47 protein-coding genes (2 of these 47 running past the window's edge) are annotated in these 57,671 nt (G+C 56.0%); 6 read left to right on the forward strand and 41 right to left on the reverse strand.

Going from position 1 to position 57,671, the window contains the following annotated elements; translation table 11 throughout:
• The 21 genes from F1381_RS20015 to F1381_RS20115 all read right to left on the reverse strand — a co-directional run.
• Nucleotides 1-1,240, reverse strand: the 5' portion of a protein-coding gene (locus F1381_RS20015; protein ID WP_151736613.1) for a sensor histidine kinase. The gene continues 62 nt to the left of window position 1, outside the view; the window shows 1,240 of its 1,302 coding nt (coding positions 1-1,240); its start codon is at nucleotides 1,238-1,240; its stop codon lies beyond the left edge, outside the window.
• Between the two features lie 45 nt (nucleotides 1,241-1,285).
• The gene (locus tag F1381_RS20020) at nucleotides 1,286-2,173 is read right to left on the reverse strand and encodes a carbohydrate ABC transporter permease (protein ID WP_151736614.1); all 888 of its coding nucleotides are present in this window, start codon (nucleotides 2,171-2,173) and stop codon (nucleotides 1,286-1,288) included.
• A gap of 17 nt (nucleotides 2,174-2,190) precedes the next feature.
• Nucleotides 2,191-3,096, reverse strand: coding sequence for an ABC transporter permease (locus tag F1381_RS20025; RefSeq protein ID WP_150269579.1), 906 nt, complete (start codon nucleotides 3,094-3,096; stop codon nucleotides 2,191-2,193).
• Nucleotides 3,097-3,257: 161 nt separating this feature from the next.
• On the reverse strand, nucleotides 3,258-4,952 hold the full coding sequence (locus F1381_RS20030) for an extracellular solute-binding protein (RefSeq protein ID WP_151736615.1): 1,695 nt from the start codon (nucleotides 4,950-4,952) through the stop codon (nucleotides 3,258-3,260).
• Between the two features lie 213 nt (nucleotides 4,953-5,165).
• Nucleotides 5,166-7,538, reverse strand: a complete 2,373-nt coding sequence (locus tag F1381_RS20035; RefSeq protein WP_151736616.1) for a YcdB/YcdC domain-containing protein — start codon at nucleotides 7,536-7,538, stop codon at nucleotides 5,166-5,168.
• A 441-nt stretch (nucleotides 7,539-7,979) separates the two neighbouring features.
• Complete coding sequence (locus F1381_RS20040) at nucleotides 7,980-8,972, reverse strand: carbohydrate ABC transporter permease (RefSeq protein ID WP_151736617.1); 993 nt, start codon at nucleotides 8,970-8,972, stop codon at nucleotides 7,980-7,982.
• Between the two features lie 2 nt (nucleotides 8,973-8,974).
• Nucleotides 8,975-9,850: a carbohydrate ABC transporter permease gene (locus tag F1381_RS20045; RefSeq protein WP_151736618.1), complete on the reverse strand. Its 876-nt coding sequence runs from the start codon at nucleotides 9,848-9,850 to the stop codon at nucleotides 8,975-8,977.
• A 1-nt stretch (nucleotide 9,851) separates the two neighbouring features.
• Nucleotides 9,852-12,272, reverse strand: coding sequence for a DUF5696 domain-containing protein (locus F1381_RS20050; RefSeq protein WP_151736619.1), 2,421 nt, complete (start codon nucleotides 12,270-12,272; stop codon nucleotides 9,852-9,854).
• Between the two features lie 15 nt (nucleotides 12,273-12,287).
• Nucleotides 12,288-12,902 (reverse strand): Yip1 family protein, encoded by a 615-nt coding sequence (locus tag F1381_RS20055; RefSeq protein ID WP_151736620.1) that lies wholly within the window; start codon nucleotides 12,900-12,902, stop codon nucleotides 12,288-12,290.
• On the reverse strand, nucleotides 12,902-14,392 hold the full coding sequence (locus F1381_RS20060) for a hypothetical protein (protein ID WP_151736621.1): 1,491 nt from the start codon (nucleotides 14,390-14,392) through the stop codon (nucleotides 12,902-12,904). Before F1381_RS20060 ends, F1381_RS20055 begins: the two co-directional genes overlap by 1 nt.
• An 11-nt stretch (nucleotides 14,393-14,403) precedes the next feature.
• Nucleotides 14,404-15,264, reverse strand: a complete 861-nt coding sequence (locus F1381_RS20065) for a carbohydrate ABC transporter permease (protein ID WP_151736622.1) — start codon at nucleotides 15,262-15,264, stop codon at nucleotides 14,404-14,406.
• 1 nt (nucleotide 15,265) lies between these two features.
• Nucleotides 15,266-16,231 carry a carbohydrate ABC transporter permease gene (locus F1381_RS20070; RefSeq protein ID WP_151736623.1) on the reverse strand — a complete coding sequence of 322 codons (966 nt, stop codon included), beginning with the start codon at nucleotides 16,229-16,231 and terminating at the stop codon, nucleotides 15,266-15,268.
• Nucleotides 16,228-19,224: an extracellular solute-binding protein gene (locus tag F1381_RS20075; protein ID WP_187355469.1), complete on the reverse strand. Its 2,997-nt coding sequence runs from the start codon at nucleotides 19,222-19,224 to the stop codon at nucleotides 16,228-16,230. Before F1381_RS20075 ends, F1381_RS20070 begins: the two co-directional genes overlap by 4 nt.
• A 99-nt stretch (nucleotides 19,225-19,323) precedes the next feature.
• Complete coding sequence (locus F1381_RS20080; RefSeq protein WP_151736625.1) at nucleotides 19,324-20,745, reverse strand: ABC transporter substrate-binding protein; 1,422 nt, start codon at nucleotides 20,743-20,745, stop codon at nucleotides 19,324-19,326.
• A 73-nt stretch (nucleotides 20,746-20,818) separates the two neighbouring features.
• A complete protein-coding gene (locus tag F1381_RS20085; protein ID WP_151736626.1) occupies nucleotides 20,819-23,374 on the reverse strand; it encodes an alpha-L-arabinofuranosidase C-terminal domain-containing protein in 2,556 nt (851 codons plus the stop codon).
• A gap of 566 nt (nucleotides 23,375-23,940) precedes the next feature.
• Nucleotides 23,941-24,693: an ABC transporter permease gene (locus F1381_RS20090; RefSeq protein ID WP_246188116.1), complete on the reverse strand. Its 753-nt coding sequence runs from the start codon at nucleotides 24,691-24,693 to the stop codon at nucleotides 23,941-23,943.
• On the reverse strand, nucleotides 24,690-25,478 hold the full coding sequence (locus tag F1381_RS20095) for an ABC transporter ATP-binding protein (RefSeq protein ID WP_151736628.1): 789 nt from the start codon (nucleotides 25,476-25,478) through the stop codon (nucleotides 24,690-24,692). The genes F1381_RS20090 and F1381_RS20095 overlap by 4 nt, the downstream gene beginning before the upstream one ends.
• The gene (locus F1381_RS20100; protein ID WP_151736629.1) at nucleotides 25,459-26,493 is read right to left on the reverse strand and encodes an ABC transporter substrate-binding protein; all 1,035 of its coding nucleotides are present in this window, start codon (nucleotides 26,491-26,493) and stop codon (nucleotides 25,459-25,461) included. Before F1381_RS20100 ends, F1381_RS20095 begins: the two co-directional genes overlap by 20 nt.
• Before the next feature lie 314 nt (nucleotides 26,494-26,807).
• On the reverse strand, nucleotides 26,808-27,908 hold the full coding sequence (locus F1381_RS20105) for a Ger(x)C family spore germination protein (protein ID WP_151736630.1): 1,101 nt from the start codon (nucleotides 27,906-27,908) through the stop codon (nucleotides 26,808-26,810).
• Entirely contained in the window at nucleotides 27,901-28,983 is a 1,083-nt protein-coding gene (locus tag F1381_RS20110; protein WP_151736631.1) for a GerAB/ArcD/ProY family transporter, read from the reverse strand. The genes F1381_RS20105 and F1381_RS20110 overlap by 8 nt, the downstream gene beginning before the upstream one ends.
• Nucleotides 28,984-28,995: 12 nt before the next feature.
• Nucleotides 28,996-30,417, reverse strand: coding sequence for a spore germination protein (locus tag F1381_RS20115; protein ID WP_246188117.1), 1,422 nt, complete (start codon nucleotides 30,415-30,417; stop codon nucleotides 28,996-28,998).
• Between the two features lie 362 nt (nucleotides 30,418-30,779).
• Here F1381_RS20115 and F1381_RS20120 point away from each other — a divergent pair, with 362 nt between their 5' ends.
• Entirely contained in the window at nucleotides 30,780-30,965 is a 186-nt protein-coding gene (locus tag F1381_RS20120; RefSeq protein WP_151736633.1) for a hypothetical protein, read from the forward strand.
• Between the two features lie 467 nt (nucleotides 30,966-31,432).
• Here F1381_RS20120 and F1381_RS20125 read toward each other — a convergent pair whose 3' ends face one another.
• Complete coding sequence (locus F1381_RS20125) at nucleotides 31,433-31,657, reverse strand: helix-turn-helix domain-containing protein (RefSeq protein WP_019908812.1); 225 nt, start codon at nucleotides 31,655-31,657, stop codon at nucleotides 31,433-31,435.
• A 771-nt stretch (nucleotides 31,658-32,428) separates the two neighbouring features.
• Here F1381_RS20125 and F1381_RS20130 point away from each other — a divergent pair.
• From F1381_RS20130 to nagA, 3 genes are read left to right on the forward strand one after another with little or no spacing between them, the layout of a single operon-like run.
• A complete protein-coding gene (locus tag F1381_RS20130) occupies nucleotides 32,429-33,403 on the forward strand; it encodes a MurR/RpiR family transcriptional regulator (protein ID WP_151736634.1) in 975 nt (324 codons plus the stop codon).
• Nucleotides 33,378-34,106: a glucosamine-6-phosphate deaminase gene (gene nagB, locus F1381_RS20135; RefSeq protein ID WP_151736635.1), complete on the forward strand. Its 729-nt coding sequence runs from the start codon at nucleotides 33,378-33,380 to the stop codon at nucleotides 34,104-34,106. The genes F1381_RS20130 and nagB overlap by 26 nt, the downstream gene beginning before the upstream one ends.
• The gene (gene nagA / locus F1381_RS20140) at nucleotides 34,094-35,299 is read left to right on the forward strand and encodes an N-acetylglucosamine-6-phosphate deacetylase (protein ID WP_151736636.1); all 1,206 of its coding nucleotides are present in this window, start codon (nucleotides 34,094-34,096) and stop codon (nucleotides 35,297-35,299) included. The genes nagB and nagA overlap by 13 nt, the downstream gene beginning before the upstream one ends.
• 102 nt (nucleotides 35,300-35,401) lie before the next feature.
• Here the strand turns inward: nagA and F1381_RS20145 are convergent, their stop codons facing one another.
• Nucleotides 35,402-36,316 carry a YhcN/YlaJ family sporulation lipoprotein gene (locus F1381_RS20145; protein ID WP_151736637.1) on the reverse strand — a complete coding sequence of 305 codons (915 nt, stop codon included), beginning with the start codon at nucleotides 36,314-36,316 and terminating at the stop codon, nucleotides 35,402-35,404.
• 211 nt (nucleotides 36,317-36,527) lie between these two features.
• Here F1381_RS20145 and F1381_RS20150 point away from each other — a divergent pair, with 211 nt between their 5' ends.
• The gene (locus tag F1381_RS20150) at nucleotides 36,528-37,601 is read left to right on the forward strand and encodes a glycosyltransferase family 4 protein (protein WP_151736638.1); all 1,074 of its coding nucleotides are present in this window, start codon (nucleotides 36,528-36,530) and stop codon (nucleotides 37,599-37,601) included.
• 85 nt (nucleotides 37,602-37,686) lie between these two features.
• On the opposite strand, the gene F1381_RS20155 is transcribed toward F1381_RS20150, so the two are convergent.
• The 12 genes from F1381_RS20155 to F1381_RS20205 form a co-directional block, all read right to left on the reverse strand.
• Nucleotides 37,687-38,724: a glycosyltransferase family 4 protein gene (locus F1381_RS20155; protein ID WP_151736639.1), complete on the reverse strand. Its 1,038-nt coding sequence runs from the start codon at nucleotides 38,722-38,724 to the stop codon at nucleotides 37,687-37,689.
• Nucleotides 38,721-39,443 (reverse strand): glycosyltransferase family 2 protein, encoded by a 723-nt coding sequence (locus F1381_RS20160; RefSeq protein WP_151736640.1) that lies wholly within the window; start codon nucleotides 39,441-39,443, stop codon nucleotides 38,721-38,723. Before F1381_RS20160 ends, F1381_RS20155 begins: the two co-directional genes overlap by 4 nt.
• 27 nt (nucleotides 39,444-39,470) lie before the next feature.
• Complete coding sequence (locus tag F1381_RS20165; RefSeq protein WP_151736641.1) at nucleotides 39,471-40,046, reverse strand: class I SAM-dependent methyltransferase; 576 nt, start codon at nucleotides 40,044-40,046, stop codon at nucleotides 39,471-39,473.
• A gap of 76 nt (nucleotides 40,047-40,122) precedes the next feature.
• A complete protein-coding gene (locus F1381_RS20170; protein WP_151736642.1) occupies nucleotides 40,123-40,839 on the reverse strand; it encodes a glycosyltransferase family 2 protein in 717 nt (238 codons plus the stop codon).
• A 2-nt stretch (nucleotides 40,840-40,841) separates the two neighbouring features.
• Entirely contained in the window at nucleotides 40,842-41,807 is a 966-nt protein-coding gene (locus tag F1381_RS20175) for an NAD-dependent epimerase/dehydratase family protein (protein WP_151736643.1), read from the reverse strand.
• On the reverse strand, nucleotides 41,804-42,643 hold the full coding sequence (locus F1381_RS20180) for a dTDP-4-dehydrorhamnose reductase family protein (protein WP_151736644.1): 840 nt from the start codon (nucleotides 42,641-42,643) through the stop codon (nucleotides 41,804-41,806). The genes F1381_RS20175 and F1381_RS20180 overlap by 4 nt, the downstream gene beginning before the upstream one ends.
• Complete coding sequence (locus F1381_RS20185) at nucleotides 42,640-43,626, reverse strand: polysaccharide biosynthesis protein (protein ID WP_151736645.1); 987 nt, start codon at nucleotides 43,624-43,626, stop codon at nucleotides 42,640-42,642. Before F1381_RS20185 ends, F1381_RS20180 begins: the two co-directional genes overlap by 4 nt.
• Nucleotides 43,616-44,710 (reverse strand): non-hydrolyzing UDP-N-acetylglucosamine 2-epimerase, encoded by a 1,095-nt coding sequence (wecB, locus tag F1381_RS20190; RefSeq protein ID WP_151736646.1) that lies wholly within the window; start codon nucleotides 44,708-44,710, stop codon nucleotides 43,616-43,618. Before wecB ends, F1381_RS20185 begins: the two co-directional genes overlap by 11 nt.
• A gap of 44 nt (nucleotides 44,711-44,754) precedes the next feature.
• Nucleotides 44,755-46,302 carry a glycosyltransferase family 4 protein gene (locus F1381_RS20195; RefSeq protein WP_187355470.1) on the reverse strand — a complete coding sequence of 516 codons (1,548 nt, stop codon included), beginning with the start codon at nucleotides 46,300-46,302 and terminating at the stop codon, nucleotides 44,755-44,757.
• Nucleotides 46,303-46,509: 207 nt separating this feature from the next.
• Nucleotides 46,510-46,641, reverse strand: coding sequence for a hypothetical protein (locus F1381_RS29120; RefSeq protein WP_281349936.1), 132 nt, complete (start codon nucleotides 46,639-46,641; stop codon nucleotides 46,510-46,512).
• Nucleotides 46,642-46,735: 94 nt separating this feature from the next.
• Nucleotides 46,736-47,869, reverse strand: a complete 1,134-nt coding sequence (locus tag F1381_RS20200; protein WP_151736648.1) for a CgeB family protein — start codon at nucleotides 47,867-47,869, stop codon at nucleotides 46,736-46,738.
• A 31-nt stretch (nucleotides 47,870-47,900) separates the two neighbouring features.
• A complete protein-coding gene (locus F1381_RS20205) occupies nucleotides 47,901-48,998 on the reverse strand; it encodes a CgeB family protein (protein ID WP_425495284.1) in 1,098 nt (365 codons plus the stop codon).
• Between the two features lie 366 nt (nucleotides 48,999-49,364).
• Here F1381_RS20205 and F1381_RS20210 point away from each other — a divergent pair, with 366 nt between their 5' ends.
• Nucleotides 49,365-50,084, forward strand: coding sequence for an AAA family ATPase (locus F1381_RS20210; RefSeq protein ID WP_246188125.1), 720 nt, complete (start codon nucleotides 49,365-49,367; stop codon nucleotides 50,082-50,084).
• Between the two features lie 398 nt (nucleotides 50,085-50,482).
• On the opposite strand, the gene F1381_RS20215 is transcribed toward F1381_RS20210, so the two are convergent.
• From F1381_RS20215 to F1381_RS20240, 6 genes are all read right to left on the reverse strand, one after another.
• On the reverse strand, nucleotides 50,483-50,656 hold the full coding sequence (locus F1381_RS20215) for an aspartyl-phosphate phosphatase Spo0E family protein (RefSeq protein ID WP_246188118.1): 174 nt from the start codon (nucleotides 50,654-50,656) through the stop codon (nucleotides 50,483-50,485).
• 147 nt (nucleotides 50,657-50,803) lie between these two features.
• Nucleotides 50,804-52,249 carry a glycan biosynthesis hexose transferase WsfD gene (wsfD, locus tag F1381_RS20220; protein ID WP_151736651.1) on the reverse strand — a complete coding sequence of 482 codons (1,446 nt, stop codon included), beginning with the start codon at nucleotides 52,247-52,249 and terminating at the stop codon, nucleotides 50,804-50,806.
• A gap of 11 nt (nucleotides 52,250-52,260) precedes the next feature.
• Nucleotides 52,261-54,162 (reverse strand): LTA synthase family protein, encoded by a 1,902-nt coding sequence (locus tag F1381_RS20225; protein WP_151736652.1) that lies wholly within the window; start codon nucleotides 54,160-54,162, stop codon nucleotides 52,261-52,263.
• Between the two features lie 257 nt (nucleotides 54,163-54,419).
• On the reverse strand, nucleotides 54,420-55,637 hold the full coding sequence (locus tag F1381_RS20230) for a hypothetical protein (protein ID WP_151736653.1): 1,218 nt from the start codon (nucleotides 55,635-55,637) through the stop codon (nucleotides 54,420-54,422).
• Entirely contained in the window at nucleotides 55,637-56,224 is a 588-nt protein-coding gene (locus F1381_RS20235; RefSeq protein WP_246188119.1) for an RNA polymerase sigma factor, read from the reverse strand. The genes F1381_RS20230 and F1381_RS20235 overlap by 1 nt, the downstream gene beginning before the upstream one ends.
• 974 nt (nucleotides 56,225-57,198) lie before the next feature.
• On the reverse strand, nucleotides 57,199-57,671 hold the 3' portion of the coding sequence (locus tag F1381_RS20240) for a 5'-deoxyadenosine deaminase (RefSeq protein ID WP_151736654.1). The gene runs 865 nt beyond the window's last position; 473 of the gene's 1,338 nt are visible here — the last part of the coding sequence; its start codon lies beyond the right edge, outside the window; it ends in the stop codon at nucleotides 57,199-57,201.

The following is a 57,671-nucleotide window of genomic DNA, read 5'->3' on the forward strand; positions in this document are numbered from 1 at the left end:
CAAGCTCGTCGGAGAATTCCTTGATCAGCTCCGTGTTCTCCACCTCGGCCATTTGCTTGATGGTAAAGAGGCTGTTGTACAGGAAATGAGGCGTGATCTGCGATTGCAAATGTTTGAGCTCCGCCTCGCCCGTGCGGATACGCTGAACGTAATTCTCTTCGATGAGCGTGTGTAAGTGCTTCAGCATCTCATTGAACCGGGAATACAGATACCCGAACTCATCCCGCCGGGAATGAGTAATGGACAAGCCGGTCTGCCCCTGCTCGGCTTTCTTGAAGCCGCGGATCAGAATCGACATCGGCCGGTGAATGGTCCGGTACGTCCAGAAGGAGAACAGGATGACCGTCACCACCGACACTGCGCTCAGCAGCCACAGCAGCATTTTGTAAACTTGAATCGGCTTCATCAGCACCGTGTTGGAAATGTTCGTGGTCAGCCGGAAATTGTTCACATGGTCGTACAGCGAATAATAGGCCGAGTCGGCGGTCCGGAAGCGTTCGATGCTGACAGTATCCTCCCCGGGCTGCGGCTTCCCGGCCGGAAGCAGCTCCGGCAGCTGCTCGGAGGAGGACAGCACATATTCGTTACCCGTTCCGAAGGCCAGTGTTATGGCGTTTCCGCCCGAGGCCGCAAATTCCTTCAGCCGCTTCTTCAATTCATCCGTAGACAACTTCACGCCCAGCAGAAAATTAGGCGGCACATTGCTGTCCAGATTAAACGGATTACTGCGCAGCAGATACAGCCCGCCGCCATACTTGGAAAGCGCGCCGTTCAGATTGCCCATCGTGGCCAGGAGAGAGCGCCATTCCAGCTCCGGGTCGCCGGTGATGCCGTCTGCGGCGCTGACCTTTTTGCCGATCTGCGGAACATAGTAGACCACATCCCCGATGTAGGGGCTGGTCTCTTTGATCTGCTTCAGCTTTCCGTAGATCGTATTGAGATTTGAATCCACCTCGTACTGCGTCATTATTGGAATACGTGTGCTGAAGGTGGAGAACGCTTCGTCCAGCGAATATTCCGTCACCAGTGCAGTCATACGGCGCAGCTCAAATTCCAGATGACTGTAGTAGAAATGCAGCTTGGACTCATTGGCGCGCTCCACCTCCGCCTGCATTTGGTTGGAGCTGTAGTAGGTAGTAGAAATGCTCAGGGCACACAGCGGAAGCATGACCAGCAGGAACGCGCCGATCAGCTTGACCACAATCGAATTCGGATTCCAGCGGGGCCATAACATTTTCATCGGGTCAACAACCTCTTGGAGTCAGGATGGGGTAGCCATACCAGTTTAACCCTTGACGCTGCCGACGACCAGCCCATGCACGAAATATCGCTGCAGAAAAGGATAGATCGCCAGAATCGGCACAATGGACAAAAAGATCTGCGACGCCTGCGTCGTCCGGTCGGAAATCTGGCTTAGCAGCGCCGCCTGCTCCAGCGTCACCATATCATTCGATACGTTGGCCCGCTGCAGCATGGATTGCAGATAAGTCGCCAGCGGATAATGCTCGGGACTGCGCATATAAATCATGCCGTCAAACCAGGCGTTCCAGTGGCCGACCAGCGAGAACAGGGTGACCGTGGCGATGCTGGGCAAAGAGACCGGCAGATATACACTCCACAGCGTACGCAAATGTCCGGCTCCGTCCATCCAGGCGGCTTCTTCCAGTTCCTTCGGCAACCCCCGGAAGAAATTGAGCATCAGCAGCACGTTAAAGATCGGCACCGCCCCCGGCAGTACCAGCGCCCAGATACTGTCGAGCAGGCCCGCTTCCTTGACCACCAGATAGCCGGGAATGAGGCCGCCGCTGAACAGCATGGTGAACACGAAAATCCAGGCGTACACCGTCCGGGAACGGAAGGTTACCGCTTCCTTCGACAGCGGGTACGCCACCAGCACCGTAAAGATCAGGTTAACCGTAACCCCGAGCACAACGCGCAGGCCGCTGGTGGCGAAGGAACCGAGGAACAGGTTATTGTCCAGCATGTAGCGGTAAGAGGATAAGGTGAATTCCACCGGCCAGAGTGTGACTCTACCGGCTTCCACCGCCTCGCTGGAGCTGAAGGAGATGGCCAGAATATTGACAATCGGGAACAGGCACAGCAGGGCAAGCACAGTCAGGAACACATAATTCAAGCGCTGAAACCAGCGGTAAGCCGTCGTCATATGATGCATACAGTCCAGTCCTTTCTCTAGAAAATCCGGTATTTAGCGAAACGGTACGCCAGATAATAACCGAGGCCGATGAATACGAAGGATACCACGGATTTAATGAGCCCGAGCGCGGTGGATACCGAATACTGGGCGTCCTGCATGCCGATGCGGTAAATCATCGTATCCAGAATGTCGCCGGATTCATAGACCAGCGGGTTGTACAGGTTGAAGACCTGGTCAAATCCGCCGTTCAGTACATTGCCGAGACTGAGGGTCAGCATCAGAATCATAATCGGCCGGATACCGGGCAGCGTAATATGCCAGGTCTGCTTCCAGCGGCCCGCGCCGTCGATGACAGCGGCTTCATAGAGTGATGTGTCGATGCTGGTCAGTGCGGCCAGATAAATGATCGTCCCGAAGCCGAATTCCTTCCATTGGTCGGTAATGACCAGCACGTAAGGGAACCAGCTGTTCTCGGCGAGGAACTGGATCGGCTGCATGCCGAACGCTTTAAGCACCATGTTGACGAGGCCGCTGCTTGGCGACAATACGTCGACAATAATTCCGGCCAGGATGACCCAGGAGAAAAAATGCGGCATATAGATAACCGTCTGAATCGTCCGCTTAAACCCGCCCACCCGCACCTCGTTCAAGAGCAATGCGGCGATGACCGGCACGGTCAGTCCGGCAATGATTTTCATGACTGAGATAAATACGGTGTTCCATACGACCTGCTTGAAGCCGGGAATATCGAATAAATAATGAAAGTTCTCCAGGCCCGACCAGTTCATCTGCTTAAACCCCGCGATCGGGGAGAAATCCTGAAAGGCAATAATGAGGCCCGCCATCGGGATATAGCTGAAAATAATGACCAGCACAAGCGCCGGCAGAATCATCAAATGCAGCGGAATGTTGCGTAAGAATTGCTTCGGTTTAAAATGCATCGGCTGTCTCCTCCTTGTATCCTGATTATAGAACAGCGCTTTTTGGCCTTTATAGTGGAGCCTGTTGACATCGGGTATCTTCTGTTGACTTTGCGGGGATCTCATCCCATAAAAAGAGACCGTCCAGCCGTATTCCGGCCGGACAGTCCCGTTTACTCCCGCTACTGGTTCGCCTTGACTACTTCATTGACTTCCTGCGTGATCTGATCCCCGCCGAGCTTCTTCCAGTCCTCCACGAACTTGTCGAAGGCATCGACCGGCAGGCTGCCGTAGATAATCTTTATAAAAGTCTCCTGTCGCAGCTTGTCGAGCGTAGCCGACTTGCTGTTCATTGTCTTGGTCGGCGCATAGATGAATTCGTTCATGACGATCAGATCGTTGTCACGGTAGTATTTGATAATCCCCTGCGAGCTGAGCGGCCCAAAAATACGTTCCATATTCCATTTATCGAGATTTCCGGAACGGTAATCCATAATATCGTCATAGAACAGCTTGGCTTCGAGGCCCATCTTGGACGTGTCGCCGGAATTGATGGCGGCTTCGACTTCTTCCTGGGCTTTCACGTTCTTGTTCGCCGGAAGGTTCGATACCACTGCATTCTGGAAGCCGAGACCGGTAAGACCAGTGTTGTATTTGGCGCGTTCCGCATCAGCCGATTCGCCGAACATTTTCTCCGCCTGGAAGTTGAGCAGCTTGACCAGCGCTTCCGGATGCTCATAGCCCTTGCGGACCGCGTAGATGCCTCCAAGGCCGAGATGGTTCTGCGTCTTCGCCGGCTGGTCGTCGATCGATTGCACCGGATAAGGCACCCAGTTGACGCTCTGATCCTGCTTGATCATGCCCATGACCTGGAACGGCGCCCATTGCGGCAGGAACATAATGCCCGCTTTGCCTGCGTTGACAGCTTCTACTCCCTTAGCGAAATCCTTGACCCCGAATTCCGGATCAAGTACACCCTCTTTGTACAGGCGCTGCAGTTCCGCGAGTCCTTCCTTCACTTCCGGCTGGATCGTACCGTTCACAATCTCTCCGGCATCGTTCTTGATCCAGGTCTCCAGATAGGCATGGTAGCCCAGCAGGAACGCGTTGATCGGCAGGTCCTTGTTCATCATAATGCCGTAGGTATCCTGTTTGCCGTTGCCGTCCGGGTCCTTGAAGGTAAAATCTTCGGCGATCTTGATGATATCCTGCATCGATTTCGGCTCCGCGAGCCCCAGCTTATTCAGCCAGTCTTTGCGGATCCAGATCATGTCCGAGGAATCCAGCGAGCCCGGGAAGCTTGCAATCGCATAAAGCTTGCCGCCCTTGGTTACCGGCTTCAGCCCGGCGCCGTCTTCTTCGGCGTAGAAGCTTTTCACCAGATCAGAGGCATATTTATCGAATGCTTCGGTCAAATCCTCCAGCATTCCTGCCTCGTGCAGCTGTTCAAACTGCACCATATCGACTTTGAGCAGGTCCGGCAAATCGCCGCTGGCCATCGTTACATTCATTTTGTCCCTGTAGTTGGCATCGGCAACGATCCAGTCGTAAGTAACTTCAATGCCGAGCTCGTCCTTATACCCTCTGGTCCAAACATTGTTGGCATGTGTGTCGCCTTCCGCCAGCGTCTCTTTGCCGGTCTCATTCATCGTCGAGCGCAGCTTGATCGGCGGGTCGTATTTGCCCAGCGGGTCCGCCGGCGCATCCGATGGAGTGCTTGTGGCCGCCGCATTGGCCGCCGCCGTATTCTCCGCGCTTTCCTTGCTGCCGTTGCCGGCGTTATTGCCTGCATTGTTGCCGCCGGAGCAGCCGGTAAACACTAAAGATAATGAAAGGACTGCAGCCCAAAGGGGCAGTGTTGTTCTCTTATTCCACATCTGATGAACCTCCCTTGTTTTCTACATCCTTATTGTATAAAGAAAGCGCTGACAGATGCGAGTGGAATGCGTTTACATTCTGTATCTTTCCTTTACCTTTATCCGATTTGATTTAGCAAATACAAAAAAAACAGATTACCCCAGCCGCTGCACGCGGTTTAGAGGTAATCTGTTGAGTGCGTAAATTGCCGCGGGGCTCCCCCCGGCTGCGGCTTATTGCATGCCGATCGCCTGATCAATCTGGCCCTGCAGCTCGGCCATCTTCATAAGGATTACGGCGGCATCCGCCCGGGTCACGGTCTTCTGCGGCTGGAAGGCTCCGCCTTCGCCCTGCAGCAGGCCAAGCTTGAGCGCAAGGGCCACCGCTCCTTTATTCTTGATGGCGGCGCTGTCGCTGAAGCCCTCAACGGCGGAATCATGCTGCAGGAAAGCCGCCAGCTTATCATATTTCAGGGCAGCGGCCAGATAATACGCCAGACCGTCACGGGTCAGCTTCTGTTCGGTCTGTAGGACCGCATCGCCGTCAATCCAGCCCAGCTGGACCGCATATTTTACCACATTATAATCCTCGTCATCGGGAGCGACACCGGCAACTGCCTTCTCCTCGGATCCGGAATACGTGGAGTAATACGGCACCGCTGCTTTCACCGCCAGATTAAGCCAGTCGCCCACGGTAATTTCCTGCTCCGGATGGATCTTGCCCTCCCCGTCCGGTACAAGCACTCCGAACTTAACCAGTTCGGTCAGTTGCTTCTCTGCAGGATGACCCTTGAGATCGGCCACCTCCCCCGGCTTCACCGTTCCCTGCACTGTCTTATAGGTTGCGACCCACTGACCTGTGGCCGCATCCAGTACGCTGTAAGGCTCAGCCTCGTTCTCCGGCTCCAAAGCATACACCAGCTTAACCTCCGGCTTAAGGTACGTGGCCGAACTGAAGTAGCCGCCATAAGTTGCATATTTCAATTGCACCAAATAATTGTCCAGATAAGTTTGCCGCGCCGCCTCTTTGGTCACTGCCGGCTGTGCATTAATAGAAGCAGGCAGCTCTAAATCGGCTCTGCCTACTGCATAATACGTTATCAAATTACCGTATACATCCATGGACAGCTGTATGTTGGTGTCACTTACAGGAATCCCCTGATAATTGCGGACGAATTGATAGCTGTAGCCCTGATCGTCCGGAAGCACACTGTTCTCTTCTCCATTCCAGGCCAGCTTCAGATTGCCACTCGCATTGTCATAAAGAACATCTATCAAGGCCAGTGCCCGCTGCTTGGCCGCTGCCGGGGTCAGCTTCTTCGCGCCGGAGGCCGGCTTCGTTTGACTCTGTTCCGTGCCGAACTGCTCCTGCTGATATTGTGTAATTTCCCCTGTAATGGCATTGACTTCAGCATAGGTGCGTGCCGGGAAGCCGCCCGGATTGTAGTTTGCAGTGTTCTGCCAGGTCAGCGACCAGGTCTTGCCTCCCGGGTCGTTGTAGCTGTTGCTGAGCACCTGCCCGGTCAGCTTGCGCTCCGCCGGGATACTGGCCACCTTCTGTACCGCAGCTGCCGCTTGCCCAGCCGTCAGTTCCTTCCCTCCGCTTGCCTTCTGAAAAGGCGTTTTGCTCTTGGGCACCGCTTCATATGCGAAAGCCGCAGCTGCCGCTTCCTTGCCGTCACTGCTGATCCGCTTGCCGTTCACGGCGCTGATATCGCTGAGTGAGTTCTGGGAAGGCCGCCAGCCGAGGATCCAGCGCTCTACTTTGCTGGCATTATAGATAGGAATATAGGCCAGTTCCACTGCGAAATCCTTGGACAAAATTTGTTCCGCCGCCTCTTTGGAGATGGAAGGCTTAGGCGAAGGGTACACAGCATCGATATAAGGCTTGGTGAACGAAAGAATCTCACCATCGCCGCTTACGCTGACCGATACCTGATCCCGGTTGGACGGCAATCCGTTCTTCAGTACGGAGAATATGTAATAGTATCGGATCGGGCCGAACAGTGCGCTGTCGGCACCCAATATCTGCTCATCCGTAATCTTGAAATCCCCGCTCTTCAGCGAAGGCGCTGCCTTTAGAACGAAGGCGCTGGCGATCTTCTCGCCCTCCTCCCTGCTGATCTTGGGCGGATAATATCCCTTGGCCTGCTCCAGCAGCGGAGAGGAGAGATAGGTATTTACAAGGTCCCCGCTGACCGCATCGACTTCACTGGAAAAGCTGTAGCCGGTGTTCCCGTAATTCAGCGACCAGTTAATGGTCCAGACCAGCTGGTTCTCATTCACCGGATAGCTGTTGGTATTGCCCAGCTGAACACCGCTTACCGTGGCGTCCTTGAGCTTGGGAAACAGCTCCCGCAGCCTGGCTACAGCCTGCTCCTGCGTGATCTTGGCCTTGCTGGCGGCATCCGCGGAAACGGCCGTGGCGCTGCTGTAAGCCTGGGAAGCTGCAGCCGTTCCCGGGCCGGACGTCACCGTAACGCTTTCGCTGACGACCGAATCAGCGGCCGCAGGCCCTGCGGGGAGCAGCAGCGGCAAAGACATGGCCGCAACCAGCGCGGCTTTCATCGGACGGCGCAGGACAAACTTGCCGTTAAAATAACTCAAAGTATCATCTCCTAGGTAAAATTTGATGGTATTGGGAATGTTACGGAAGAACCTGGATGAGGTTTCGCAGCTTTATAGACATTGAGCCCCAATTTATTATATTTTCATTTGCATTTATTTACCAAATATTAATTATTGCAGGGAAAACCCCACAGAGTTCAACTTATATAGTTTGATTTTGGCACACTAATTTAGCCGTTTATACGGAATTGCACCATCTAATTCGATTATCGCATCTTAATTTGGACGATATGGGCGTATTCACTGATTTTCGTTCCTATTAAGTAGCGGATATCCAACTAGATTTGCGGTAAGCTCCATACAGGTGAAATTAGATAGCGATTGTCCAACTATATAAGGTTCCTTCCCACAGTAAAGGGTGCCCCTGCCGAAATTCCCGGCCAAATGGGCACCCTTACGAAGCTACTATTTACAGCTCGCCTATTCCCCGGCGATGCCGGAACGTTCGACGCTCTCCACGAAGTGGCGCTGCACGAACAGATACAGAATCAGGATCGGCAGTATCGTCAGAATACAGCCGGCCATCACCTGGTTCAGCCCGGTCGGCGCCATGCCGATGGAGCCGGAGGTCATCTGCGACATCGTCTCCGCCGCCTGGTTGTTCGTGCCATAGAACATCGCCAGACGCTGCGACAAATTGTAGAAATTCGGCGTCGTCAGGAAGGTGTTCGGCTCGAAGCTGTCGTTCCAGTGCCAGACCACCGAGAAGAGGAAGACCGTCAGCATCGCCGGCTTGGCCAGCGGAAACATGATCTGCCAGTAGGTTCTGAACGGTCCTGCGCCGTCGATCCGTGCCGCTTCCTCCAGCACATTCGGCATTCTGCGGTAGAACTGGATGAAGATCAGCACAAAGAGCGCACCCTTCAGGCCGTGGCCGAACATGGATGGAACCACGAACGGCAGATGCGTATTGATCCAGCCGAGATCGCTGAAGAACAAATACAGCGGAACCACAATCGTCTGCGGCGGCACCAGAAAGGTAAACAGCAGCAGGACAAAACAAAACGTGTAGCCCGGAAAACGGTATCTGGCAAAGCCGTAGCCGACCAGCGAGCAGCTGATAATCTGCAGCACCGCACTCCCGAAGGAGATGATCGCGCTGTTGGCGAAGCCGCCCCAGAAATTAAGCGACCGCCAGGCCAGAGAATAATTATGGAAGCTGATCGCTTTGGGAATCCACTGCACCGTGGCATCCGCCACATCCTGGGCTTGCATCATGGACTTGGATAACATATACAGCAGCGGATACAGGAAGACAAAGGTCAGGCTGAGAATCACCAGATAGTAAAAAGCAATGTTGATTACCTGCAGCGTCCGTTTGGCGATCCGGTCCAGCCCGCCGTTTTTCTTCAGACGTCCGGACACGGCTTCGAGCGAGACGGCCCGGGCCGGTCTTACGCTTTCTTTAAGCACGTCTACTTCCTCCCTTCGGTGGTACTGAGCGATTTACGGAACAGCAGGAACACCAGACCGAGGATCAGGAAGATGATGACAAAATAAATCCAGCCCATCGCCGAACCGTAACCGAAATCATTGGTCTTGAACACCACATTCAGAATATGGGTCATCATCTGGTTATCCGCCTTCGTGAAGGAGCTGACGATGCTGAACAGTGTGTTCACCAGCATCATCGGCATAATCATCGGGAAGGTGATTTTCCAGAAGCTCTCCCAAGCCGTCGCCCCGTCGCATTTGGCCGCTTCATACAGCGTAACGGATATCGTCTGCAGGCCGGCCAGGAAGATCAGAATCTGAACCCCCGAATCCCACATTACGAGCGTCAGCGACTCCGCATATTGCAGCAGAGTTTCCAGCAGATCACCGGGGATGAACGCATTCAGCTTGTTGTACAGATTCTCGTTGTAAAAGATCGGCAGATTCGCTGCACCCTGGTCCATCAGCTTGCTGAGAATCGCCCCGGAAGCAATGATGACCGGCAGGAAGAAGATGCCGCGGAAAAAGGTTTTGCCCACCAGCTTGCGGTTGAGCAGGATCGCGCAAAACAGCGAGAAGATCAGAATCAGCGGCACCTGGGTCAGCATGGAGACCATGGTATCCTTCAGCAGCGGCAGGAAATTGACATCGGTCGTAAACGCCGCACGGTAGTGATCGCCCCCGACAAAGGAGGCGATCAGACCGTGTTGGCTGACCTGCAGCTTATGAAAAGAATAGTACAGCGAGCGGCCCAGTGGAATCGCCATAAACAGCAGGAAGCCGATCAGCCACAGGGAGATAAAGGAATAGCCTTCAATATAATAGCGCGCACGCATCGACAACTTTGATTTTTTCACTTTATCTTCCTCCTGTCACCGCATACCCGAAGGCTTCTACATGCTGTCCGGCCGCGTTCACGGGATGATCGTTGTAGTTGGTGATGACACTCACGCCGCCTTCGTATGTGGTCCGGAACACCTGCGCGGCCAGCTCTTCGTGATTGGTCATTTGCCGGCCTGCCACCCCGTCATACAGCGCTTTGAGCTCCAGATAAGTTTGGGCGGAAGGCTCCAGCCAATCCTCCACACTGGAGGTGAACAGCCCGTTCTCAAGCGTCCGCTGCAGGTCGCTGGTCGGGGCATAGGTCAGCTTGTAGCTTGGCAGCGCCCCGTACTCCAGCGCGCGCAGCAGCTGCTTCCGCGAATCGTCGAACAGATTGACCGGGGCGGAAGTATAAGGCACCAGGCCATGCACCGCCAATTGATAGAACGGGATCGCACGGTCGGTATAGACGAAGCCGCTGTAATCAAGCGGCACCTGGTCGATACGGTCCACATGTCCCAAGGTGTAGGCATAGCCGTAATCCACGGCCGTGCCCAGATTTTCGGTCCGGTATTGCTCCAGCGCGCCGGTATATGTCTCCTGCGTCTTGCGCCGGTCGCTCTGCGAATCATTGTCTTCATCTGAATACAGCAGGCTGCCGAAATACTCGAACTGGACTCCGGAAACCCCCAGCTTCCGGTAGCTGTCCAGCTCCGCCGCCGTACGTTTCGCGATGACCTCCGGTTTCAGCAGATAGAAATAGTTATCCGTGTTCCAGCCGGTGGAGAGATAGTAGATGTACTGCTTCAGCACCTCGCGGTTAATGCCGCGTACCGCCTCCTTGCCCGCTTTGACTCCCTTGCTGTCCTGGTAGGGCTTTACGTAATTGGCTTTCAGGTAGAGGCTCACGCCTTTCTGAGCGGCATAGTCCTGCAGCTCCTGCAGCCCCTTGCCCCCTCCCAGATGCTTATCTGCAGGGAAATGGTCCGGCTGGTTGCCGTACAGGCCATCCTTCGACCAGCCTGCCACCGTAATTTCCAATGCAGTAACACCCTTCGCATTATAACGGTCGATGATTTCTCTGATTTGCTCAAACGTAGTCATCTCAATGAAGGTGGAGCCGATAATTTCATCGCGGGAAACGCCGCCCAGCACTTCAAGATACAGCGGCACCGCCGCTGGAGCAGTTGCCTGAACCTGCTTCTCCGCGAGCAGAAACTCGCGGTATTCCTTGGCCATGCCCACATAATCCGCATTCTCGCCCTGCAGCAGCACGTAGCGCACCGTGCGTGCACTGTCAATCATCTCCCCCTGATAGTAGGGAATCTGTCCGGAGGTCCCGACGAAGATGACATCATCCTTGCGCAGCGTGAATTCGCAGGACGCCCGGTAGAGCGGGATCGCACGGATGCCGGACGGCACACCGTTGATCTTGGCGTCGGTGTCACCTTCGGTGACGATCGCCAGATAGCCGGTGCCATCGTGATACATGCCGAACACCGGCAGCGCGATATTCTTCTTCAGCGGCGCAGCCTTTTGCCAATAGCTGTCGCTGATTTCATGGTTCTGCTTGATGAAAGTCTCATCCCCGCCGTAAATGTACTCGGAATACCCCTTCAGATATGCCGGGTGATCCGGACGGAACTCCAGCAATGCACCCGAGCCGTCGGGCAGCATCATCGCCCCCTGCTCATCCTCCCGGGCGGCATGGAAGAACGGCAGCACTTCCAGGCTGGTGAACTTCGCATTGCCCGTCTCTTTCAAATATTCCCGGGGAATGGAAGCCTCGAAGCCGTTCTCGGTCAACCGGTACTCAATGGCGAAGCTAAGCTGCAGGCTGGCAAAGGCAAACTCTGCCCGGACCACATCCGGCTCCATCGTCACTTTGACGCTGGAGTCCTCATCCTTGAGCGGATAAATCTGCGTAATGTCAGCGCCCTGGGTATATCTGGCATATACCGGCGCAGCCGTGTACTTAATATTGTTCGGCATGGCCGTCTTCTCCAGCTGCGGAGCGCCCAGCCATTCAGCACCGGTTGCTTTATCGGTAATTCTGACGTTGCCCGTCTGCTCATTCACATAGAGGATGAAGCTGCTGTTCTCCAGCGCTTTCGTCCCCGGCGTTACCGGCAGCAGCTCCGGCGCCGCCGCAGCGGTCACCGCAGCCGTACCGGATGCCGCATCCGCAGCTGCAGGCTCTGCGCCAGTTGCCCGCTCCGGCGCTTCGGCAACAGCCGGTGACGCCGCTTCCGCCTGCTCCGGCGCAGTGGCGGCAGCCCCGGCTTCCGCCTGCGGTGCTTCCGCTTCGCCGCTTCCGCCAGCCGCCGCAGGCTGCACCGCGGAGGACCCGCCGGGCGCCTCAGTGGCGGAGCCCTGCAGCGGCCGTATGCTGACGGCCACCGTCAATAACAACAGGATGATGATCAGGCTGCCGCGCAGCTTTTTGTTTATTCTCATTGTGCTCTCCCCTCCTTACGCGCGCAATCGCAGCTCTTTGAGCAGATCGATAATAAATGAAACAAATTGGTTGGAGATTCCGAACAGCAGGATACCTACAAACCAGATAATGCCGATGCCGGCAATGCTGATCAGCGTGATGACGACAACCTTACGCAGCTCGAAATCATGCAGAATCTTCACTTTGAGCAAATACAGCCAGGCCACCCACAGGATCAGAAACTGATGCAGCAGGTTATAGGTAGAGGCCTCATCCAGCGCCAGCACCTGCGTCAGCAGGGTCACCGGGATTGCAAGCAGCATGTACGGCGCAAAGGCAAAGGCGCTGCCCACAAAAATTTCCTTGAATTTCCCTTCGCCGTCCAGAATCGTACTGACGCCCCAGTTCGAGACGCACCAGGTCAGCCAAGGCACCGCCAGCCAGATGAACTCATGAAAGATGGAGATCTCATGCGGCTCCCGGGTCTCGAAGGCATAGCCGGTGATCAGAATAGAGATGGTTTTGGCGGCAAAAGTCAGCAGGACCAGCAGAATCCCCTGGTACCAGAAGATTCTCCGCTTGCCTTGAATGTCATGGTAGAACTGATAAGGATGCGCGACCACCTGATGAATCATCTGCAAAGTATACATTAGAGTTCCCCCTCTGCCGCTTTGGCCTTCGCCGCCGCTTTATGCCCGTACAGCCATGCCAGGAATCTGCGGTATACCTTCGGCATGCCCCAGTAAAGCAGGAGAAGCAGTGCAATGACACCGGAGAAGAACCAGGTGAAATGCTCGCGGATGAACAGCTTGCGGTATTCGCGGAAAGCGGCTGAGTAATCGCCTCTTGAATTCGAGAGCTTGAAGTAATCCATGGCTTCCCGATAATTCTCCGCCTTGTACAGCGCCTTGCCGATGGCCTGATAGGCCATATCGTAATTGGCGTTGAGGCGCAGCACCTCATGCCACAGCGTTTCCGCTTCCTCATATTTGCCGTCCACATACAGCAGTGAAGCTTCGTGCACCAGCTCCGCGAACGGCGTAGCCCGGAAGCGGTCGATTCTTCCCCGGCCTTTGTCGATGACATACAGCAGGCCGTCAGAGGTCTGATCCACTGCCGCAGGCGTCACAAACAGGCCGTTCTGCTCGCCGATTCCTCCGAAGCTGAACAGGAGATTGCCCAGCTTGTCGTACTGGAACACCTTGCCGGTCTGCAGATCCAGCGCGGTGATGAACCCGTTCCGGTCTACACTGATTCCGACAAAAGAAGCCATGCTGAACGGGCCGTCGGTATAATAATCGCCGTACCGGTGGCTTCCGACATTCAGCGTATCGACACCAACCGGCGACAGCCGTTTGATCTGGTTCGTCTCTTCGCCGAGCGTCGTGCTGTAGATAAAGCCCTCTTCATCGATGTCTAGATTCGAGAATTCGGAGGGGCGCACCGTCGCGAGCTGGCTCTGCTGCTCCTTGGTGGCCACCAGCTTGATCAGCAGCCGGCTCCAGGAGAAGCCGACATGGTTGGCGCCGTAGAAGCCCTTGAATTTGCCCGTAGAGTCGATCTGCAGCAGACCCTGCGTGTTCCCGTCGCTGACCACATACATATAGTTCCGTTTATCTACAATCAGTTTCGAGGGCGAATATGAGAAATTCGCGCCCAGCAGGGTGCTGTCCGGCTTCGGAAATTCCTGCATATATTGGCCGTCCTTATTAAACACGGCGATCCGCTGGTTCTTCGTATCGGCGACGTAGACGGTCCCATCGGGCTTGACGAAGACGCCCTTCGGTTCCTGCAGCTTGCCGCCGCCTTCCGCATCGCCGATCACCTTAATCGGCCCTCCGTCCTTGCTCAGATGGATGATCCGGCTGTTGCCCGTATCTACAATGTAGAGAGTATCGTCCTCCGCGATGAACAGGGACTCGGGATTCTTAAGCACTCCGACCGCTGTGCCGGCGGGATCGATGGACGAGTCGTACATATAGCCATTGATCGAGCTGACTTCGTTGCCGGACCGGCTCCAGGTGTACCCCCGGTATGGAGAGTCGGCGGAGGCCTTCCCGGAGAACGTCACGAGCGGAAGGACAAGGGCGAGGATCAGCAGACCTGCCAGCCTGTTACGCATTTTGTTGCTTACTGTCATGTTTCCGCCCCCTATTCCTTCAGCCCGGAATGGGCCATCGTCTGCAGCACCATCCGCTGTGTGATGACAAAGACCAGCAGCGTCGGGATAATCATTAGAAAGCTCGCCGCCGCCAGGGTGCCGACCCGGGCCACGACGCCGACCCCGCCGCTGATCGTCTGAATCGCCAGCGGCAAGGTCTTCATCTCCTGCACCGTCGTATAAACCATCGACGGGTAGGGGTCATTCCAGGCCGAGATGAAGCTGAACAGGGCAAAGGTAGCGATCGCCGGCTTCAGCATCGGCATGACAATAACCCAGAATACCTTCCACTCCGAGGCGCCGTCGATCCGCGCGGCTTCCAGCAGCGCTTCGGGCAGCTGGCGCAGAAACTGCGTCATCAGGAACATCCCCATCGGCGCGGCCAGGTACGGCAGAATCATCGCCCAGTACGTATTCATCAGCCCGCTGCGGCTGATCAGCAGATATTGCGGAATCTGCAGCACCAGCGGCGAGAACATGAGCGCAGCCACAACCATATTGAAGATCGCGCTCTTGAACGGCATATTATGCTTAGCCAGCGGGTAAGCAGCCATCGCCGAGATGACGACCCCGCCGAGCACGATGCCGCCTGTAACGATCACACTGTTGAAGATGAACCGGGAGAACGGCACCGCCGAGGTTCCCGTAATCAGCAGCAGGTCGCGGAAATTCATCAGCGTCGGATTGACGACGAAGAAACGCGGCGGGAACAGGAACAGCTCGCTGGTCGGCTTAAACGCCGTGACCGCCATATAGACCAGCGGCAGCAGCATCAGCAGCCCGAACAGCGTAAGAAATACATAGAGGGCAATGCCTCCGAAATCAATGCGTCTTAAGTTGAATTTGTGCATCCTAATCCCTCCCCAGCACTCTGAAGATGAGCCGGTTCAGTCCGAACATCAGGAAGAACAGCAGCACGGCAATCGCCGAGGCATAGCCCATTTCAAAGCGGGTAAATGCATAATCGAACAGATGGGCCATGATCGTATGGCCGGCATACAACGGACTGGGGAAACCCACCAGACGCATGCTGACATCGAATACGGTAAGCGAGCTGACGACCTGCATGACGGCTCCGAACAGCAGCTGCGGCTTGACCGAAGGTACGGTAATGTACCACAGCTGCTGCCAGCGGTATTTGATCCCGTCGATGGAGCCGGCTTCATACAGATCGCCGGGAACATTCTGCAGGCCGGCCAGGAAAGCCAGGAAGCCAACCCCCATATTCATCCATAGCGAAACGATGATGATGACCGGAACGATCGAATCTACATTTTGCAGGAACAGATACGGCTCATTCAGAATCCCGAGCTGGATCAGCCAGTGATTGAGCAGTCCCTTGCGGTCACCGGCGAAGAAATACAGCCAGACGACGGACATTGCCACCGCGCTTGTAATCGAGGGCAGATAGAAGCACAGCGTATAGAAGAATCTGTACTTCTGCGGAATCTGGCTGATCAGCCAGGCCAGCAGAAAGGCCAGGATATAGCCCACCGGCCCGGTGATGAAGGCGAACTTCAAAGTAATGCCGACTGCTTTCAGGAAGATGTCATCATCCACGAACAGCAGCTTGTAATTGGAGAAACCGATGAAATGCGGCGCCTCGATGATGTTGTAGTACGAAAAGCTCAGGACGACGGACATCACGATCGGCACGATCGTAAAGATGGTGAACAGGAGCAGAAAAGGCGCCAGAAAATAGTAGGATACTCTATTCTTCTTAATATCGCCCCATAACCGCGCCCATTTCCCCGGCGAACGGGAAAGCTGCAGGCCGGCATTTCCGCTCTCCGCCGGTACAATGATTTCACTGCTCATTTCTGCTCTCCCCCTCCTGTGACGCCGGAAGCCTTAGGCACGTCAAGCCCGAATTCCTCGCGTTTTTTGTTCAGCTCTTTATTGATCTCGCGCACCCCTTGCTCCATGGCTTCGCGCGGATAGCGGCCGTTCAGCACAATTTCGTTCCAGATGTTGGCGATATAGCGGGTCGTGTAGTATCCTCCGAGCACCACCTCGCGCTCTTTGAACCACTCCCATTGCTCCAGAATGGCGTCAATGTCCTGCTGCTGCCACGGCAGACGCTTCAGCGCCTCGATATTGGCGGTGTTCCAGCGCGCCTCGACCCCGAGCAGCGATTCCAGCTCCGAACCGAAGTTCTCCTGGGCATCGGCACTGGTCCACCATTTCAGGAACTCCCACGACTCCTCCTGCATCTGTGAATCGCTGAAGATCATGGCCGTCTGGGCAAGCCCGCCTGTGGAGCGGTTAATCCGCCCGTCCGCCTGCTCAATGCCCGGCATCGGCTTCATCCCCCACCAGCCCGTCAGTTCGGGGGCTGCAGTGGACAGCAGGATATAGGTGGAGTAATCGGCCACCCCGATCGGCATTTCGCCGGAACGGAAACGGTTATAGAAATCTGCCTGCTTCTGCAGCTTGTAATTCGTGAAGAGACCGGTCCATGTCTTCATGGCCGTCAGTGCCTCCGGGGAATCCAGTGCAGACTCTGTACCGTTGTTCTTATAGAAATCACCGCCGTACTGGAACAGGAACGGCGCAAACTCGTTGATCGCCAAAGACGGGTTATTGGGAGCATGCGGATAATAGAAATCCATCCCGTTCTGCTGAAGGAGCGGAATCAGCTCCATAACCTCCTGCCAGGTGTCCGGAATGTCATCTTCACTGATGCCTAGCTGCTCCATAATATCTTTACGGTAAAAGAGCATGCTGAAGTTCTGGTTCTCCGGCAGCGCGTAATCGCCGTCGTTATATTTATAAGGAATGAGCGCCCCTTCTCTGAAGCGGCCGGCCACTTCCCCGTAATCCGGGAAGGTATTCAGATTGACCAGTGAATTCCGGACGGCAAAATCGATCGGCACTTCGCCCTCGACGCCCAGCGCCACATCGGGCGCCAGCCCTGCCGTGCTGGCCAGCAGCAGGATCTGCTTCTGGTCTGCCGCAACCGTCGGAATCACATTCACATTAACCTTGATGCCCGTCTCCGGCGTGAAATCCTCGTCGATCATCTGCTTGATGATCTCCGCCCAGTCGCGCCCGCGGGAGATCCATACCTCAAGCACCTTCTCATCCTTGTAGGTATTGCCGATACCGCTGTAATCCTTCGTGAACGAGGTTGCGAAGTCATAGGTCATCGTCCCAAATCGCGTATACCATGGAGCCGCAGCCTGCGGCCAAGCCTGATCCTCCGATTTCACGACAATATAGTCCATAACGATGCTTTGTTTCATTAAGCCGTTGACCCAGGTCCCCAGCGATGACTGCAGGTCGGTAAATTGCTGCAGCCTTCCGGGGATGGAAGACGTATCCTCGGCCATTTCCAGGAAGCGGTCACGCGCTTCATACAGCGTGCTGAGCTCCGAGCTGCCCTGCTCCACACCGAAGGCGTACATCGCCTGCACGGCGTCGTCCAGCGTCCGCGCCATTAAGTGCAGCCGCGGCACCAGATTGGCAATATTCTGCTCGAGCTTCCAGTCGCCGTTCGGGTCCGGGTTGGTCCCGGTCACCTGGGTAATTTCCCGCGACAGCAGCGACATCTTCTGCGTCGTATTCAGCACGGCCTCGATCATCGGGCCTACGCCGGATACCTGAACCTCCATCCGCAGCGTGTGCTTGCCCTTCTCCAGGTAGAAATCATAGGCCCCATCCTCATTGCCGAGCCTGTTCATCTGCCATTCCGCCTGGTAGGGAAACTTCACGGCGTTCATCTCTTGAAACGGCACCTCGCCGTCAATCATGATCCGCCGCTCGACCGGAATGCCGTTCAGGAACCACTGTCCGAAACGGATGCCGATGTTGTAAAGCCCGCTCTCCGGCACCTCCAGGCTCCACTCGGCCCACTGTCCGCCGGTGCGCCAGCCGACGCCGCCGAAGCTGTTGAGAACAACCGCATTCTTGTCGAAAGGCTCGGTCAGCGGCTCCCGGTCCTCGATCCGCTTCAGCGTCGGGTCGGAGCGCAGGGTCGAGGTTTCGGCCTGAATTTTGATATTCTGATTCTGTACAGGCTTGTAGCCCTTGGCTGCATATTCCTGCTGCACTTCCGCATAGGTCGGCAGTGTCTGCGGCGAGACAATCCGCAGCTCACTCACTGCGGCCGGCTCACGTATGGCTTCGAGTCTCAGCGTGTGCTCGCCCTCGGTCAAATAGAAGCGGAACGGTTCGCCCGTGCGCGCTTCAGCGTCGCGGAATTCACGGTACTGCCAGCCGCTCTGCTCCTCACGCTTCGGGTTAAATTCATTTCCCTGGTTATCGCGCCAGGGTTCGCCGCTTTCCGCCCACATGCGCTGGAACTCCATTTTCTTCACCTGGGAGAACAGATACGCTCCGTCCACCTTCAGACTGCGGATAATGGAGGAGCGCTTGCCCGGCAAAGCGTAATATTCCATGCCCATTTGATAGAAACCATCGGCTGGAACGGTTATCTGGTATTCCACCCAGCTGTCTTCCGTCTGCAGCGCCAGCACGGGCTCTGTCTTCCCGCCCAGACCGTCCAACAGCTCCGCGCCGCCGGAGCTGACAGCAGAGTAGCCTGCCGCCGGCACCACAAGGGTGAATTCGTCCGCATCGGCGGCCCCCTCCTTCTGCCGGTCCGCGTAGTAGCTTGAATAGGAAGGCTCCAGCTTGGAATTGACACTGTCCTGTTCCAGCACCGAGCTCTCGTCTACATCGGTATATTCGGGAATGCCCGCCATGACGGTATTGTCAAAGCCCCGCGATTCATTCCACCACACCAAGAGAAGTGCCAGAATTGCCAGAACCGACAGACTTACTTTATATTTTCGCAGTATGCGCAGCACGCACCCTTCTCCTCCCATCGTTACAGCTTGCCCGACTCTAGGAAGAAATGCAGGGGGACAGCTCCGGCAAATGCAGGCTGCCCCCTGGTATCCTCCTGTTTATTCCTGCATGGCTTGCTTGAAGCTGGCGATTTCCTTGGCGGCCTGAGCCATCACATCGTCACCGATTTTTTGGATAACCGTTTTGGAATCCGTATTTTTGGCGAGCGCATCGCCGATGGCAGTGATAAAGATTTCCCAGCCCTTGTTGTCTACCGGAGTCAAATGCTTGACCGGTATATCGTTGCTGAGCTGTTCGTACAGCTTGAATTCCTCTTGACCGCCCAAATATTCATTTTTGGTGTTCGCATACCAGTCCAGGCTGGACATATCTTTATAGCCCGGCTGGATGGAATGCTTGGTCCAGATTTTCCAGGCGTTCTCGCTTCTCATGCTCCATTGGATATAGGCCCAGGCAGCTTCCTTGTTCTTGCTCTGTGCAGGAATGACGAAGCTTGATCCGCCCATGCCGACGTTAATGCCGACAGGCAGGCGGGTCGCACGCCATTTACCGGCCAGTTCCGGGAAGGTCTCCTGCAGGCCGCGGGCACCGAACGAACCCGATACGACGCCGACCAGATCACCCTTCAGGACCAGCTGCTTGCCCTCATCGGTGGTATAGCCGATATGCGGCGCCCAGCCGAGCTGCTGTCCGCGCTTGGTGATATCCAGCACCTTCACCATTTTGTCCGTATTGCGCAGCCAGTTCATATCCTTGTCGAAGTAGCCGACCTCATCCCCGGCCCAGACAATCGGTCCGTCGCTCCATTCCATGAAATACTTGCCGTTGGCTTTCAGGATCTGCACCAGGTTCAGGAAATTCTCCTCATCCTGCATGTATTCACCCAGCTCGGTCGGATCGCTCGGCAGGCCAAGCTCTTCGAAGATATCGGCGCGGTAGTAGTACACGCCCGGCGTCATGTCCCACGGCATCCCGAGCAGCTCGGAGCTGTCCGGCGTCATCCAGCGTTCCCAGTTGAACGGATGGACCAGATCCTTGTATTGGGCGGCGTTATAAGGCTCCTCCAGCAGATTCTCCAGGACATGCCCGGTCATGTAGCGGTGAAGCTGATACATTTCCACTTCCGCCACATCCGGCGCTCCGCTGCCCGCTGCTATGGTAGTCTGCAGCTTATCGTGAAGGTCGCCGAACGGCATGACCACCGTGTTCAGCTTAATGCCGGGATATTCAGCCATGAAGGCCTGGCCAATCTCGTCAAAGACCGTCTCATTGAACGCCCATACCGTAACTTCGCCGGTTATATCTTTACTCGGCAGTGCGCTGGCGGTACTGTCTCCGGCAGCGGCGCCCTCGGTGGCTTCCGGTGCAGCAGTCGCTTCCGCCGCTGTACTAGTTGATTTATTTGCGTTGTTAGAAGAATTATTTACTGAAGATGTAGCCGGCGCGCTGCTGCAAGCTGACAGCATCATCATTCCCGCCAGCAGTATCGGCCAAGCCTTGGTTCCCCTTTTTTGAATCATCAAACAAGCCTCCCCATGAATGATAAGAATATTAAAACCAGTCTATGATGAATGAGCTGCTCCCCGGCTGTGCTTATTGTCCTCCTTCCTTCAATCTGAAGACCGTTACGGAATACTTCGGGAATGCATACTCCAGACTGCCGTCTGTTACAGTTACCTCGCTGCTTACCGGAGCTACTGCATCAGGCTCCGCAAAGCTGTTCTCAGCATTCAGATCATCCGCAGCCAGAACGGTAACGCTTCCATGAATATTTGTTGCCGGCATGCCTGCCAGCCGCAGCTGTGCAGTCAGCGCTTGTTCGCTGCTGTTCACGACCTTGACAATGACATCATCAGTCGCCAGATCGCGGCTCGCCGTCCCAAAGAGCGGTCCGGAAGAGAGCTGATCCTCGATTTCATGCACCAGCTTGCCGTCCAGATAGGCGCGGATGGTGGTGCCGGATAACTCAATGCGGATATCGTACCACTTGCCGGAAGCGATGCTTACCGGAACGCTCTGGCCGATGACCGACCGGGTACCGCCGACGGATTTCTCGATTGCACTCACGGTATTGCCCCAGCCGCCGATATTCCACCAGTAGAAGTTACCGTCATCCTTCGCGCCGAACATAATCAGCATGCCTTCAGCTCCGCCCGTCTTTCTGGCCTTGAGCGACAGCGTGTAATTGTTCCACGAGGATTCGCCTGCCACCGCACGGGCATCGATACCGTTTCCGGTCTGCCGCAGCATACCGTCCGTATACTCCCAATTCCCGCTTTGCAGTTCCCAGCCCCCGTCGTCCTGTTTGAAACCATCTTTGAGAAGGACTTGATTGTCCTGCTTGACCTCCAGATCGTCATACTCCACCTGCGTCGACCAGGTGCCCAGGCCGACCGCACCCGCTATAGCTGCCTGCGCGGCGTCCGTTTGCCCCTGCTGCTCCAGTGTGGCGGGCAGCACCACATCGCCTTTATTGCTGCCGAACATCTGCTGGACATGATAGGATGGCGTGCCGTAGCTCGCTGCCGAATTGAAGACGATGGCATCGGGATTCCAGGTACGGTCCTTCTCATGAACAAAGAGCGGCGCATAGGAAGCCATCCGGACAATGTCGGAATTGCGCTCCATGCCTACCATGAAGGCGGCTTCGCCGAGGGCTGCGTTCATATTCCCCTGGCCGGCACCCTTGGTCACCGCATACTCGCCGACATAAATGCCGGGCCCGCTGCGGTCATAGGAATCGTACCGGTTCGCATTGCTCATGAACCATTCCGACGATTCGTAATAATGCTCATCCACCATCTCGATGGACTCACCCTCTACCGCCATATTGGCGATAATGTGCATGTCCGGATACTTGGCTTTGATGGCATCATAGAACAAGCCGTACCGCTGCCTGTACTCTGCAGGCTGGAAATTATTTTCGTTGCCGATCTCCACATAGTTCAGTCCAAAGGGCTCAGGATGGCCATTCGCCGCCCGCTTGGCGCCCCACTCGCTGGTGACCGGACCGTTGGCATACTCGATGGCATCGAGTACATCCTGAATCCACGGCTGGATGTCCGCAAGCGGAACCGTGTTGGCCTTCGCCACCGGATCGCCGTCATGGGAGATGCCGATATAAGCTACATAGAGCGGCTCCGCCTGCAAATCCTCGGCCCACTGCAAATATTCGTGGAAGCCAAGCCCGTCAGAGGAACGGTAATTCCAGTAGCCCTGATGGCCGGGACGCGTCTCGAGCGGACCGATCGTCGTCTTCCAGCGGTAGGCGTTCTCCGGTGTGTGGCCTTCGACAAAGCAGCCTCCCGGAAAACGGACGAATGTCGGCTGCATCGCTGCTACCTTCTCCGCCAAATCAATTCTTAAGCCGTTCTCGCGGTCCTTCCAGGTCTTTGGAAACAGCGAGACCATATCGAGGTAGACCGTTCCTTCCTCCGATGCCGAGATCAGGAGGCGGGCATTGGCCGCGGCCGCGTTCGCTTTTAAAGTGTAGCTATACCGGTTCCAGCCTTCCTTCAATTCGTCTACCGGCTGCCGGGCGTATACTTCCTTCCCGTCCGGACTCTCCAGCGAAATGCTGAGCGGCATGGATTGCCCCGGCTCGGGCCGGGCATAGAACGACAGCTTATATTCGGCCCCTTCCTGAGTTGCTATTCCCCAGTAGCCGTTGTTCACCGCCGATACCTGGCCGCCCTCTGCAGCGGTCGTTACCGTCAGCTCCAGCGCCCGTGTCTGCATATCATTCAGCAGATTATCGGAGCTGAGCGCAACGTTCCCTTTGCTTCCGCCCTTTTCCTCGATCCACCAATTAAATAGCGTATCCGGGTGATCCTCAAAGGAACGGTTGGAGATCAGCTCGGCGTAGATCCCTCCGTCACCGGCATGGTTAATCTCCTCAAAGAACGCCCCGTACAGCATCGGACTAATCGCCGCACCCGGATTTGCCGTATCCACGGTCAAGGTGTAAGAAGCAGCCTGGCCGCCTGCCGGCTGACTCTCCGTCTCCGGTTCTGGTTCTCTCCCAGCCTCATCCGCCACTGTCTGTGCTCCGGCAGGCTGTTCTGCAGAGTTATTGCCGGAAACGCTTACGTAATATAACGCAGCCCCGGTCAGAAGCAGAACGAGCAGCGCCGGGATCATCCATAGCATTCGTTTCTCTCTCTTCAGCACTTCTCCCCCCTTTCTTTCAGTCTAGTTGTGAAATAATGTCTCCCTTACTTTAAAGATGTTTAAAACCATTCTTCATAAGCTAAAATGAATCCGTTTCCACAGCTAAATTACCATATAAAAAACCACTTGTAAATGAATCATACTAAACCTTTTTACAATTTAATGAACCTAAGAGAAAGGAAATTAGACCAAAAACCAGAGACAATTTGCACTTTTTTAAAATAAACCATCCTGAAAAATCTGATTTCATTTATAAAAAAATGAAATGAAGCAGTTTTTTTTCTCTAAAACGCTTACTTTTATCCAATAAAACTTCTTTTGCTTCATTTTTTCTTTTTTTCGTTCAATGAAATTAGAAGAGCATTTACCGGAAAAATATTTTTTGAACTTTTTTAGCCGCATCTTCCGCTCATCTGGACGTACTCTTATGAACGCGCTCCCACATCAGCGGAGCCCCCACGGACAGTTTTACACCGGAACACAAAGAAGCTGTCCCAGTCATCCGTGCGGGCGGATGCAGGGGACAGCTTCTATTCAAACACTACTTAATCTACTTTACGCCACTTCATAAACTTATAGTCCAGCAGGTCGACGAGCAGGAACAGCACAAACCCGACGAAGCTGAACAAAAGGATGCCGGCATACATTTCCGAGTAGTCCAGACGCAGCCAGGCGTCCATAATGAAAAAGCCCATGCCGTGCTCGGTTCCGTAGATTTCAGTAAAGAACAGCACCGAGATTGCCGTTCCGAGCGAGATGCGGATCGTGCTGAGAATGACCGAAAGCGCGCCGGGCAGGGTCACATTCCAGAATTTCTGAACAGAGCCCGCCCCGATGCTGGTCAGCACATCGTAGGTGCTTTCGGGAATCGCCTTGATGCCGTCACGGACCGAAATGATAATCTGAAACAGCAAAATGAGCATGATCATCAGCACCTTGGAGGTCTCCCCCAGCCCGAAGAACAGCATGACAACCGGCAGCAGGGCGATCTTCGGAATCGGATACGTCAGATAGACGACCGGATCAAGCACCCGGTTCCAGAAGGGCGAGCGGCCCATCAGGAGACCGATCAGCAGGCCGAGGACCAGCGCCAGCGCCACCCCTTCAGTAATCCGCAGCAGGCTGTAACCGACATTCAGGGCGACCTCCCTGCAGTCCAGCGCAAACATTGCCCGGTAGACAGCGCCTGGACTTGGCAGAATGGGGTGCTTAAGCAGCAGATAGATGAGGTACCAGATTGCATTCATGACCAGGAAGACGAGCAGCAGCCTCAATATATGTCTCAGACGCTGTCTCATTGCCATCTCTCCTGCATCATCCGGCGAATGGTTCTGCTTCTCTCCATAAACTCGGCACTGTCCCGCTTGTCCTCATAAGGCATTCCGAAGACGGCGGAATTATCGAGTAATTCGGGAGCCTCCGCAGTCCCCGCCTTGCCCGCCGGCATCACGAGGATGCGCTGGCCAAGCAAGATCGCTTCTTCCACGTCATGGGTCACAAACAGCGCCGTGGCCGGATGCTCCTGCCAGCCCGCGAGGAACAGCCGCTGCAGTCCCTCACGGGTCATGGCGTCAAGCGCGGAGAACGGCTCGTCCAGCAGCAGGATCGCCGGCTGGATGGCGAAGGCGCGGGCAATCGCCACGCGCTGCTGCTGGCCGCCGCTGAGCGACAGCGGGTAACGGCCTGAGAGTCCCGCAATGCCCATTGCCGTAAGCCACCGCTCAATCTGCGCTTCCCGCGCCGCCTTGTCCGCCTCGCCCGGACGGGCAATCTTCAGCGCAATGTCGATATTGTCATGGACCGTCTTCCAGGGCAGCAATCCGTAATTCTGGGGTACAAGTCCGACTAAAGTATGCTGATCATGCACCGTTCTGCCGTTGAACAGCAGCTTGCCCCCATATCCGGGCAGCAGACCGGCAATCGCCCGCAGCAGCGTCGATTTGCCGCTGCCGGATGGGCCGAGCACCGTATAAATCCCGAACTCGGGCAGGCTCAGATTCAGCTTTCCGAGCACAGGCTCCCCGTTGCTGTAAGAGACCTGCAGATCTTCAATTTGCAGTCCGTTACTCTCCAAACTGGACATCGGAGATCACTTCTTCAGCCGATAGATTTTTGGTCAGCAGCCCCTTCTCCCGCGCCCAAGCAAAGGCTTGTTCCACCTGCTTCACATCCACCTGGACAGCCGGCTGGTAGTCGGGAACGGTAATCTGATCCTTCAGTGTATCCGGAAAGCCTACTTCCTTGATAATCAGATCGATATATTCCGACTGGTCATGCGATTTCATATAAGCGACAGCTTCGTCATAAGCTGCATACATATCGCGGATGGCTTGTCCCTTCGCATCGATGACAGTTTGCGGGAAGGCAAGCACGAACGGATTAATTCCCGCACTGTCCGTAGTACCAAGCACGCGCAGTCCGGCAGCTGTTCCCATCGTTACGTAAGGCTCGGGCAGCACGGCGGCATCGGCCTTCTGATTCTTCAGCAGCTCCAGCCGGGTCGGAATTTGCGGCACTTCCGTAACCGTAATATCGTCCTCGGTAAGGCCGGCCTGCTTCAGCATCGTAGCCATTGTGTATTGGGTAGAGGTATTCTTGGACAGAATGACCGTCTTGCCCTTCAGGTCCTTCACGTCTTGAATGCCGTCATTGCCGGTCAGCAGGCTGAACTGCCCGGTGGTGGTGCTGGTGATTTTCACATTCAAATCCGCTTCATTATAAATGGAAATCGCCACCAGATCGGCGCTGATACCGTCCACCTTGCCGGCCTGGAAAGCAACGTCGCGGTCTTTGGCGCTCTTGAAGTTCTGGATGTCCAGCTTCACATTATGCTTCAGGTCATAGCCCTGTTCATGCGCGATGATAAAAGGAATGGCATCGATCGACGGCAGCAGCCCGAGTGTGACCACAGCCGGTTCAGCGGCAGCAGCCTCCTCTCCTCCGGCGTTCGCTCCTGCAGCTTCCCCGCTGCCCGAAGCAGCCTCATTATTCCCGTTATTTCCGGCGTTATTTGCCGCTCCGCAGCCTGCTGCGAGCAGACTCAGCACAGTCAGCAGCATCACCAGCAGCATCCATTGTTTCCCGTTTCTTCTCTTCATGAATCTCGTAGCCTCCATCTCATCCATGCATTGTACGTTGCTGCAGCCGCAGCAGCTCTCTCTTCCGTTTCCGCTCCGGGCCTCATTCCTTCTCCCCCGCCGCAGCGCGCTGTAAAACCCTCTTTTCGCCTCCTCAAAACCATGCGCATTAATTCACAAAGGGGGATGCGGCTTGGACAGTCCTTGCGGAAACCTTAAGTAATGCAATTTTACACCCATCGTCCGATTTTGTATATTTTTAAATTTAAATAAAATAGCCGGTATAAGCAAAGCCCTCTGTGCACAGACGGCACAGAGGGCTCCGGGATTCACGCCTACATATATTTTCCGTAGTCCTTGATCTTCACTTTGGCACGGCAGTCCACTTCCACTTCGGGGAATGTTTCCCGCCAATCCATAGCCTTCCAGGCCTTGTAGCTTAGTCTGCCCCGGACATATTGCCCGAAGCCTAGCGCGTCCGTCTTCTTCTGCTGCATCTGCCGGATCAGCTGCTCCGCCTTGTCTTCAATGGAAAGGGACAATTCTTTCTCCAGCTCGTGCCGGTCCTTCTCTTCCCTCAGCGTACGCTCCCCGGTATAATCCAGTACAGAGCCCTGAAGTGAGACGTACAGATCGACCTTAAATCTGCCGTCCTGCATGCGGTGAACCTTCACCTTCCGCTTGCTGGTAACGGAGCTGAACACGACCACCTCAGGCTTGCCGATGGTATCCCCAAGGTTTATCGCGGCTTCGCCGCGCTTCAGGTTGCCGCGGCAAAGGGCAAAGATCAAGCCTTCTTTGACGGGAACCCTCATGACCACGCGGTCGCCTGCAAATAACGCAATCCCGGTCACCCGCACTTTACTGCCGCCGTCTGCAACTATAGGGGCGATAACATCGATGCCGTCATCGTTGTAGTCTCTGGAGAATTCATATAACGTTGTAGCTGGTATATTGTTGCCCGCCGCTTCTTTTTCAAGCAGATGCGTAATATACCGCCCCGTATCCGCATGGGGCTTATGCTCTGCCGCCAGCAGTTCACCGGCTTTGCCGTCCACCACCGTTAACTTCACGCTGAAGCCGACCGACGGGTCGCGGAGCTGGGTCTCAACGTATTTCCACAGCCCCTTTTCCGCCAGATCTATGCCGAACAGCAGCTCCCGCATTTGCCCGCTGACCATGCGCAGATCGGTCTGTCTGGAGAAGACCAGCCTCGCTTCCTTGACGCTGTTTGTTTCCGCCTGCAGGATTTCCCGCTTCAGTTCCGCGTTCGGATCGATGACGGGAATACTGGCCGTTACCAGCAGCTTGTCTCCATCTGCCTGGTCTAACGCAATGGTCTGTACCATTCCCAGCTTGTCCAAAATACGCTGATCCGTACTGCACCCGGTAAGCAGTAGTACAAGCATGAGCATCCCTGCAATTTTGTTAACCACCGGATTTCTCCCCTTTCTTCTGGATAAGCAGTACAGTAATCAGCAGCACAGGTAACCCAAAAGCTACGCCGGTAGTAATATTGCCGAGAAAACTGATCCAGGCATCGATCTCATCAATGGTCTTGGGCAGAAATGAGATTCCGTAAGTGATTGCAAGCAGGACAAAGGCCAGCACCTGACGCTTCAACCGCGGAACGATTCTCCCGGCTGTCTCGACCGCCCCCCACCAGTACATCACTACCGTCATCAGCACGAGGAACATAAAAAAGCCGTATAGCAGGTTCTCCAGGCGCTCCACGAACGGAAATTGGATATACGCCAAAATATCGAGCAGGGGATACAGCAGCTGTTTAAGCTGGTCCGAGCTGAAAATACCAAAGCTGACCAGCCCTAGGTTGATATAGCTGACAGATAGATAGGCATTGCCCGCCTGGATGGCGGCCATCATTTTTTTTCGCCGGTCAATATAAGGAAACAGCAGTATCGATATCTCATATCCCAGAAAGGCTCCATACACTTCAAGTAATCCTTTGAACTGGTTATGCCCGCCCTGCAAAATAAACGGAGTCAGCCGTACCCAGTTGAAATCCGGCAGCACCCATAAGAGCAGCAAATACATCCATGCTGTAATCCAGAAGAACATCGTTGCCGCCCGGGAAATCGTATAGATCCCCTTAGTGATCAGCATAAAAGCCAAAATATCGAACATCAGCTTGAACAACATCGGATTGGTCGTCGGGAAGGCCAGCATTTGAAACAGCAGCACATATTTTTTGCCGATGACACAGCCGAACATCATCCAGACCGCAGTTAGTCCCATATAAAACGGATACAATAAGGGCTTCGGAATAGACTGCTCCATAATTTCAAACACCGAACGCCCATTGCCTAGCTTGTATACGAGAGAAATCAGATAAATATTGAAGCCGGACAGCAGAAAGCAGGGAATCAGGATCAGCCAGCCATTCGTGCCGAAGTAATCGGCCAGCGTGCGCGGCAAGGTAAAGACCACGATCCCCACCTGGCTCATATAGACAAGAACGGCTAGATTAAAGGGGCGGATTTTCTCGTTCATGGAGCGAAACCACTACTTTCTGTTTTTTTGCCGGATGGGGTTGGGGGTCCGGTTCTGGGTCGGACGGGTCAGCAGCAGCGAGAACGGCGCACGGATAAATACATCCTTCCAGTCTCTGCCCCTCATCGGGGCCACAGGAACAAGGTAGGAGGCTCCAAGGCTGCTCAGACTGCACAAATGGATAACAATAACGGCGATGGCGATGACAAGCCCCATGTTCCCCCATATGCCGGCAAGGATAATGATTCCGAAGCGGATCACCCGCAGCGAGGCGCTCATCAGATAATTCGGAATGACAAAGGAAGCGATCGCAGAGGACGCCACGGAAATAATCAGGATATTGCTGGTCAGCCCAGCCTGCACCGCCGCCTGCCCGATGACAATACCGCCGACGATGCCGATCGTCTGTCCGACCTTGGTCGGCAGGCGCGCTCCGGCTTCCCGCAGCAGCTCAATCGTAAACTCCATCAGCAGCGCTTCATACACCGGCGGAAAGGGGACGCGGTTGCGCGATTCGGCCAGGGTAAGCAGCAGCGCTTCCGGGATCATTTCATAGTGAAACGTAGTCACAGCCACATACAGGGCAGTAAAAGTTAATGTGATAATCAGCGCCACATAACGTACCAGCCGCAAGGCGGTCCCCAGCACCCAGCGTTCGTAGTAATCGTCGGAGGATGAGAAGAACTCAAAAAAAGACGCCGGGGCGCTGATCGACGTCGGGCTGTTGTCGATGAGCACAAGAATCTTGCCAGACACCAGCTTGGAGGAGGAGACGTCCGGCCGTTCCGTAGTCAGAAATTGCGGGAACACCGAGGTCTGCTTATCTTCCAGATATTGCGACAGCATCCCTCCGTCGTTGATCGCATCCGTCTCGATACGCTCGATCCGCTGCTGCAAATCCTGCACATATGCGAGGTTGGCAATATCTTTAATGTAAAGGATATATACATCGGTTTTGCTGATTTCGCCTACAGAACAATGAATCACCTTCAGGTGCGAGCTGCGGATGCGGCGGCGGATCAGTGAAATATTAGTGGTGGCCGACTCGACAAAAGCGTCATGCGGGCCGGCGATAATCGATTCCGTCTCCGATTCCGATACTGAACGCGCCTCAGGGCCATAAACATCGATTAAGTGGACAGTGTCAGCGGCAAAAACCGCCACACCGCCCTCCAGTATTCCTGTGACCGCCGTTTTGGAATCCGTTACCCGGACAAATTGCGATTCCCGGAGCAGCTGCTCCAGCTCCTTCTTCCGCTGCAATGCCGACAGCGGGTCCAGCACCTGATTGATCAGTAGCAGATTGTCCACGGTATGGGAGAAGTAGACGATATCGGCCCCGATCTCTGGAAAATTGCGCCGTGTCAAATCCGCGCAGTCTTCAAACTCATGCAATATATGCTCAAGCGACAGACGCTCATGCTGCTCTGCCATCATAACCCCACGCTTTCACTGAGAGATTGTTGTAGTATGCCCAGGATTTGCTTAAATATTGATGATTAAAAAGACCCCGGCTTACCTCTAACCGGGCCATGCGGGGCTGCGGCTTTTGCGCCTGTCCGTTACGAAATGATGCTGCATTGCCGTTTTACGATTATGTCCTCTACACAAGGACATCAATCTTCTTAATGCAGACAAATCAAGGAACCGACACAATATTTTTTAGTTTTTTTGTCTTTTTGGTGCGGACACACCTGTTAAAGTTTACGTATTGTGTTATAATGTAAGCGTAAACATCAAAGACAACCAACATACTGAACGATCAAACCAACCATCGTCCAAGGAGGATGAAGGAAATGCTGGCAGGACTGAAAGAACTGAAGAATTGGGTAGCCGGAATGTGGGAGCCGTGGATCTCTTCCCCGGAAGATGACTACTGGAAAATTGAGTACAGCGTGGAGCGTCATCTGCACAACCCGCCGGCCCGCAGCCCGCTGACTTATGAGGAAGAATCCCGGATCAAGACAGTAAAATACCACTGATCATCATTGATATAGCCGCTTCCCGTGAGGGGGGCGGTTTTTTATTGCACGGAGTAACCGGAAGCAGTAAGATCTGGTTATGCGAGGGGAGGCTCCTCTCGTTTAAAACTTTTTGTACAGGTGATTCTTATGGATATCCAAAACAATAAACGGTTCATCATGCTCAGCCCGTAGAAGATTATTGCCTTGGAACTCCTGCGGGCCGGGCCTTTCCCAAGGGAGCGTGATGAAGTGAAGCCATATCTCAAAAACCGGAGGCTCGGGCTTCCGAAATCGGAACAAGCCAGCATAGAAGCCTGCACACAGCAAATTTATGAATGGACATTTGACGTTGATTGAATAACACAATACTAAGCGGCTAGTCCATCCGCAGCCGCTTGGTTTTATCGTTCTCCCCAAAAACAAAAACCTCCCCTTACCCCGCAGGATAAAAGAAGGCTTGCACAGTTATCTCTTGAGCACGGCAGCTATATTTTCAGCTCCCCAAGCTTGATCAGCTCGACAACCGCTTGTGAACGGCCTTTTACATTTAATTTCTGCATAACGTTGGAGATGTGATTACGAACCGTCTTTTCGCTGATAAACAGCAGGCCGGCGATATCGCGGGTCGTTTTGTCCTGGACGAGAAGCTCAAACACTTCCCGTTCGCGATGGGTCAACAGAAATTTGCTGTGGTGTTCGTTCCCCTTCATGTGGTGTCACCCCTCCTTGCTCGGGTTTGTTTGGTATAACAAGGTAAAGGGATACAGTCAAATCATACTATGTAAAGTGAACATCAATTGTGCGGTTGCTGCTTCAAAATGGGCGGGGGCCTGGGTCTAGCGGAGAGGGTGTCCGCGTAATTTATCAGGCTTTCTGCCTGCCCACCCCGTCACATTTGCGTCTAATCATCCCTGCGTGACTTCTTCGCGGGTGGTATCTCCTCTTGTCAACTCAACTCATAGCACCGCATCCCGTACCTCACTTATATTGTGCCTCTACTACTCGCCTTTCTCCTCCACTCCATCGCACCTATTGTCTCACCCTCTACACCTTAGCCGACATCTCAATCGCAACGGACTCAGGTGCTCTTATTTCTTAATTCCCCTCGGTTTGGACTGCGTTACGGACACCAGTGCACTTATTCGAGCATAAAAGCGCGGAATTCTACTATCAGGGCAGTTATAAGTGCATCTGTGTCCGTTAATTCAGAAAAACTCTCCCTTTCGCTAAAATAAGGTCCATACAGTCCGCAAGCGGAGGAATTGTTCGCAGTGGTTTGGATGGTGGGGAGTATTGGCGGAGGTTCATCCCAACTCCGTCTTGCAGCCGGAGGGATTTTCGATTATGCTGGGTATGAAAATAATTTTCTATAATTACGTTTATAAAATAAAAATAATTTCAACACGCTATGTTCGGTGCTCCTTACACCGCGTTCGCATTCACACATTATTTCCCATATTTAATGAAAGAAGCTGGATTCCATGTCCCCTATTCTTCATGCGCTGAAGCATGACCTAGCCACGCTGTCGCCGGGCGAGCGGAAGCTCGCGGAGCGCATTCTCGCTTCGCCCGGCGAGATTGTCCACATGGGCATCACCGAGCTGGCCGAACAGTGCCAGGTCAGTCCCGCTGCAGTCACCCGCTTCTGCAAGCTGCTGCATTTCAAGGGATTTCCCGATTTCAAGGTCAAGCTGGCCGCTGAAATCGCCCACGGCGATGCTGCGGGAGCGGACGGCTCCTCCTACCAGGATATCGTCGCCGGCAATCCGCTGGCGGTCATTGTGGAAGCGATGCAGGCCAATCATCTGGCCTCGATCCGCGACACCACCTCCCTGCTTGACCTGGAACGGATGCAGGCGGCTATTGATGCGCTGTGCCGGGCCCGGCGGGTCGATCTGTACGGGATGGCTACCTCATCCATCGTCGCCCAGGACTTTTACCAGAAGCTGGTGCGCATCGGTGTGAGCTGTACCGCTTTTTCTGATTCCCACATGCAGATCACTTCGGCTTCTTCGCTGGCTGCAGGCGACGTCGCCCTTGCCGTCTCCTATTCCGGGGAAACCCCGGAAACGGCCGATGCGCTGGAATGCGCGAGAAGGAGCGGCGCAACCACCATATCGTTGACCGCTTACGGCAACAACACGCTGGCTGCGCTTGCCGATATTTCCCTGTTCTCCTCCTCGCTGGAGCAAGGGATGCGCCGGGGCGATATGGCCTCGCGGATCGCGCAGCTGCATATTATCGACATTCTTTTTACCGGTATGGTCAGCACGCGGTTCACAGACTTCATTCCCAAGCTGGAGCAATCCTACCGGAATGTACAGCAATACCGTCATAAATCTGCTCTACCGGAAGTAGAGGCATCGGCCCAAGCCCGTGCAAAGAACCAAAGAAATCCACTAGCCAATGAACAAAAGGAGGATCATGAATATGAACGTTCTGACTTTTCACAATGATGAGGATTTCGCCCAGACCGGAGCCAACCTGATCGCCAGTCTGCTGCAGGCCAATCCCAAAGCGGTCCTGGGCCTCGCTACCGGCAGCTCTCCGCTCGGTGTGTACGGCAAGCTCGCCGAAATGCACCGCAAAGGGATGGTCAGCTTCGCCAAAGCAACCACCTTTAATCTCGATGAATATGTCGGGCTGCCGGCGGACCACCCGCAGAGCTACCGCAGCTTCATGAACGAGAATCTGTTCAGGCATATCGACATCGACCTCAGCCGGACCAACGTGCCGCGGGGCGATGCCGATGATCTTGCCGCCGAATGCCGCGCCTATGACCGGATGCTGGACGAAGAGGGGCCGGTCGACCTGCAGCTGCTGGGGATCGGCAGCAACGGCCATATCGGCTTCAACGAACCGGATGCCAGCCTGACCAGCGGCACGCATGTCGTCCAGCTCTTGCCGGAGACGCGCGAAGCCAATGCCAGATTCTTCGGTGATCCGCAGGAAGTTCCGCGGCAGGCCGTAACGATGGGCATCGGCGGAATTCTGAAGGCGCGGCAGATCGTCCTCTTGGTGCGCGGCGAAGCCAAGGCCGAAGCAGTGAAGAATGCATTGCAGGGACCGATCACGACCCAGTGCCCCGCTTCCCTGCTGCAGAGCCACCCGAATGTGGTCGTGCTGCTCGATGAAGGAGCTGCCAAATGGTTACGGTAATCCGCCCCAAAGGAACTGAAGCCCCAGGCTTTCTGTTGTACGGACAGGTGCTGACGCCTGCGGGCCTCATCGGGCAGGGAGTGATCGCCGTCTCCGGGCAGTTGATCCGGTATGCCGGCGAAGCGGCAGGACTTCCCGAAGCCTGCGCCCGTTGGCCTATAGCAGAGGATGCGCCGGGGGCGCTATATATTCCGGGCTTCGTCGATGTCCATGTGCATGGCGGGGCAGGCCATGATTTCATGTACAGCGGCCGGGAGGCCCTCGACACCATTACCCGCTTCCATGCGTCCCAGGGAACAACGGCCATGCTGGCCACTACGATGACCGCCGCCAAAGCCGACATCGACCGCGTGCTGCAGGAAGTGGCTGACTACCGGAGCGCTCCCATGCCTTACGCGCAATTGGCCGGAGTGCATCTCGAAGGCCCTTTTATCAGCCCGCGCTGGCCCGGTGCGCAGAACCCCGAGCACATCGTTCCCGCAAACGCAGCATGGCTGGAAGCCTGGGAGGCACTATACCCGGGTATGATCCGCCAGGTGACGCTTGCGCCGGAGGGCGAGCACGCGCTAGAAGCCATATCCTGGCTGCGCAAGGCCGGGATTACCGCAGCGCTTGGCCATACCAACGCCACCTTTGAAGAGGTGACCGCTGCGGCGGACGCCGGGCTGAACCAGGCGGTGCATATGTTCAACGCCATGACGCCGCTGCATCACCGCAAGCCGGGCGCTGCCGGTGCCGTCCTGTATGATGAGCGCATCCGTGCGGAAATCATCGCCGACGGCATTCATGTCCACCCGGCGGCGGTTGCGATTACCGCCCGGCTCAAGCGCGGACAGCTGCTGCTGATTACGGATGCCATGTCGGCGGCAGGCCTCGCCGACGGCGATTACGCCATCGGCGATTTGCCCGTCACGGTCAGGGGGGGCGTTGCCACCCTGAAGGATAATCCGGACGCGCTGGCCGGCAGCACGCTGACCATGATCCGGGGCTTCCGCTATCTGATTGCGGAAGCAGGCCTCACGCTGGAGGAGGCTTCCCGGGCCGCAAGCCTGACACCGGCGGCATCGCTGGGCATGGACCACCTGATCGGCTCGCTGGAAGCGGGCAAGCGGGGAGATATCCTCAGGCTTGATGGCGAATTCAATCTGCGGGACGTATGGATCGGCGGCCGGCGGATGGAGCTGAATATGTAAATAAACGCAGCCGCCTGATGCGCTCAGGCGGCTGCGTTTCCGTTTCTATTATAGGGCACCTGAACCGGCTCAGCCAGGACACTGCCCTGCTGCGGGACTGTCTTAATATCCGCTGCGCGCCGGGAAAATCCGCTCCACCAGCGTTCCGAACTCGCGGGCAAAGCCCCTCAGCGGATGCCCGGCGCGGAATTCCTCGGCATAAAAGTTCGCCCGCTCAACGAAATCGGGATTGGCCGACACGTAAACGTTGTCGATGCCATTGTGGCTGCGCTTCACAACATCGGCAATCTTATTCTTGGTGTCCTGGGTAACGTCCCCTGCATCGGTATCGGATGTCGCATTATAGGAATACGGCGCAATCCCCCGGCTTCCGGCGTTGCGGCCCATGCTGTCGTCAATATCCCGCTTCAGCCGTGTCCCGTCGGTCATATTGCTGCCGGTAAAGATGCCGTTGCCCCCGTTTCCGGCATACTGCTGAGGCTGCGTCATGCCCGTTCCGCCGACCGTACCTGTACCGGTCTCAGCGGCGCTGATTCCGGCTGTGGAGCCGCCGGTTCCCGTTCTGCCCGGGATGCCAAGCGCTGTGCCTCTGCCGCGTGAATCCGTCCGGGCATTCATGCCGCCCATCGGCCGGCCCGAGCCGCTAAGTCCGTCAGGATCTGGATCACCGAGGCCATAAGGCCGGACCCTCCCTGTATTCTGCGCCTGCACCCCGCCCCGGGCATTGTCCAGGGTCACAGCCACATAGGCGTTCTTGCCGACAGTCAGGACATTTGCAGTTCTGACCTCCGGCATAGCAGTGACGCGGGCCGCCAACTCTTGATCAACCTGCATCTTATCGTAGGAGTTGGCATTCACCCCGCTGCCCTGCGTGGAATTGGTACGTACCTGCCCGTCGCGCACACTGTTCGTCTGCACCTTATCATTGGCTGACTGGTTGGCCGCGCAGCCGGTAAGACCGGTGAGACCAAGCAGCAGCGCCGCCGATAACGGCAAAGCTAATTTTGATCGCAGCATCGTTGTATCCTCCGTTTGGTTATGGAATGAATGCAGCTAACATGCTTTAGCTTGGCCTTTGCCCTCCCCCGCTATGCAGAAAGGATTTGGCACGGTGAACACGCTATCCGTCACATGCGGAGCTGCAAGCGCGTATTCTATTAACAGCAAGCCGCCATTTCAGCGATAAGCCGGGTGTGTTCTCCGCATAGCAAAGTCAGGAGGGGTGAGCATGAGGGTTTTATTTACGTTTTATGTCCCCAGCGGCGGGGTGGAGACACTGAATAAGCTGCGGTGTGAGAGCCTGCAGCGCAGCGGAATCGAATGCCATGTTTTATATACATTGCCGCCGCCGTCAGGAAACCAGAATACTACAAGCTTTCCGGTATTTATATCCAACCAGGACGAAGAGATCAAAGCGCTTCTGCAGGCCTACGCATACGATGCGATTGTCGTAACCTCGGATTATTTCATGCTTGAGCGCTTGCGCAGGCTGGGCTACGGCCGGGTTCTGATCTATGAATCACAGGGTCTGGGTAAACGGGAAGATGCGCAAAATATCATTATTGAATCGGTTCCTTATCTCCGTGCCTACTGCAACGCTGTACTGATGCCTCCGACGAGCCATATGCTGGAGCTGTTCATTTCCATTTGTCCCTGGCTGCACCGTTACATTATCCCCAACATCGTCGACGTCAACTCCTTCCGGCTAATTCCCGGCGAGGCGCCCCGCGATCCGGTCATCGCCTGGGTTGGACGGCTGGAGACCAACAAGAATTGGAGCGAGTACCTCAAGATTGCCTGCGAGGTCCGCCGCCATAAGCCCGATCTGCATCTCTGGATGTTTCACGACCCAGAGCTGGCCGCCGAAGAGCAGAAGGAGCTGTTCCACAAGGAGCTTCATGAGCTGGGACTTGCCGACCGGCTGAGCATATTTACCAATATCCCCAACCATGTGATGCCGGTCTATTATTCCTCCATTGCCGGTTCCGGGGGCTTTCTCGTGTCCACCTCGATTACGGAAGGCTTCGGGTATGCCGTCGCCGAGGCCATCTGCTGCACCTGTCCCGTGCTGAGCACGGATTCGGACGGAGTCCGTTCGTTCATTGAACATAATGTATCCGGCAAGTTCTATCCGCTGGGCAATATCGAAGCTGCCGTCATGGAAGGCCTGGAGCTGATGAACGACCTTGCACTGCGCAGCCGGATCCGCGAGCAGGGGCGGGAATTGATGATTACCCGTTACGGCTCCGAACGGTATGCCGGTCAATTCCGCGAGATGATGAACTCCTTCGCCATCTTTTAACAGTGCGGCAAAGAAAGAACCCTCCAGCCACCGCATCCGGTGAGCCTGAAGGGTTCTCTTCTTTATTAGGAACCATCGCCCTGCATCAAGCCTGCTTCGCTACAATTTCATACAGCTCGTTCTGAAAAATCTCCACGCTCCGCTCCCACGTATAGCGGGCGGAGTCCTGCTCGCCCCGGAGAGCCAGCCGCCCGCGCAGGTCCCGGTCCCCGATGAGCGCCGCAATATCCGCAGCGAGTCGGTTCTCATGCCGGTAGGACATCAGGCAATTCTGGCCGTGCCTGCAGTATTCCAGATTGCCGCCGGAATACACGGTGACCAGGGCAGCGCCGCAGCGCATCGCCTCAAGCCCCGGCATGGAGCCGGTATCATAGGTGCTGGAGCTGACGAAAATATCCGCTTCATTATAGTGGTAGCACAGCTCCTCATCACCGGAGGGCGTACGCAGCTGAAAGCGCGGGTCGGTTCTCAGCGCCTGCAGCACAGACGAGGACGCGAACTCGCCCGGGGGCGTAAGCAGAAAGACCGTCACCTCGGGATGCAGCGCCTTAACGGTGCCGAGCTGCTCCAGAAGATATTCCTGCTCCCGGTGGCCGGAGAATCCCCCTTCCGGTTTGCGCATAATGGCCGACACTACCGGATTCCTGACCTGGTCCCGCAAATGCATATTGTAAAAACCGGCATCGACGCCGATTGGAATAATTCTTCCCTTGATGCCGTGGTTGAGCCGGACCGTCTCCTGCTGCCAGCGGGATAATACCATCAGGTGCTTTACCCTGTGGTAAGACGCAAAGGACTGGTTATTGCCCGGCAGGAAGGTCGGCTCATAGCACAGGGCCAGCCGCACATGAATTCCTCTTCCCTGTTCGCTGGCCCGCTGGGCCACCGGCACGGTCGTATAATAATTTGAGACAATGATATCGCCGTAAGGAAAATCGACCTCCGACAGCTCTTCCTCCGCCGAAAACACCACCGGGCATTCCAGCGGGTACTCAACGGCCGTCTGAGAGGGCATCACAACTGTCACTTCGTGGCCGAGCCTGAACATCCGGTTGGCCAATTCGGCCAGCATGCGCTGCGCGCCTCCCCGCGAAAGCGTCAGAATCGGGAACGTTATCCTCATCTCCCTCTCTCCTTTCTGAGCAGCTGAGCGAGGACCCCGGCATGTCGCGCCTGCACCATACTGATCTCCTTATGCTGGGCTTCACCGTGCAGCACCGAGCCCATTTGCTGGTGTACACGGTAGTCCAATAACGGCTCTTCAATATAGGACCATTCATATCCAGGCAATATCCGCAGCCACATATCATAATCCTGTGTGTACAGGAAGTGTTCATTAAAAAGTCCGACTTTGTTAAAAATGTTCATGTCGAGCAACACGGAGCTGCCGTTGACGGGACAGCCCTGCATCATCGTCTCGATGAGCTCGCTTCTGCTGCGGAAAGGGACGCATATCGGCTCCGACACCCGGGCTCCATGCTCATTAATGTAATAATAGGCGGTATGGTTAAAGGAAGTACCGGTATGCTGCAGTGCTACAAGCTGGCGCGCTATTTTGTGCGGATGGAACTGATCGTCTGCGCTTAACCAGGCGAAATAGGAGCCGCGTGCCACCCGTATTCCCATGTTGAGCGCTGAACCGGTGCCGCCGTTGGCTTTGCGCACATACACAATCCGGTCCATGTACGGCGCGAGCTTCTCGGCATACAGGGTAGAGCCGTCATCGATCACAATAATTTCAAGATGGGGATACGTCTGGGCCAATACGCTTTCCACGGCCACGTCTACATAGGAGCAATTGTAAAAAGGAATTACGACGGAAACCTTGGGCTGCTGAATCATGCGTCCACCTCCTTTCCCGGTAGTAAGTTATACTGTCTTGCAGGCGATCAAGGCATCGAGCGGGGAATGATCCGGGCCGAACGCCTCCCGGAAAGCCGGGTTCTCGGCATGGTGGTACCCCTTCAGCACCGTGACGGAATAGCCGCGCTGCAGGAAATCCTCCGGCTCCCAGCCGCTGCAATGCCGCTGATAATACTCCCCCTGCAAATGAAAATAATCCTTCCCCTCCTGAGGGAAGAATCCGCGCGGCGTAAACACCACGACACGGCTGGAGGCGATCCGCTCCGCCTTGCGCAGCAGCTCTTCCCCTTCCTGCATCGTGAAATGCTCGAGGGAATCGATCAGCGTTACCGCCGAGAAGGTCCCCGGCAGAAACAGCTTATCGATATGGTTGGCGTCGGCATGCACCGGTATGATGTGCGGCGCCGAATATTTACGGTGCAGCAGATAAGGCCGGTGAATATCCAGGCCGAGAACTACAGCGGCTTCGTAGCGCTCCAGCAGCGTACCGGTGCCGCTGCCGATGTCCAGAATGCTGCTGGCGAATTTCAGTTGCTCTAGCAGGACAGGCATGAAGTCTTTGACTGCCATCTCCCGGTACATACGCTGTTCCTCCCTATCTCCAATTTGACTAAACAGTGATAGTTCAGTCTCTATTGACTATAAGAGACTGCCTTCCCTATCCGCCCATAGAAGCGATCAGACCGCGGAGCGCAGCATGGTAACGGGCATTGGTGGCGGCGGCCTCCGCCATAATTACGTCATAATGCCTGAGCGTTCCCATGCCTTCATGCCGGCGGTAGGCGGTTAAAGACTGGTTCAGCATCACCGGGGCATATCCGTTCAGAATCGCCCGGAACCACAGGTCGTAATCATGGGTATACGGCAGTCCTTCGTCGAACAGCCCGATGGCGCCGAACACTTCTTTACGGAACATTACCGTACAGCCGTTGATGGGATTCCCCTGCAGAAAGCACCGCAAGTACTCAACCATGTTCGGAAATACCGGCGATACATTCATCTCCGTCACTTGAGAATGGCTGTTGACCAAATTGAAATTGGTATAGCTGATCATCAGCCGGTGTTCTTCCATAAACGCGACCTGATTGTTGATTTTGTCGAAATAGAACATATCGTCCGAGCTGAGCCAGGCGACATAATCCCCGGAGGCGTGGCGGATGCCGTGGTTCAGCGCCGTTGCCGTACCGCCGTTGGCCTTGCCCAGATAATGAATATGGGAGAGATAAGGAACAATCCGGTCCACATGCTGCCAGGAGCCGTCATCCACGACGATAATTTCGTGGGCCGGCCAGGATTGAGTCAAGGCGCTTTGCAGCGCCTGCTCAATATATGGGCAATTATAAAACGGAATAATTACGGACACTTTCGGCCTCATCTTTAACCTTCCTTCCCAGCTCCTCGGTAATAATCCAGGATATCGGCCAGCGATCTCGCCGGCGGAATCTCCGCCTTCCAGCCCAGTACCCCGGCGCCAACTTCAGCCGGATAAGCGTCCGCTTCGCGCCCCGATGCTTCCGCAGTGGCGGAATCACGGTCCGGCCCGCTGTCCTCCGGACCCCAGTCCATCGGGACAGGGGCGGATGCCCGGGATAACAGCTCAGATGCAATGTCCCCGAGCCGGCGCGGCTTCCCGGAGTCAATCCGGTACACCCGCCCCGTCTCTCCCCGGCGGAGAATAACGTCATATGCCGAGACGGCATCGCGGACGTCCAGGAAATCCCGCTGCGCATACCGTGAGGAGAGGCGGAAGGGCGGAAGCTCTTCTCCGACCCCTGCCGCCGCCTCGCTCATAGCGATGTGGCGGGCCAGCAATGAGCAGAATCCTGTGGAGGGCCCCGGCCCAATCAGATTGCAGGGTTCGGCAAGCAGCACGGGCTGCTTAAATAATGTCCCCCAGGCCAGGGATACCAGCTCCTCCAGCGTCTTGCTCAGGCTGTAGGGATGCGGCGGGCCTTCCACGGTGCCCGGCCGGTACTTGAGCCGGGAGCCGGCTACCAGGATGCGGCCGGCGGGCCGGCCCCGGAGCGACTCCAGCAGATACAGGGTAGCCATAACATTGGTTTCCATATAGAGCAGGGGATCACGCCACGATTCGGGCACCGAGTTGCGGCCGGCCAAATGCAGCACTTCATCCGGACGGACCGCCTCGATCATCGCGTGCACCGCGGCGCGGTCACCCAGGTCACAGATATACGTAGCGACGCCCTGCGCAAAGAGATTCGGCTCTTTCGGAGGCCGTCGCACCACGGCAGTAACCTCAGCCCCGGCGCTATGGAAGTGGCTGACGGCATGCCTGCCCGTGAAGCCGCCGGCGCCGGTGATGAGGATCCTCCGGCCGTTCATGTCGGCATCCCGGAAGATCTCATCCAGGCGGCCAGTTCCGCCAGCATCTCGGGATAGGAGGGCAGCGGAAACTGCACATCCTCCCGCGTATTGACCAGGGTGCGGTCCTGCACATGCTCCGACTCGGGGACGATTCCCACATCCGTTTTATTGAAGGCATACTGTATATGCCGCAGCAGTTCGCATTTACTGAGCGGCTCAGGATGCGCCAGATGAATCAGCCCGGAAATCTCTGAATCCAGCAGGCGGTCAACTACCTTCGCCAGCTCCAGCGTTGTGACGCCATTCCACATGACCCGCTCATAGCCGGACACGGGGCCCTTCTGGGCGAGGAACCACTCCATCAGGCCGATGCCGCCGGAGCGGATTTCCGGCCCGATGATGGAGGTGCGGACGGTGACATGCCCGGGTGCGTGCACTTCGCCGAGACTCTTGGTAATGGCGTACACCGAGGTTCCGTCAGGGGTATCCGCTTCGGTGTAACCGCCGCGTGTTCCTTCGAACACGCAGTCGGTACTGATATGAATCAGCCGGGCATGTACGGCGTCGGCCACCCGGCGCAGCCGGTGGGGCAGAAAGCCGTTGACATGGTAGGCGCCGATCCGGTCGCGCTCGGCGAAATGGTTCAGCACGCCCAGCGCATTGATGATGACATGGGGAGAGACGATTTCGACCAGCTTTTCCACGCCGGCGATATCGTCGGCATCCACATACAGCCCGCCAAGATCGCTCTTATCCCGGGTGGTGTGGAAGACGTGATGCTTGCCCTGGCGGCGGAAATACGCCGCCAGCATGTGACCCGCCATACCGTTTCCGCCGAGAATGAGCAGCTTCACTTCAGGAACCCTCCCCGGATCAGGATTTCCTTGATCTCCTCCTGATCCATCAGATTATTCTCAGAGCTGAAGCTGTTGAAGGATACATGCGGATAACCTTTATAGTGGTCACGCAGCTCCGGCATATCCAGCGTCGGCAGAATGACGAGGTACTGTTCGTCATACACGACAGTCGTCTGGCTCTCGAAATCGCTCATCAGAATTTCGTGGATTTTCTCGCCGGGACGGATCCCCGTCTCCACGATGCTGACATTCTCTTTGCCGGAAGCTTCAATCAGCACCTCGGCCAGATCGACGATGCGGCAGGTCGGCATGGTCATGACGAAGATTTCCCCGCCCAGGCTGACCTCGGAAGCCTTGAAGAGCAGCGTAATGGCATCCCGCAGTGTGAAGAAGAAGCGGGTCATCTTCATGTCCGTAATGCGCACCTGGCTTTTGTCCCGGATCTGCTTCATGAACAGATGCACGACGCTGCCGTTGGTGCCAAGCACATTGCCGCCGCGCACAGTCACGAAGCGGGTGCGGCTGCCCAGCAGATTGGCATAGACGAACAGCTTCTCACCGATCGCTTTGGTCATGCCGTAGAAGTTGGACGGGTTGGCGGCCTTGTCGGTAGAGATGTAGATGGCCTTCTCCACGTTGCTCGCGATGGCCGCCTCAATGACATTTTGCGTACCGACGACATTGGTCTTGAGCGCTTCGTACGGCTGGTCCTCGCACACCGGAACATGCTTGAGGGCGGCCAGATGGAACACATAATCCACACCGCGGCAAGCGGCTACCAGCGCTTCTTTGTCGCGGATATCGCCGATCACGAAGCTGAGCCGGCTGTCCTCGAACTCACGGCTCATCGCCACCTGTGCCGATTCACTGCGGGAGAAGACGATAATTTCTTGAGGATTCTGCGGCAGCAGCTGCCGGATGAGTTCATGCCCCCAGGAACCGGTGCCCCCCGTAACCAAAATCCGTTTATTATTGAACATGCAGGTTCCCTCCAAGCAAAAATTTAACTACCTTTGCCGAGACATCCGGGGCCTTGTAGCCTTCCGGCGCCTCCCACTGCCGGCTTACCGACGTCATCAGCCTGACACAGCGGAGAATGCTCTCCGCCTCCACTCCCGATACGACATTGCTGCCGCAGTCCACCGTCTCCGGCCGTTCAGTCGTCCGGCGGATCGTCACGGTCGGAACTCCCATCAGGCAGCACTCCTCCTGAACAGTGCCGCTGTCCGAAATGGCGCACAGCGCGTGCCGCTCCAGACGGACAAAATCGAAGAATCCGAACGGCTCATGGAATTCGACGAGCGGGTGCATCGCCAGCGGAAACTGCTCCGTCAGTTTGGAGCGGGTCCGGGGATGGATGCTGCAGATCAGGCGGAGCCCGAAATGTTCGGCCACCAGGTTAAGCCCGGACATAATCTGCAGAAGTGATTCCGGATCATCGACATTCTCCGCGCGGTGCGCGGTGACCAGAAAGTACCGCTCTTCTTCCAGTTCCAGACGCTCCAGGACATCGCTGGCCGCAATCCGGGTCTCATAACGGTTAATGACCTCATAGATCGGATTGCCGGTCAGCACAATGCGCTGGCTCGGATAACCCTCGCTGAGCAGATGTCTTTTGCTCTGCTGCGTATATGGCATATTAATAGTGGAAACGGCGTCGATGACACGGCGGTTTTTCTCTTCCGGCACCTTTAAATCGTAGCAGCGGTTGCCCGCCTCCATATGCACAACCGGAATGCCCATCCGTTCGGCCAGAACGGCGCACAGCGCACTGTTGGTATCGCCGAGCAGCAGGACCCGGTCAGGCTGCTCCTTCAGCAGAATGCCTTCCAGTCCGCCGAACATCGCGGCCAGCTGCCCGCCAAGGCCCGCCTGTTTATCCTGCAGCACATAATCCGGCGCCCGCAGTCCCAGCTCCGCGAAGAAGATGCCGCTGAGGCTGGCGGTAAAGTTCTGGCCGGTATGCACCAGCACATGCCGCTCCGCATGCTGATCCAGCAGCGGAATGATGACGCTCAGGCGGATAATTTCAGGCCGCGTGCCCAATATCGTCATGATCTTCATGAGTTCACTCCCCTGCTTGTTGTAATGATGGCCGGGCGGCCGCGCTAGGCCGCCCGGCGCCGCCGGCCGGCGCGCCGGGCACGCCCGCCGCGGCGCGGCTTCGTGCGGCGGCGCACCTCGCGCGCCCGCCGCTTGCCCGGGCGCCGGCGCCCCCGCGCCCGTTCCTTGCGCCGGCGCAGCTTGCCGCGCCGGAGCTTCAGGCGCCGCAGCCGCAGGGCGCGGCGCAGCTTCGGCCGCCGCCCCGGCGGGGGCGCGGGCGGCGGGGGCGGCACGGCGGCGGGCTCGGCGCCGCCGGGAGGAGCCGCGGCGACGGCGGGCTCTGCCGCCGGCGCGGGGTCCACCGCCGCAGGAAGCGGCGGTGCCGGGGGTTCGGGCGCCGCTTCCTGCGGCGGCGCCTCCGGCGGGGCGCAGTAGCGCAGGTACCAGCGCTCGGTAAGCCCCAGCAGCCGCGTGCGGTAAGCCTCCGGCCCGTACAGGGCGGCGATGCGCTCCCGCGCCTGCGAGCCGATCATAGCCGCGAGTCCCGGCTCCGCCAGCAGGGCGTTCACCCGCCCGGCCAGGGCGGCGATGTCCTCCGCCGGCGCCAGCTGCTCTCCGCAGCCGGCCGCATGCAGGATTTCCTGCAATCCGCCGGAATCATAGGCCACCACCGGCTTGCCGAAGGCGAAGCCTTCCAGAGCCGTCATGCCGAAGCCTTCGCGGATCAGGCTGGGAACGACCAGCACATCCATCGCGCAGTAGGCGGCGGGGAGACTCTCCTCATAGCCGACAAAATGAAACTTTCCGCTCAAGCCCTCCAGCTTCACCTTGCGCTGGCAGCGGTCGTAATAGCTTTTGTCGCCGGGGGTGCCGATGACCAGAAATTTGGCTCCCGGGTGGCATGCGGAGACGAGAACCGCCATCTTAACAAAATGCTCCAGACCCTTTTCTTTATTAATAAATGAAGAAATATAACCGATCAGCGGCTCCTCCGGGGTCACCCGCAGCTCACGCCGCCGGTCCCCGCGCAGCTTGCTCCAGGCTTCGGTCAACAGATCCTTATCATCCCAGGACGGAGGAAGCTGGGTAACCTTGCTTTCGCGGATGTACTCCGGAAAACAAGCCGCCGCCGTGTGCGAAATGGCCAGAATCTCATCGCTGTTGCCTTGGATCAGATCCACGCTGAGGTGAGTGTAATCATTGTCCGTTATCGTCTCCGATATTTTCCAGATAACCGGAATTTGCAGCGATTTTGCCGCCAGCGCCGGTAATGCGTGCACACAGGTACTGCAGATAATGAATGCGGGACGCACGCCAGCCAGCCAGCCGGCCAGTTCTTGGTACTCTTTGCTTTCCTGGAATTTACGGATATCTGCCTCCAGACCGCCGTAAGGGGTGTACATTCCGTAAACGAGCGGAATCGGCAGCAGCTGCACCTGTAGTCCGGCAACGCGCGCCTGGCGCGTCAGCTTGCCGTCCTGAGGGGCAACGAGGATACAATTAAAGTAAGGTGAAAGCTCCCGTCCGAAGAACAGCAGCAGCTTTTCCGCACCAGTAATGCTGCGCGTGTTGGATACATGGGAAAAGAGGACGATTGTAGCTTTGTCGGCCATGGTGGTTCGGCGCTCCCTGGCAAGGGGCCTCGAGCGACCATTCACCTCCCTAAAAGTTTTACGGAGCATCGGCTTCAGAGCATTTCGCCGCAGTAAAACTCGCTCCGGAAGCATCCGCTTCGTTTTACGGAGCATCGGCTTCAGAGCATTTCCTTCGCAGTAAAACTCGCTCCGGAAGCATCCGCTTCGTTTTACGGAGCATCGGCTTCAGAGCATTTCCTTCGCAGTAAAACTCGCTCCGGAAGCATCCGCTGCCGGGAAATGCTGCTCAGGCGCTTCGCTCCGGTCCGCCTGATCCCGGCCGAGCCGGAGCCGGGGCAGCCTGCGGGCGAACGCCAACCCGGTACTCCAGTATATTGAGGGGGGACAGTTACCGGCACGACACCTGTCCCCGGTTATCCGCACAATTCCGCCTGCTTCCGGCTCTCCTTGTTTAGCTGTAGATAACCGCCAGCAGCTGATTGACACGCTTGAGATAGGTGTGATCCTTCAGCGTCCGTTCAAAAGCGCGCAGCGCCATCTCGCGCCGTTCCTCCTCGTGGGTGAGGTAGAAGCGGATCTTCTCCATCAGCTCCAGCGGAGTGGTGAAGGTATCGATCTCTTCGCCTACTTTGTAGAAGGAGCCCAGATCATCTCTGGCGTCGCTGAGCTGCAGCGTGCCGCTGGCCGCGATTTCGAAGGTCCGCGGGTTGGGCGATGCGGCCGGAATCGACAGCGCATTGTTGTTTACCACTTCGTCGATATGGGAGCGGTGGAGGTTAATGACGATCTTTGAGCCGCTGTAGGCGACTGCCGTCTCCTGCGGCGTCATCCATTTGCCGATCTCGATCCGGTCCGCATAGAGCGGCGCTTCGGGCAGGCGGTCCCACCAGATACCGTTGATGACCGTGTTGTAGCTCATCAGCTCGGGCATGATTTCCCGGAAGAAGGCCACACGGTTCCAGTAGGCGGAGCCGATGAAGCTGATATCCCGGTAAATCGGAGAATGAGTCACGGTCGGACGGTAATGCTCGCGGTGGGCCGCAAACGGCAGGTAGTGGACTTCGGCGCAGCCAAGGCCGCGGTAGACCTCCACGCAATTCAGCTCAAGCGTGAACACGTAATCGTAATGCGTAACGATTTTCATCGTAAAATCGGTATAGTAAGGGTCATCCGTCAGCCAGATCGCCGTCTTGAAGCCATGGCCGCGTATGGTGGCCACCTGATCCAGCGGCAGATCAAGACCGTCCAGCACCAGTACAAGGTCGGGCCGGTGGGTCAGCACCAGGTCCACCAGATTTTGGCGCACATCGCTAATGGTGACCTGGGTAGTCAATTTTTGCAGTGCGCAGATCACAGCGTCGTCGAGCGGCGAGTAAGGATAGCCTTTTCCCGAAGCCACGTAGAGAATGTGAATGTCGCGGACCGGCAACGGTTCTTCCGGACGGCCGTCGAGGACAGTGAGTCTGCCCCGCAAATACCCTTCGTCGTACCCGACCTTGAATCCGGTCAGGCGTCCACGCAGCTTCTCTTCTTCGGCAGGCGACCGCAAAATGGGCGGTGCGGGCATAATAAATTGATTATCCATGAGAATTCGCTCCTTCATCCTGTTTTGGATTTCATGTCTGGGTCATCATTACATTAAGCAAATAGGGCAGCCTCAAGGTAAATGTATGCCGGCGCAGCGTCGTCTTCAGTCCCTGAAGGGCAATCTTCCGGCGCTCCTCCTCATGCTTCAAATAGTAATCAATCTTCTCCTGCAGCTCCTCGCCCGAGGCAAAGGTATCCAGGTCCACGCCCGGGCGGTACAGGCTGCCGAGATCCTCGCGGACATCGGTCAGCTGCATGGTTCCGCAGGCGCTGATTTCATAAGTGCGCGGATTGATCGAGCGGGATGGCAGCTGAAAGGTGTTGCGGTTGTCTTGGCCGCCCTCCCAGGGCCGGTGGATATTAATGACCAGCTTTGCCCCGCTGTAATAACTGGCCGTCTCCTCCGGCGGAATGAAGCCGTCCTTAATGAACGGTGACAGCTGCTCGTAACAGGAGAGACGCTCCCAGAATCCGCCGGCGATGAGCACTTTTTTGTCCAGCAGATACGGGGTCATCGCATCGAACAGCTCAGTCCGGTTGCGGAACGCATTGCCGATGAACACAATATCGTACTGATACTCCGGAAGGGTGCGGCGCGGATAGAACATCTGCGGATTCACACACAGCGGCAGATAGTGCACCGAGGCGGCTCCAAGGGCGCGGTAGAACTCCAGACAGCCCAGCTCGTGGGTAAATACATGATCGTAATACTTGCAGATTTCGGAAGTGTCCTCCGTAAAATAAGGATCGTCGGCGAACCAGATCGCCGTACGGATGCCAAGCCCGCGGATCTCGCTGATCTGCTCCAGATGATTGCCGGGAAAGACATGCAGCCCGTTCATCACAAGCACCGCCTCCGGCCGTTCCCGGGCGGCGACCTCCAGCATAGTCTCCGGCGCGCTGATGATCAGCTCGCTGACCAGCTGCCCGAGCGCCTCCGTTATCCCGGTGTCGATGGCCTGAAAGCCCTGCGGAACATACATGATTTTGAGAGACCTGCGTGGTTCCACTTCCAGTGAATTCAGGTGCTTCACTGCTTCGCATAATCCAAGGCGGTATCCCTCCCGGTAACCTTCGCGGTAGTCCGGGGGATGCTTCCTTTGCATTTTCGCATTCACGGCTTTCACCCTGCCCCGTCATATTCTCAAGACAGTAGTACTATATGCGGAGTCAGCATCCGCCTCATGGACACCTGTCTGTATTCCGGCGAAATTGGCAGATGCCCCCCATGCTTCGCCCGGACCAGCCCGCACCTTTGCAGATGTCTTCCACTCGGGTACACTAGTACATAGGCAGATGAGATTAGAGAGCAGCCGGCACCCGGAAGGGGCAGAATAGCAGCACCTGGTACAATCAAAAACGCTTGAATCCGCTCATTCCACCGGAACAGCCTTTTTTGAACGTTATAAGATTGGAGAATCAGAAGAATAGGAGAGATGGAAGTGAGCCTTTATTCCGAAGAAGCGCAGCTCTACCTCCGCCATGCGGAGCTGATGCGTGAACACATTCCGTCATTCGGGGAATACCCGTTTCATCTGCCGGCGGTGCGGGAGCTCAGGCGCCTTGAGTTTAAGCATCAGGTAACCTTTCTGGTCGGGGAGAACGGGACAGGCAAGTCGACGCTGCTGGAGGGGATCGCTGCGGCATGGGGGTTTAACCCGGAGGGAGGGACCCTGAACTTTTCCTTCAGCACCCAGGCCACCCATTCCGGCCTGCATCAGTATTTGCGGCTGGCCCGGGGCGTGCGGCGTCCGAAGGATGGATTTTTCCTGCGGGCGGAAAGCTTCTATAACGTGGCTTCCTACATTGACCGGCTGGATGAGGAGCCTGACCGGTTCGGTCCGCCGCTGAAGCACTCCTACGGCGGGAAATCGCTGCATGAGCAGTCGCACGGCGAGTCGTTTTTTGCAGCCTTTGTCCACCGCTTCAGCGGCCAGGGACTATACCTGCTGGATGAACCCGAGGCTGCGCTGTCGCCGCTGCGGCAAATGTCGCTGTTAGTGCGCATGCATGAGCTGGTGGAGCGCAGATCGCAGTTTATCATCGCCACCCACTCGCCGATCCTGCTGGGCTATCCGGGGGCACAGATTTATTTGCTGGACGGGGAGGATATCCGCAGCGTGGCGTACGAGGAGACGGATCATTACGCCATCACCAAGGCGTTCTTGAACGACCGCAGCGGGATGCTGCGCGAGCTGCTGAGCAGCGAGTAGGGCCGGGAAAGTGCAGCGTGCCGGCTTCGCTGCTCGAGTGTGGTTCCTCTTCTGCCTTTTGCGTCCTCAGTTGCGAAGGCAAACCCCTGAACAGCGCCCCGCAGACCTGCTGCAGCGTCCAGACGCTTTGTATCGTGAAGCATAATTAGTCCACAAAAGCGCACCGCCCGGGCCTGCCAGCGCTTACGGACTCGGATGCACCTATTTTTCGTAATTGTCCAAAGGCTTGTCTGCAGAACCTGCCTCCCCTATTTCCGATTAAGAGACTCCAATCTGAACAGGACCAGACCATTTTTCACCACTACCGCTCCCGGCCCCCGGGCTTGCACCCACGACAAAAAGACACTCCGGCGATGCTGCCAAAGTGTCTCCTATATGTCCCTTGCGACGTTTCTCTACTAAATGAGCTGATCATCCTTGTCGGCAAGGAAATCGATGTACTCGTTAATGAGCTCGTCAAGCTTGATGGATTGGCTGAGCACCCGGGCATCCTGCATTCCCAGCTCCAGCGCCAGGCGGTTCAGCTCCTGTCTGGCCTGCTCGATCCTGATCCGGTAATCCTCATTTCCCATAATGGCCCCCTTCTTCGCCGAGGCTGCCCTGCAAGCCGACTTCTATTAATTTACTAAAGTTCCAAACACATTGTATTCTATAATAGGCCCAAGGGTCAATTGATGATCCGCAAAATGTACTTGGGGTAATGAGCGTACACCAGCCCCTCAAGACAGACCCAGACCGGATTTCCCCGCCCTCAGGGTCCGCGCCAGCATTACCGTCTTGTGCACCGCCCAGGCAAACATAACTACCGCCATCATATCGAAAGAGACATTAAAGAGGAACAAATGCTTGCCGATATCCGCCCGGCCGTCGCCGAGAATCGGTACAAGGAACGAGAAAAGCCCGATCAGTCCCAGCAGCATCAGCAGCTCTCCGGCAATCCGCTCCCGCACCTTGCGCGTCCGGAAATACTCCCAGCACACACCGGCATAATAGATGAAGTAGAACACAGCCAGGAACCACAGCGTATCCGGTACAAGCTCCCGCTTGAACTGGCTCCAGCCGCTATAAGCGTAAGTTAAGGCGCCCGGAGCTTTACCCTCGCTTTTCTCATAATTGCCCAGATAGTAAGGCCGGATGTCCATACTGTTCGTCGCAGCATATTCCATATTATCTATCAGACGGGCCGGATGCTTCAGATAGAACAGCAGCACATCGCCGTGCGAGATCCGGTTGTAGAAATCGCCTTTCAGGGAAGGATCATCTTGTTTAATCGCCGTATTTGTCTGAAAATAATTCGTTCCCGCCAGCACCTTCAGCCGCTCCGGCAGGCCCAGGTCCCGCAGATCCCCCTCCACATCCGGAGATTCGTTCAGAATCCCGAAGAACACCGTCTGGTACAGATTAATATGCTTCAGTTCTTTGGGAGCCGTCACATAGAGCACGATAGACAAGAGGCAGACCGCGGCTGCGAACCAACGTGCCAGCTTGCGCCAGTTCCCCATGCCGTCCAGCTTCGCCAAGCGCAGGAAGATCAGGGCGAAGGCGATACCGACGGGAGCGTTCTGGATTTTGGAGCAAACGAGGAAGAGCACCGCAATCATAAACAGGGTCAGGTCCCTACCCGAAGGCTTCTCCTTCGCCGTCAGCCTGAGGCCAAGCGCAAAGGTGAGCAGCATAAAGACCATCGACACCGGCTCGCCGAACAAGGAATTGAAGTAGGCCAAATAACCGATATCATAGAAAACAAACAGCACCGCCGCCGCCAGCAGCAAGCCCAGCACATAGGACCTCTTCGCGCCCAGCTTCACGGTCAGCCAGGTGGCTGCCAGCAGCAGCAGGCCGTAAACCGCCGCCAGCAGGCGGATATCGAAGTAGCTCCCGTGGAAGATGCCGGACAGCAGTCTCGGCAGCAGCACCAGCAGAATCTGTGAGGACGGATAAAAGCCGAGAAACAGATTTTCATAGGAGAACCGGGAATGGCTGTAGCTGAAAAAACGGTCGGCATAGCTCTCCTCACCATAATAGTGCAGGCCGACCGTATTCATCATCCGCAGAAAATCACCGTTGTCGGCGACGCCGACAAACGGCTGCAGAAACAGCAGGTACAGGATCAGCCCCAGGCCGATCAGCACGGCGAACATTTGCGGTTTGTTCCATTTCTTCATCGGTAGACCCCTTACCGCTGCGGGAGCAGCTTCACGTATTGATCGGACAATTCCATCAGCTTGAGAATATAATCATAATCGCTGCGGTACCTGCTGAAGTCCTCCACCGGCTCCAGCGTAGACAGCGATACCGCCTCACCGTCGTCAAAGCCGGCGCCCGGTACAAAGAGAATATCATTGTTGAAAAAAGAGCCGGTCGGCAAATAGTAGCGCATCCCGACCACATTGCGGTCAATGTTCAGCAGATCCTGCCCGAAGGCCGTAAAGCCCTCCCCGCTCAGCGGGATGCCGAGCAGATTCGCGATCGTCGGCAGGAAGTCGAGCTGCCCGCCCGTTTGATCCGTCACCACGCCTTGCTTCATGCCAGGCGCATGGATCATGAACGGAATGTTGAAGCGGCTGATCCGTTGGTCATAGGGAATGCCCAGTGCTTCCTCCACCTGCTGCGCCGGCACATCCTTCGGCTGCAGGCCGAAGTGGTCCCCGTACAGCACCAGCACAGTATCGTCCCATAAGCCCTGCTGCTTGAGCAATTCAATGAAAGTGCCAATAGCATAATCGGTGTAATTGATCGCTGTCAGATAATCGCCAAGCATCGTCCCCTGCAGCTGGTCCGGCAGCGTAATCCGTTTCGCTTCCTCGGGAATACGGAACGGATGATGGCTGGACACCGTCACAAGCTGGGCATAAAAAGGTGTACCCTGCCGCTGCAGCGCGGCCAGCTTCTCCGCTGCCGTAATGTACAGCTGCTCGTCGGAAGCGCCGAAGGCATTGAAATGATCGTTCGTAAAATCATCCTTATCATAATAGCCGTTAAAACCGAGTGCCGGATACATCCGGCTGCGGTTCCAGAACCCGGCTTTGTTCACGTGGAACGTATAGGCTTCGTAGCCCCTCTCCCGCAGCAGGCGGGGCAGGCTGGGCAGCGTCCGGTCGCTGAACCCGGTGGACATCGCCAGCGTGCCGATCGGATAGATCGAGGTATTGCTCATGAACTCGGCATCGGAGGTATTGCCGGGCCCGATCTGCTGAAAGACCCGGGGAAAGTAAAAGCTCTCACCGGCCAGCCCGTTCAGCACCGGGGTCAGCTCCTGGCCCTCCAGCGACTGAAAGAGCGGGAAATTCTGAAAGGCTTCCATTTGAATCACAATTACATTTTTACCCTTTTGTGAGCCAAAGTAATCGGGCACCGCCCCGGGCGGCTGATCACTGTAACCGTAGGAAGCCTGAAGCTCCTTTATGTCATCAGCCGTTTCGCCAATGTCGCCTGTACCGACCAGTCCGTTGTCCTCCTGAGCCTTGATGGCCGCAACCGCCTCATAATTAAGAAAGCCCGCGCTTTCCGCCTGTACCAGCTCATTGGTAATATCACGGGCGCTGCGGATGGAGTAGAGTGACAAGGCGCCGCCGCAGATGACCGAGACGAGGATGACGATCAGGAAAGCTCTCCGTGTCCTGCGCTGCGGCACGTTCCGGCGAAAGTCCGGGCCGGCAGTTCCTCTCCATCTGCGGAACAAGGCGTATACCAGCAGCACCGCGAAATCGGCAAAGAACAGATAGTCCAACGCCCGGATAGTCGATTCGACGCTCTCCTTGACCTGAAACACCTGATTCAGCTCATAGAAGGCCAGATAAGTCGGCACTGAGCCGAAATGGTTGAAATAGACACTGCTCGCGAACAACAGCACCGACAGCACGCCATTCCATATCCAGTAGACAGCGGTTCTCGCCCGCGCCGGCGTAATCAGTGTCGACAGCCCCAGAAGCAGCAGCACCGGAGCCAGATCATAGGCGATCCATTCCCAGGCGATCCGGTCAAACAACAGCAGCCGCAGAAGCAGCAGCTTGAGCCACATCAGCCCGGCGACAAGGTAAAAATGGGCGCTAAGCTGCCCATAGGTCCTATTCTTCATCGCAATCTCTCCTGTCCTGCCATATGCGAGCCATTTTGCTGTATAAGCTGCAATTAAAGCCGCTTAATAACAAGCCGCTCCACCCGGCAATTTGTAAAGTAACGTCCTGTTTTCTGTAAAATATCGGATTTCACTAGTATAACAATACTTGTATTCCAGTTCAAAGCGGAGCCAGCCGGGGAATGCCGGCATAAAAAAGAGACAAGATGCCCGGAAAACGGGCTCTCGTCCCTATAGTACAAACGGAATGAAGAAGATCAATTCACCGGTTCAACTAACAGCTCGTGTTCCACCATCTTAGTAAAGCTAAAAAAGACACCGTTAAGATTATAAGAGGCCTGAATATCCGGCACGTCCTTGTCACTCGAGACGAAGGTAACCGTTCCCGGCGTTGGCTGGTTCTTCACCAGAACGTAGTCCTCCAGCCGGATGCCGAACAGCCCGTCGGCAACGGCTGCAGCCGTGCTCTGCAGCTGCGCATCTACCATCGCCAGCAGCGCCTGGTCCTGTTCGGCCCGCTTCTCCGGATCATCGGGTTTGGCAATTTGCAGCGTAGCATCCGATATGCCGAACAATTCGAGCGTATCGTAATCCAGCCCAACGGTTGCCAGCACGTTGTCATCATTACCGTACGTCAGGCCAATAAAGTTCTTCTTATCGCCGACATATCGCCAGGCATAATGAAACCGCATATTCTGCGGGTTGCCCAGCTTCTCTATTGCCTCCACACCTATCAGTAATGCTTCTGGTCGTATATCACCCTCATCAACCATAAAGTGGGCATACGAGTAGACACCATTATTAAATTGAATACTGGCGGTTCCGCCGGATACCGTTACATTGTCATAAATTTGCGCAGGCTCGCTGTCTGAGGCTCTATAGTTGATGCCGCGCCTTACACTCTCCGGCTTATACTCGCCTTTATATCCCAACTCCCGCAATTTCTCTTCGCCCTTCGCGAGCAGTTGCCCATCGGCTTCCTCCGGAGTAAGTGAAGCGTCGATCGACGCCATAACGACCTCCCCGGTTTCTGCGCTGACTAAGACAAAAGCGAAGCCCCCGACTCCGTCTTCGTACATCAGCCTGGCTTGCTCGTAGCCGCCCGGCCAGTCCATCGACTTGAACGGAAGCGTCCTGCCGATGTACTGCTGCATCAAGCGTTCCGCCGCCGCCTTCATCTCTTCATCGGTAGCCTCCGGGACCGTCTGGACAGCCGGGGAGGCGGTAGCCGCGGGAACCGCCGGTTCCCTTCCGGTCTCCTGGCCGAAATACACGGCTCCCGCCCCGGCAAAGAGCAGGATTCCTGCCACGGCGGCCACCCAGCCGCGGCGCCTCGATTGCCGCCGCTTCGGCTCCGTCCCGCCGCCCGTCAGCCGCTGCATCACCTGATCGGCATGGGCATCCGTGAACCGGCTTTGCTCATACGGCCCCTTGCGGGCCTGTTCATACCACTGCGGCTTGCGCTCTTCCATCATTATTCCCGCCCCCTTAGCTGTTCCTGGACTTTGCGCCGCGCCCGGTGAAGGCGCGATTTGACCGTTCCTTCCGGCAGTCCGGTCAATCCGGCAATCTCCCGCACCGACAGCTCCGCCTTGAGATCAAGCACCAGCACTTCGCGCAGCTTCAGCGGCAGCCGCATAATGATCTCCCAAATCTCGGCCACCCTCCGGTTGCCCATATACTCCATCTCCGCCGAGGCGGACATACCGGCCTGCCGCATTACCCGCTCCTCATGCTCCGTGTCTGCGGCGTTCAAGGTCTGCTGCCGTCCGCCCCATAGCCCCAGGCGGAAATATTTCGATTTGCGGTATGAGAATACAGTATTGCGGGCAATCGTGAATAGCCATGCTTTAAAGGTCGAGGTCCCCTGGTACGTCGCGATGCGGTAATAGCATTTCACGAAGACCTCCTGCGCCAGATCATCGGCCGTCTCGCCGTTCCCGGTCAAATAGTAGATATAATTCCAAATTTCATCCCCGTACAGCCGCATAATCTCTCTCAGCTGGTCTTCATCCAGGGCTTGCGCCCGTTTCAGCCCCTCAAGTTCGAGTTGGATCTCCAAGTAATAATCACCCCTCACTATATATGACCTCCTAAGCAGCCGGATGGTTCCCTGTTTACGAATAATATAATGAAGTAACCGGATTTCCTAACGTCAATTCTATTGCATTCTCTACAATAGATTAGACCAATAAATTCGCCATGCCGCTATCTGCTGTATTTTGTACATTTGATTTTCTATAATCTCCGCAAAAACGGGCCAATCCAGTAATTCTAATGTACAGAGTACAATAGAATTCATTTTGCGCTGAAAATAAGCCCGATCTATTGCACAGAATGCAATCTGCATAAGATGGGCGAAAGAACCATTCGGCAATGCAGGAGCGCTAAGTAGAGACAGCGCCAAGAAGTGTGTGTTAAGTGGAAGTATATGCTAAGCGAAGGTTTGTGCTAAGCGAAGGTTTGTACTAAGCGGAAGTTTGCGTTAAGCGAAGGTTTGGAACTTTATATAGCTTGATTTTGGCACACTAATTTAGCCGTTTTTGCGGATTTGAACCAATTAATTCGATTATCGCATCTTAATTTGGACGATATGGGCGTAATCATTGATTTTCGTCCATAGAAGTGGCGGGTATCCAACTAGATCTGCGGTAGGCTCCATACAGGTGAATTTAAGTAGCGATTTTCCAACTATATATGTTGAACAAAAGGACCATACTCCAAAGGCGGGAGTGCGAAGCGGGAGTTTGGAAACGGAGGAGCTGTATCGCCCGCCTGAAAGCTATCGGGAGCAAAGCCCCATCCTAAGCAGAAGCTGCCACCAGAAATCAACCAGGAAAAATGTTATTAATCATTAATGCTGGCGGCGGACAGCGGCCGGAAGTCCAAACCTTCCACGGAGTTACGATAAAACCTCATGTTAACTTCAAAAGTTAAACCTATCTATTTAAGCAGGCGCAATACATACACAAATACAGACCCCCGTCCTCTGTCCGAGGCTGGGGGTCTGCCTGCATTAAGCCATTTTACACGCTGTCAGGCCAGCTGGGAGACCGCCAGCAGACGCTTGATCGAGCGGTCGGCCTCCCGCAGCACGACCTCTTTGTCGACCGTCCGCAGCAGCCCGCGCTCCATCAGGATTTCCCCGTCTACGATGGTGGTCTCCACATCGGCGCGGGTGGCGGAGTAGACGATACGCGAGATGGGATCGACGTCGTAAGACGGGAACGTGTGGAAATTGCAAAGGTTAAGGATGGCCAGATCGGCTTTCTTGCCGACCTCGATGCTGCCAATCTGGTCTTCCATGCCGACCGCCCTGGCGCCGCCGATGGTCGCCATGCGGAACACGCTGCGGGCGTCCATCGTCGTCGGACCGTGCAGCGGCTTCTGGATGATCGCCGCCAGGCGCATCTCGTTGAACATGTCGAGATTGTTGTTGCAGGGCGCGCCGTCCGCCCCCAGGCTGAGATGCACATGCTGGTGCAGCATCCCCGGCGTATCGGCGATGC

It is taken from the genome of Paenibacillus tengchongensis (assembly GCF_008973665.1).
Taxonomy (GTDB): domain Bacteria; phylum Bacillota; class Bacilli; order Paenibacillales; family Paenibacillaceae; genus Paenibacillus_AQ; species Paenibacillus_AQ tengchongensis.

Coding starts and splice junctions, on each gene's coding strand:
- F1381_RS20170 (WP_151736642.1), bottom strand. CDS start 40,839: ATGAGGCCGAAAGTGTCCGTAATTATTCCGTTTTATAATTGCCCATAT.
- F1381_RS20025 (WP_150269579.1), bottom strand. CDS start 3,096: ATGCATTTTAAACCGAAGCAATTCTTACGCAACATTCCGCTGCATTTG.
- F1381_RS20145 (WP_151736637.1), bottom strand. CDS start 36,316: ATGCTGCGATCAAAATTAGCTTTGCCGTTATCGGCGGCGCTGCTGCTT.
- F1381_RS20100 (WP_151736629.1), bottom strand. CDS start 26,493: ATGAAGAGAAGAAACGGGAAACAATGGATGCTGCTGGTGATGCTGCTG.
- F1381_RS20080 (WP_151736625.1), bottom strand. CDS start 20,745: ATGATTCAAAAAAGGGGAACCAAGGCTTGGCCGATACTGCTGGCGGGA.
- nagB (WP_151736635.1), top strand. CDS start 33,378: ATGAACGTTCTGACTTTTCACAATGATGAGGATTTCGCCCAGACCGGA.
- F1381_RS20065 (WP_151736622.1), bottom strand. CDS start 15,264: ATGCACAAATTCAACTTAAGACGCATTGATTTCGGAGGCATTGCCCTC.
- F1381_RS20225 (WP_151736652.1), bottom strand. CDS start 54,162: ATGAAGAATAGGACCTATGGGCAGCTTAGCGCCCATTTTTACCTTGTC.
- F1381_RS20095 (WP_151736628.1), bottom strand. CDS start 25,478: ATGTCCAGTTTGGAGAGTAACGGACTGCAAATTGAAGATCTGCAGGTC.
- F1381_RS20050 (WP_151736619.1), bottom strand. CDS start 12,272: ATGAGAATAAACAAAAAGCTGCGCGGCAGCCTGATCATCATCCTGTTG.
- F1381_RS20200 (WP_151736648.1), bottom strand. CDS start 47,869: ATGGATAATCAATTTATTATGCCCGCACCGCCCATTTTGCGGTCGCCT.
- F1381_RS20090 (WP_246188116.1), bottom strand. CDS start 24,693: ATGAGACAGCGTCTGAGACATATATTGAGGCTGCTGCTCGTCTTCCTG.
- F1381_RS20060 (WP_151736621.1), bottom strand. CDS start 14,392: ATGACAGTAAGCAACAAAATGCGTAACAGGCTGGCAGGTCTGCTGATC.
- F1381_RS20085 (WP_151736626.1), bottom strand. CDS start 23,374: ATGCTATGGATGATCCCGGCGCTGCTCGTTCTGCTTCTGACCGGGGCT.
- F1381_RS20165 (WP_151736641.1), bottom strand. CDS start 40,046: ATGTACCGGGAGATGGCAGTCAAAGACTTCATGCCTGTCCTGCTAGAG.
- F1381_RS20160 (WP_151736640.1), bottom strand. CDS start 39,443: ATGATTCAGCAGCCCAAGGTTTCCGTCGTAATTCCTTTTTACAATTGC.
- F1381_RS20115 (WP_246188117.1), bottom strand. CDS start 30,417: ATGGCAGAGCAGCATGAGCGTCTGTCGCTTGAGCATATATTGCATGAG.
- F1381_RS20195 (WP_187355470.1), bottom strand. CDS start 46,302: ATGGCCGACAAAGCTACAATCGTCCTCTTTTCCCATGTATCCAACACG.
- F1381_RS20210 (WP_246188125.1), top strand. CDS start 49,365: ATGCGTGAACACATTCCGTCATTCGGGGAATACCCGTTTCATCTGCCG.
- F1381_RS20070 (WP_151736623.1), bottom strand. CDS start 16,231: ATGAGCAGTGAAATCATTGTACCGGCGGAGAGCGGAAATGCCGGCCTG.
- F1381_RS20130 (WP_151736634.1), top strand. CDS start 32,429: ATGTCCCCTATTCTTCATGCGCTGAAGCATGACCTAGCCACGCTGTCG.
- wsfD (WP_151736651.1), bottom strand. CDS start 52,249: ATGAAGAAATGGAACAAACCGCAAATGTTCGCCGTGCTGATCGGCCTG.
- wecB (WP_151736646.1), bottom strand. CDS start 44,710: ATGAAGATCATGACGATATTGGGCACGCGGCCTGAAATTATCCGCCTG.
- F1381_RS20150 (WP_151736638.1), top strand. CDS start 36,528: ATGAGGGTTTTATTTACGTTTTATGTCCCCAGCGGCGGGGTGGAGACA.
- F1381_RS20120 (WP_151736633.1), top strand. CDS start 30,780: ATGCTGGCAGGACTGAAAGAACTGAAGAATTGGGTAGCCGGAATGTGG.
- F1381_RS20020 (WP_151736614.1), bottom strand. CDS start 2,173: ATGCATCATATGACGACGGCTTACCGCTGGTTTCAGCGCTTGAATTAT.
- nagA (WP_151736636.1), top strand. CDS start 34,094: ATGGTTACGGTAATCCGCCCCAAAGGAACTGAAGCCCCAGGCTTTCTG.
- F1381_RS20030 (WP_151736615.1), bottom strand. CDS start 4,952: ATGTGGAATAAGAGAACAACACTGCCCCTTTGGGCTGCAGTCCTTTCA.
- F1381_RS20230 (WP_151736653.1), bottom strand. CDS start 55,637: ATGATGGAAGAGCGCAAGCCGCAGTGGTATGAACAGGCCCGCAAGGGG.
- F1381_RS20175 (WP_151736643.1), bottom strand. CDS start 41,807: ATGAACGGCCGGAGGATCCTCATCACCGGCGCCGGCGGCTTCACGGGC.
- F1381_RS20055 (WP_151736620.1), bottom strand. CDS start 12,902: ATGTATACTTTGCAGATGATTCATCAGGTGGTCGCGCATCCTTATCAG.
- F1381_RS20125 (WP_019908812.1), bottom strand. CDS start 31,657: ATGAAGGGGAACGAACACCACAGCAAATTTCTGTTGACCCATCGCGAA.
- F1381_RS20155 (WP_151736639.1), bottom strand. CDS start 38,724: ATGAGGATAACGTTCCCGATTCTGACGCTTTCGCGGGGAGGCGCGCAG.
- F1381_RS20110 (WP_151736631.1), bottom strand. CDS start 28,983: ATGAACGAGAAAATCCGCCCCTTTAATCTAGCCGTTCTTGTCTATATG.
- F1381_RS20215 (WP_246188118.1), bottom strand. CDS start 50,656: ATGGGAAATGAGGATTACCGGATCAGGATCGAGCAGGCCAGACAGGAG.
- F1381_RS20185 (WP_151736645.1), bottom strand. CDS start 43,626: ATGTTCAATAATAAACGGATTTTGGTTACGGGGGGCACCGGTTCCTGG.